The sequence below is a fragment of the Ruminococcus sp. D54t1_190329_F1 genome, from assembly GCF_015551645.1.
In the GTDB taxonomy this organism is placed as follows: domain Bacteria; phylum Bacillota; class Clostridia; order Lachnospirales; family Lachnospiraceae; genus Blautia_A; species Blautia_A faecis.
The window spans coordinates 57,672-115,342 of the sequence record NZ_JADNDC010000010.1 but is presented as its reverse complement, the minus strand read 5'-3'; the positions used below and the strand labels follow the sequence as shown (position 1 = coordinate 115,342).

Sequence of the window (57,671 nt, the reverse complement as noted above, 5' to 3'; positions counted from 1 at the left end):
TCAACAAAAAGAGAAGAGTACACTGATAGATAAGCTGAAATTGAGGAGAACCATTATGGAAAACAAAATTATCGTAAGAAAATACGAGGAAAAAGATCTTCCAGCTATGATCCGCATCTGGAATAAGGTTGTGGAAGATGGCGTGGCATTTCCACAGGAAGAATGTTTGGATGAGAAAACCGGCGCGGAGTTTTTCGCAGCGCAGACTTATACGGCGGTAGCCGAGAACAGGGAGAACGGACAGGTCTTGGGATTATATATTCTTCATCCGAACAATGTAGGCCGCTGCGGACACATCTGCAACGCCAGCTACGCCGTATCCCACGGTAACCGCGGACTTCATATTGGAGAAAAGCTGGTAAAAGATTGCGTAGCCCAGGAAAAAGTGCATGGTTTCCGTGTACTGCAGTTTAACGCAGTTGTGGCGGGCAATGTTCATGCAAGACATCTTTATGAGAGAGTTGGATTTCGCCAGCTGGGTGTGATTCCGGGAGGATTCAGATTGAAAAATGGGGAGTATGAGGATATCTGTCCGTATTATATTGAACTCATTAACACCGTTGATAAGTAGCGAACAAGATCGGAAAGATACTATAAAAATAGCTATATTACTTGCAAAACAGGATACCAGAGTAACCGCAGAAAAGACCGTAGCAATATTATATACAATGGCGGATAAGTTTTTGCAGGGAAGTGATTTGGAAGAGATAAAGGAGGTTGTAGCGATGACAAGATTAGGTCAGATGATTTATGATGATGGATTGAAGGTTGGTGAAGAGAAAGGTAGAGAAGAAGGTAGAGCCAGAATGATTGCTTTAACGAAAACATTGTTGGCTTCTGGTCGAATGGCTGACTTACAACTTGCGTTGGATGATCCAGGATATTGTGAAAAGTTGATGGAAGAATACGGAATAAAATAAAGTGAATTAAAGTAAGCGAAAAGTCGGAGAATTCTGGCTCTTTGTCTCAAAAGAAATGAATTAAAAAGGAGCAGAATATGAGAAAACCACAAAATTTTCAATGGAAAGAAATGACCATGGGAACCTGTTATTATCCGGAGCATTGGAGTAGAGAACTGTGGCAGGATGATTTACAGAGAATGAAGGCGGCAGGGATTACCGTGATCCGTGTAGCAGAGTTTGCCTGGAACAAAGTGGAGCCGGAAGAGGGCGTTTTTACCTTTGATTTCTGGGATGAATTTATGGAGTTATGTAAACAGGAAGAAATGCAGGTGATTTTTGGAACACCTACAGCTACACCGCCGGCATGGCTTACGGAAAAATACCCGGAAGTTTTAAATTGCCGTCAAGATGGAGTTCCATATCGTCATGGAGCCAGAAGACATTACAATTACAATTCACCAAAATATAGAGAATTATCTGCAAGGATCGTAGAAAAGCTGGCGCAGCATTACGGCAAACATCCGGCAATTGTGGGATGGCAGATTGACAATGAACTGAATTGTGAGGTGGATGAATTTTATTCAGAGGCAGATTCTGTTGCCTTTCGTAATTTTGTGAAAGAAAAGTATAAAACTCTGGATAACCTCAACGAGGCATGGGGAACTGTTTTCTGGAATCAGACCTATACGGACTGGGAGCAGATTTATGTTCCGCGACCGGTGTTAAATAATGGTTACAATCCACATCTCAGGCTGGATTATTACCGCTTCATTTCAGAAAGTACAATTTCTTTCTGTAAAATGCAGGCAGAAATAATCTCGAAGTATAAGAAAGCCGGAGACTATATCACCACAAATGGTATGTTCTGGAATCTGGATAATCACAAGATGGCAGAGGAATGCCTGGATGTTTATACATATGATTCCTATCCAAGCTTTGCATTTGGGTTGAACAGAGATCCGAAGACCGCGAAAGACCTGAATGACCGTCATTGGAGTAAAAATCTAACGGAAGTACGTTCCATATGTCCTCATTTTGGTATTATGGAACAGCAGTCTGGGGCAGGTGGATGGACTACAAGAATGGAAGGTCCGGCACCAAGACCTGGTCAGCTTACACTTTGGGCAATGCAGAGTGTAGCCCATGGCGCAGATTATATTTCTTTTTTCAGGTGGAGAACCTGTACTTTTAGTACAGAAATGTACTGGCATGGAATTTTGGATTATGACAATCGGGATAACCGTAAGCTGGCAGAGGTAAAAGACTTTTATAATAAATTAAAGTGTTTGGATGAAGTTTGCGGAGCGGATTATACAGCTGCATTTGGAGTATTAAAAGACTACGACAATATGTGGGATACGAATGTGGATGTATGGCATAGAAGGGTGGAAGCGCAGAGCTCAGAAGAAATCTTCATTGCTTCTGAAATTTATCACACCCCATATAATATGTTATATCTGAACGAGGATACAGATATAAAGGAATTGCAGAAATATCCGGTACTCATCTATGCACATCCTGTTATTATGACGGGAAAAAAAGCTACTTTACTTAAAGAATATGTAGCAAATGGCGGAATCCTGATCATAGGCTGTCGTTCCGGATATAAGCAGGAAAATGGCAAATGTGTTATGCTTCCGCAGCCCGGACTTTTGCAGAAAATTACTGGTTCAGATGTGAGAGATTTTACATTCACAAGTCCAGCAGAGCCGTCTGTCACCGCCAACTGGGACGGTCAGACGATTGACATGCCAATATTTAACGACATTATGGAGCCTGTAGAGGAGGGAGAAACTCTGGCTTTCTACGACAATAGCTATTACGCAGGAAAACCAGCCGTAATCAGAAAGAATACAGGAAAGGGATATGCAATTCATTTTGGCAGTACTTTTTCCAGAGAAAGCATGAAGGTGCTGTTAGAATACACAGGAATTCTGGAACCATTCCAGGCTATGCTTGAAGCTCCACAGGAGGTGGAAGTCATTCAGCGTGTGAAAGGAAATAAGAAATACTTCTTTGTCCTGAACTATATGGGTTCAGAACAAAAAATTGTGCTGAAAAAGCAGATGCGGTCCTTATATGATAATGTAATTGCAAATGGTGAAATCTGCATGAAACCATATGAGACAATAGTTTATGAAGTTTTGGAATGAAACAGGAAAATGTTTTTGAAAATTTGAAATTAAATAAATCAGAAATAGTTAAACGAAGAGTCGGAGAAATCCGGCTCTTTGTTGTTTATAAGGTAGTGAGCCAAATTCATAGAACGCGTTTGACTTCAGTTTTTTTAAACGCGCCATGGTTAGGTTATGGATAAAATAGGTTAATTCAACAGAAAAACAAGTCATATCCAACAATTGTCTTGCATACCTATTATTTAATCCAGTATAATGATTATATCAAAAATATTGCGGAGGGGGTATGCAGATGAAGACACAATCGAAGAAACATAAGATAATCCGTACGGTTTTACTGGTGATTCTTTTGCTTCTGATAGTGGCTGCAGGTGGTTTTATTTCAGTGTATGAGGGTCGTTTTCAAACCATAAGCAGTATTCAGAAAGTGACAGATTACGACGAGTACAATCTGTATCGCATGGATGTGAAATATGATTATGATCTGGATCAGCTGATCGAATACGGCATAACAGATAACCAGAGCTTTGTTGATGCCATTGTGAAAGAGGCACTTCCTATCTTGCCAGTACATATTAAAGCACCGGACTTTGGCTGCAGTGCTTTTACCCTGCAGGAAGCAGACGGAAATGTGCTGATGGGAAGAAACTATGATTTCAAACGGGATACTTCCGCAATGCTGGTTTACTGTGAACCGAAAGATGGATACAAATCCGTGGCTTTCGCAGCCTTGGATAATATCTCGGCAAATACTCCGGATGCGAGTATGAAGAAAAAGCTTGCCACATTAACAGCACCATTTATCTGCCTGGACGGCATGAATGAAAAAGGGGTATCTATTGCAGTCCTTACTTTGGACAGCGAACCGGTTCACCAGAATACAGGCAGGCCGGTGATCGGAACCACGCTTGTGATCCGTTTGATCCTGGACCGCGCGGCAACTACAGAAGAAGCCGTTGAGCTTCTGAACCAGTATGACATGTTTGCTACAAGCGGCAGAGATTATCATTTTTATATCACAGATGCTTCCGGTGATGGCAGAGTAGTGGAGTATGACTGTGAAAGCGAAACCAGAGAAATGGTTGCCACACCAATTCGTTCCATCACGAATTTCTTTGGACTCTATAGGGATAAAGTCCTTCCGAATCAGAAGAATGGCATTTACGGTCACGGAAAAGAGCGGTATGACAAAATGGAAGCTATTTTTGACTATGAGGAAGTTTACACCAGTGATGTTGCATGGGAGGCTTTGAAGGCCGCATCACAGGAGCCGTCAAAGGAGGAAGTTACCAGTAATACCCAGTGGTCTATTGTTTATGATGATACCAATCTCACCGCAGAGATTGCCCTTCGGAGAAACTGGGATGATGTGATCGGATATAATCTGAAGGATAACACGATTACATTAAAATAATAACATAGAGCCGTTTTCAAACATGATCCGGTAGTCTTAAAGTAAGAGAAAGACATGCTCTAGCAGTTCAGCAGTTCAACATAAGGTTTTTAATGCCTCGCCAAAGGAAAATTCATCATTTCCCCTGGCGGGGCATTTTGATTATTTGAAATATTAATCTCGTTACGGCGTTGACTGGAATGTTAGTTAAATTTGTCTATAAATTCAAAGCAATATATCAACTTAGTCTGAAAAATAACGCTTTAACACGTTAATTTTAATTGACTCCACAGTATACGAAGTGTATTATGAATTTATAATTGCTGTTTGCGGAGTGGATAAATGTATGAGGTATACATAAGAAAAAAGTGTAAAACTCTTCAGGCAAAGCAAATAGTTTTTATAATCCATCTATCTAAAGGGGGAGTCATTTATGACGGGAAAGAGAAAAAGAAAACTGGCAATGCCAGACACCCTGATCATCGTAGCATCCGTTGTACTTCTGGTGGCGATTCTTTCATGGATCATTCCATCCGGAACCTACGATTATCAGGAAATGAACATTAATGGAAGAATTCGAAATGTAGCCATTGATGGAACTTATCACACAATTGATAAATCCGAAGTTACCACAACCGGATTCCTTGGATTTTTCAGTGTACTGTATCGAGGCTGCGTGGAGGCTGCTGATGTAATTTTCATGATCCTCTGCTGCTGCGGAACCTTCGGTGTTGTGGTGAAAACAGGTGCTTTTCATGCAGGAATCGGAACCATTTTAAAGAAACTGAAGGGAAAAGAAATTCTGCTTGTTCCAATCATTATGATGATCTTCGGACTGGGCGGTTCCGTGTTTGGTATGGCAAGTGAATTCTATGGATTTTATCCATTGATCGTAGGTCTGGGAGTTGCACTTGGATATGATGCAATGTTCGGATTTGCCATTATTGCAGTTGGAGAGTTTGTTGGATTTATGGGCGCGACACTGAATCCATATTCTGTAGGAATTGCCCAAACAATTTCAGGTGTAGAGCTTTATTCCGGAACCGGATACCGTGCGATCTGCTTCGTGATCTTCATGGCAATTTCCATTATCTATGTAATGGTTTACGGGCGGAAAATTAAGAAAAATCCAGGTGCATCCGTTGTATTTGGTGAAAAAAACATTCATGCCTTTGACAGAGATGAATTAAATGAATACAGCTTTACCTTAAAAGATGGTCTGGTTCTTCTGGATGTTCTTGTAGTGCTGATTGTTCTTATGCTGGGTCTGATCAAATGGGGATGGGATTTCCCGCAGCTTTGTGGCTTGTTCCTTCTTATGTCCATGATTGCTGCAGCAATCTGTAAGTGGTCTCCGAATAAATGGTGCAGTGAGTTTATTGACAGCGCAAAGACTGCAATGTGGGGATGTATCCTGACTGGTATTGCGAAAGCTATCACAGTTGTTATGCAGGATGCGCAAATTATGGATACTGTTATCTACGGCTTGTCAAATGTGCTGAAAAATGCGCCTCATGCAGTTTCTGCACAGGTAATGCTTGTAGTACAGACTCTGATCAACTTTTTCATACCATCTGCAACAGGTCAGGCTTCTGCAACCATGCCGATCATGGCACAGCTTGCAGATATTATTGGTGTGAGCAGACAGACAGCAGTTCTTGCATTCCAGTTTGGCGACGGACTTTCCAATATTTTCTGGCCGACGGCAGATATCGTTATCATCTGTGGCCTTGGTGGAATTTCCCTGCAGAAATGGTATAAGTGGTTTACGCCGCTGTTTCTGATCTTGTTTGTGACACAGGCGATTTTGCTGGGAATTGCAACTGGAATTGGGTTCTAGAGTGTGTTTGATATTTAGAAAAGGTAAGTCTAATGGAAAGAAAAGGAAACTTAATTAAACTTACGGACCTGTCTTCCGATTTTATCATCGATCTGAAATATGCCACGCCGGATAATTTCACCGGCGTGCAGGTGTACCAGTCAGCGGACTGCTGGCTGGATGAGCACACCGCACAGATTCTGATAAAAGCGAAAGAAATTTTCGAAAAAGATGGATACCAGGTGAAAATCTGGGACGCTTATCGTCCCATTCGTGCACAGAAGCGGTTCTGGGAGATTATGCCAAATGATGATTTCATTGCCCGTCCACCGGATATGACGAAAATTAAGAAATTTCGTCCTACCCATATGAACGGAATGTGTGTTGACGTCACACTGACTGACAAAGAAGGAAACGAAATCGAAATGCCATCTCCGTTTGACACTATGGACGAACGCGCTTCACTGAATTATTCCGGTCATTCCGAAACCGGAAGAAGAAACGGCGAGTATTTGAAACAAGTAATGGAGTCCGTAGGCTTCCAGGCATATGAATGTGAATGGTGGCATTTTTATGATGTATCTACGGATCCGGCAACGTTTTCGGATTATGAAATTTAATTTTCTAAACTACTAACGGGCAGCATAAGTGCAATTATGCTGCCTTTTTCATTACTTTCTAATACTTTTACTGAGCCACCGTGTTCCCGGGCAATAGAGTCAACCAGCGCCAGCCCCAGTCCGGCACCGCCCATAGCCCGGCTGCGGGACTTGTCTACACGGAAAAAAGGATCAAAGATTTTTTTCTGATTTTCAGGTGAAATGCCAATGCCGGTGTCTTTTACCAGGATCATAGCCTGACCGTTTTTCTCCTTCACCGAAACTGTGACAGAGCCATTGGGACGGTTGTATTTAATGGCATTTTCCACAAGATTGTAGACTGCACGATAAAGAAGTACATAACTGCCTGTGATATTGCGAATATTGTTATTAAGTGCAGATGCATCAGGCGTGTGGACATCAGTATGCAAATCCTGACTGGAGCTGTCATCAAAATGAATGGAAATTCCTGCTTTTTCTGCAACTGGGTCCAGGTCGCAGAAAACCTCATCTACAAGCTCTTCCAGTGAAACATGGTCTGTTCGTGGAACAGACTTCAGATTCGTCATGTCAAGAAGGGTTCCCACCAGCTGGGAAAGCCTTGCGGTCTGTTCCTTGATCATAGTGAAAAGCTGTTGGTATTCAACCATTTCCGGTTTCTGCTTTTTCTCAAAAACTTCCAGGTTGGTCTGCAAGACTGCTAGTGGTGTCCGTAGCTCATGAGCGGCATTTGCAGAAAACTGTTTCTGTGTACTAAAGGCATTGTCCAGCCTGGCCAGCATTTCATTGAAAGAGCTGGTCAGCTGTGCAATTTCATCCTTTGAATTGGGAACTGCCAGCTGGGTGGAAAGGTTCTGCGCCTGGATCTGACTGACTTCACTGGTTAGCTTCTGCAGTGGCGTAAGGGTCTTTTTCGTAAGAAAATAAGTACACACACTGGAAAGAAGAATAATGATCGTGGTTGCAATAACACTTCGTAGAAGAAAAGCTTCTTTGGTTTCCTGGATTTCCTGCTCGAACTGAGGAAAAAGAGCTTTGGGATCTACATTAAAGGTAATTGGTGAATCGCCATCCTGTGGGTCCACCTTGATCATATAATTCTGCAATCCGTCCATTCCCGATACGGCAGAATGGCTGATGAAGAAGTACATAAGAACACAGGAGACAATCATCAGTAAGGACAGCAATAAAGTGAGTTTCAGCTGAAGTGAGGTGTGGAAACGTTTTTTTATCATCTGTATTCCTCCAATATATAGCCCTGGCCTATTTTATTCTGAATAGGGTCAAATCCAATTGCAGCCTTTAGTTTTTTTCTAAGAGATGAAATGTGCACACGGATGGAATTGCTGAAGGTATTTACGCTTCCGTCCCAAATATGTTCAATCATTTCTTCCGGTGAAATTACACGGTTCTGATGGAGCAGGAAATATTCCAGAAGGCTGCTTTCTTTTCTGGTAAGGGAAATCGGCACTCCATTTACAGAGGTTTCTCTTGTTCTGGTATCAAAGGTAAGCTGATTCCATTTCAGGCATACATCCTCCTGAACAAATTTCCGCCGGGTAAGGCTTCGGATTCTGGCTTCCAGCTCCTGAAAGTGAAAGGGTTTGGTAAGATAATCATTGGCTCCCAGATCCAGACCGTTTACTTTATCTTCAATCTGATCACGGGCGGACAGGATTAGAACCGGGGTATTGGTATTGTGCTCCCGGAACTGGCGGAGGATTTCCAGACCGTCCGTGCCGGGAAGATTCAGATCCAGCAGGATCAGGTCATAATTTTCTGTCATACACAGGCAAAGCCCTTCGTCTCCATCGAAACAGATATCTGTTTCATAACCATCTATGCGAAGTCCCTCCGCAACAGAGCGGCAGAGCTGCTCTTCGTCTTCTATAATTAAAATGTGCATAACTGCTCCTTTCGTAATATGATTTTGCGCAGATCAGATACTCGCAAAAAAGAGAGTATTTATAATTTAAATATTATCATATTTTGAAAAAAATAAAAATCTTAACACAGATTTTATAGGAAAGATGTTAAAATACGTTCAGACAAATAAAAAACGCTGAAAGGAAAATTAAAAATGATGAATAAAAAAAGACTTATGGCAATTCTGGCAGCAGGAGTTCTGACAGCAACATCTTTCAATCCGGTTATGATTAAGGCTGAAAGCGTATCAGCAGAAGAAGCTGGCATGGCAGTTCCGGCAGATGCAGCAGGCATGAGCGTACCTGCGGATGCAGCTGGCGCAGCAGTTTCTGCAGATGAGGCCGGAGCAGCCGTTTCTGAAGACGAAGCGGGTGTTGCAGTATCCGCAGACGAAGCAGGCGTAGTGGTAGCCGGTGATGGTTCTGAGACAGCTGTTTTCTCTGAAGATGGCACACCTGTGAAAAAAACAGTAAAAGCAGCAGATATTAATATGAAGGTGCAGGATTCCTACGATTTCCCATTCCTTGGCTTAAAGGCAGTCCTTCCGGAAGAACTGAAGAAACAGATAGAAAACTCCGACATGCTTATGATCACAGAGGAAGAATGGAATGATGACAGTACTGGCTTCAAGTATGCCTTTTTCCACTGGAATAAGCTTACTGAGGATCAGAAAAACGAAGATGTAAACCTTCTTGGAACCGGCTATGAGGACTGGCTTAAGAGCATTGAAAGAGTTGGCACACTTGGTGTTTACAGCAAGGACGTGATCGATGATCTGGATTCCATCACAGGCTGCAATGAGCACAAAGAGCTGGGAACAAGTGAGGATGGAAATTATAAGTACTATCTCAGCATTAATAAAGATGCAGAGTCTGACCTGACAGACGAGATCGAAAAAATTGAGACTACGATCACAGAAATGACAGCCTTTGATCCAAGCAAATCCGTATTTGATATGCCGGCAGAAAATGCCAACCCAGATGCAGAAAATGTAGGCGCATTTGAGACAACAGATATTGATGGAAATGCCTATACAGAAAAAGTATTCAGTGACTATGACCTGACACTTGTAAACTGCTTTACAACCTGGTGCTCTCCATGTGTAAATGAAATGCCAGACCTTGACAAGCTTTATCAGGAAATGAAGGAAAAGGGTGTGGGCGTAGTTGGAATGGTTATCGATTCTGTAGGCGAGGACGGAACTACAGATGAAGATACTGTGAAAAAAGCGCAGATTCTCAAGGAAAAAACAGGAGTTACCTATCCTCTTCTGATTCCGGATGCAGGAAACATGAATGGTCGTATCAGCGGTCTCAGCAGCTTCCCGGAATCCTTCTTTGTAGATAAAGATGGAAACATTGTAGGAGATCCGATCATGGGCAGCAAAAATCTGGAAGACTGGAAAACAGCTGTAGAGGATGCACTGGAAAAAATTAATTCCGGAAAATAAAAAGTGGTTAGGGAATGTAGGATGAAAAATTATATAAATAAAATCACCCAGTCCAAATGGACAGGAATCGCCCTTGCAGCGGTGGGGATTCTGATGATTGCCTTTGGTATTTATCGTGGTGAAATGGAAGTTGTTTTTACAAAAGCTGTAAATATCTGTATGGAGTGTATTGGAATTGGATGATAAGAAAATGAACATAAAAAACTGGCCCAGGCATACCATACAGGCACTCTGGGCGGCACTTACAAATTCCCATATATCCGGATTTGTAACTGGAAAAATATATACAGGAAAGCTGAAAAATGCCTGTGTTCCGGGACTGAACTGCTATTCATGTCCCGGGGCAGCAGGAGCCTGTCCAATTGGATCCTTACAGGCCGTGGTTGGAAGCTGGAACTTTAAATTTGCCTACTACGTAATCGGATTTCTGATTTTTGTAGGAGCGATCCTGGGAAGACTGGTGTGCGGATTTCTCTGTCCGTTTGGACTGATCCAGGATCTGCTGAATAAGATTCCTTTTCCAAAGAAAATTCGTACTTTCAAAGGAGACAAACTTCTTCGAAAGCTGAAATACGTGATTTTTCTAGTGTTTGTAATTCTGCTTCCCCTGTTTCTCACAGATATAATGGGCCAGGGAGCACCCTATTTCTGTAAGCTGATCTGTCCGGCCGGAACTTTGGAGGGCGGACTGCCGCTGGTACTTTTGAACAAGGCTATGCGCGGTGCCATTGGCTGGCTGTACATATGGAAAAATACAATTCTGATCGTGACAATTGTTCTTTCCATTATTATTTACAGACCATTTTGCCGTTATATTTGTCCGCTTGGCGCATTTTATTCCGTATTCAATAAGGTCTCCATTTACCGCTACCGTGTAGATATGGAAAAATGCGTTCACTGCGGAAAATGTGCAAAGGCTTGCCAGATGGTGGTCAACCCTGTGGAAAACCCCAACAGTCCGGAATGTATCCGTTGCGGACGGTGTAAGCAGGCATGTCCGGTACACGCCATTGCGAGTGGGTGCAAGAGATAACTGGAATGCTTTGCCATTATCATAGGAATTAACTTTATGTATGTTTTATAAGTAAAAAAGCTTACTGCGATTTAGACATTGAAAAAATAAATGTCTAAGTTGTAGTAAGCTTTTATTGTTTATGGTGTCAGGAAATGCTCTTGATTACATTACGGAGATACTCGTAGCAGATCTTAAGATTTTTCTCCCCTTCTTTATCCAGCGGAATCTGCAGTGTGCGTTCCACTCCATTTCGTGAAATAACGCATGGAAGGCTCATTGCGATTCCCTCTAATCCGTATTCTCCTTCCAGAACAACGGAAGCCGGTACAACGGCACGTTCATTTCGCATAATGGCTCCTACCAGACGGCAGACGCTGAGGGCGATGCCGGAGCTTGTGTAGCCCTTCAGTTCTACAATGTCCAGACCGCTGACCTTCACCTCGTAAAGCAGCTTTTCACAGTCAATAGGCTCTTTCAGACCAAACTGCTTCTGAAAATCATGGAAAGGAATTCCTACAATATTAACCGCATTCCATGGAATAAAGCTTGTGCCGCCGTGTTCGCCCAGAACGAATCCGGTGACATTTTTTGCATCTACACCGCACAGGTCGGCAAGCATTTTATTGAAGCGGGCGGTGTCCAGAAGAGTACCGGTACCGATCAGAAGATTTCGGGGGTAGTTGAATTCCTTCTGTGCAATATAAGTAAGAATGTCCATTGGATTTGAAACATTGATAATAATGGCAGAACGGGTGTAAGTGGTAATCTGTGTCATGATCTCCTTCATCACCTGTACATTGGTCTGCAGCAGCACCATGCGGTCACGGGAGTTACCTGGCTGAATGCTGGGACCTGCGGTGTTGATGATAATTTGGGCGTCTTTACAGTCCTCGTAGGTACCCACCCGGATGTTTGCGTTGGCACTGTATGCAAAGGCGGTGGTGTGGCTGGCATCCAGTACGACTCCCAATGCTTTTTTTTCATTTCTGTTTATGACAACGATCTCATCTGCAAGATTCATTCGCAGAAGAGAGTCCAGAATTGCAGATCCCACATGACCTGCGCCGATCAGAACAATTTTTCCATAACTTATATTTTCCATGATGTCAGGCTCCTTTAGAAATGTAAACTTTCATATATAGTGATGTCACCGATAGACGACATGTCTGTTTTGTGAATAAGAATAGCACTTGTGTGCTGCAGAAACAAGAGAATTTTTGATTGCACTGTAAAAAATACGGAGTGATAAAAATGAAAACGATTTTCATATTGACTTTGAAAAAGAATCTGCTATAATATGAAAATGATTTTCAAATTGGAGGCGCGGGAAATGAGCGAAAAAGCACAATATCGTACCAGACAGATTACAGAGCTGGAGAATTATCTGTGCTCTATGGAAGGAAAACATGTTACAGTCAGCGATATATGCAAATACTTTAAAAGTCAGGGGATTTCTATCGGAACCACAACGGTGTACCGCCAGCTTGACCGGATGGTGGAGCAGGGACTGGTTGCTAAATATGTGGTAGACGGCACTAGCAGTGCATGCTTCGAGTATCTGGGACATGATGAGCATTGTCATAAGCATATATGCTTTCATTGCAAATGCGAGAAGTGTGGAAAGGTGATTCATCTGGAATGCGGGGAAATGACACATCTGGGCGAGCATATGCTGGAAGACCATGGATTTCAGTGGGATTTTACCAGGACGGTGTTTTATGGAATCTGTGAGGAGTGTAGAGGAAAATAATGAGGTTGAACATGCACAAATTAAAAAATAAATTCAAAAGGCTACTCATGTCAGCTGCCACAATAGGTACGGCCTGCCTTTTGGCAGGCTGCGGTGCAGGTGCGGCGGCAGGAACTGACAATTCCGGTGTGACGGAAAGCCAGAGCGGGGGAAATGGCAGCGAACAGGAGAATGCCAGCACAGATAGTCAGAAGCTTCAGATTGTAGCCACTATTTTTCCAGAATACGACTGGGTAAAGGAAATCCTGGGTGACCAGGCTGAGAATGTGGATCTTACCTTGCTTTTGGGTAACGGAACAGACATGCATAGTTTCCAGCCTACCATGGAAGATATTTTGAAGGTATCCACCTGTGACCTGTTTATTTATGTAGGCGGTGAGTCTGATTCCTGGGTAGCCGATGCATTGAAGGGCGCCGGAAACCCAGACCGAAAAGCAATCAACCTGATGGATGTGCTGGGAGATCAGGTGAAGGAGGAAGAGCTTGTAGAGGGAATGCAGGAAGAAGACGGCCACACTCACGAAGAAGAGCATACCCACGATGATGATCTGGAATACGATGAGCATGTCTGGCTGTCCTTGAAAAATGCGTCTCTGTTTTGCGACACCATTGCCAGTAGTCTTGCTGATGCTGATCCGGAGCATTCCCAGCTTTATCAGCAGAACGCCGAGGCTTATGAAGAAAAACTGGCAGCTCTGGATCAGGAATACCAGACTTCAGTGGAGAAATCCCGGTCAAAAACCCTGCTTTTTGCGGATCGTTTCCCGTTCCGCTATTTAATTGACGACTATAATCTTACCTATTACGCTGCATTTGCCGGCTGTTCCGCAGAAACAGATGCCAGCTTCGAGACCATCACATTTCTGGCTGGTAAGCTGGATGAGCTGAACCTTCCGGCTGTTCTCACTATCGAGAATTCCGATCAGAAAGTGGCGAAAGCAGTAATTGAAAATACAAATACTAAGGATCAGAAGATTTTGACATTAAATTCCATGCAGTCCGTAACTACAAAGGATGTGGAAGAGGGAACCACATACCTTTCCATCATGGAAAATAATCTCCAGATTCTGAAGGAGGCATTATGAGTCTGATTACTTGTGAGAACCTTACATTGGGATATGAAGGAAAAGCGATTTTGTCCGGGCTGAATTTCAGCGTAAATTCCGGTGATTACCTTTGTATTGTAGGAGAAAACGGCTCTGGGAAATCCACACTGATGAAAACCCTTCTTCATCTTCAGAGCCCTATGAGCGGCAGCATCATTCTGGGAGACGATTTAAAAATCAACGAGATTGGCTATCTGCCACAGCAGACTGCGCTTCAGAGAGACTTCCCTGCTTCGGTAGACGAAATTGTGATGTCTGGTTTCCTGGGAAGAATGGGGCTTCGTCCTTTTTACAATAAAGCAGAGAAAAAAGAAGCCCGCGAATTGATGGAGAAAACCAGGATTACGGATCTGGCTGACCGTTGTTATCGCCAGTTGTCCGGCGGGCAGCAGCAGAGAGTGCTTCTGACCAGAGCCCTTTGCGCCACAAGGAAAATCCTCCTTCTGGATGAGCCTGTTTCTGGTCTGGATCCGGTTGCAACTGCTGATATGTACCAGATTATCAACGAATTAAATAAAGAAGACCGAGTAACCATCATCATGATTTCCCACGATATCAGTGAAGTAGCAACTTATGCAAGTCATGTGCTGCATATTGGACAGAAGGTTTTCTTCGGAACAAAAGAGGAATATCTGGAAAGCAAGATTGGAAAGCGGCTTGTGGATGCTGGAGAGGAGGGAAAAGCATGAGCGGAATTTTTGAAAAACTGGCATTTTATTTCCAGTATCCATTTGTGTGGTATGCTTTGATCGTAGGCGTGCTTATTGCACTTTGCTCCTCTCTTCTGGGGGTAACGTTGGTGCTGAAGCGATTTTCCTTTATTGGGGACGGACTGTCCCATGTGGCATTCGGAGCTATGGCCATTGCATCAGTGCTGAATTTCAGCAACAATATGCTGTTTGTCATGCCGGTAACTGTGATCTGTGCGGTGCTGCTTCTTCGTACAGGACAGAGTACAAAGATCAAAGGAGATGCGGCAATCGCTATGATTTCGGTCGGAGCCCTGGCAGTTGGCTATCTGCTGATGAATGTGTTTTCCACAGGCTCTAATATTTCCGGAGATGTGTGCAGCAGCCTGTTTGGTTCTACATCAATTCTGACCCTGACCACAGCTGAGGTGTGGCTGTGTGTGGTGGTGTCTGTTATTGTTGTGGCACTGTTTACAGTATTTTATCATAAGATATTTGCGGTTACTTTTGATGAAAATTTTGCAAAAGCTACTGGAACCAGGACGGATATGTACAATCTTCTGATTGCGGTGATCACAGCGGTGATCATTGTGCTGGCTATGAATCTGGTGGGGTCCCTGTTGATCTCAGCTCTGATCATTTTCCCGGCACTGTCGGCAATGAGGCTCTATAAACGATTCAGCGCAGTAATTATCTGTTCGGCGATTTTATCCGTGTTGTGTGCATTTTTTGGAATTATTGTTTCCATTCTGGGCGGAACGCCGGTAGGGTCTACCATTGTGGCTGTGGATATTGCGGCGTTTCTGGTGACAAGCCTGATTGGGAAGCTTTTAGAGAGATAGAATATGGTATAGAGTAGTAGAGCGTGTCTGAAAAATCTGACAAGTTAATATGGCAGTTACTTAATATCCGATGTATAGGGCGTTCTTGTAAGTGGTTCAGCTTGCAGGGGACGCCTTTTTAATGTAATAGGAAATTCTGTTGGAATTGCCTATTACATCAAAAGCCTTACTGAGCAGGAACGCACTGCGGCGGAAAGGGTAGCTGTCGCTCGAGGCGACCCGTCGCAGGCGGAGAATCCTGCAAGCTGGATTTTTTTTATATGGACAATGAGAAAAATACTAACCAGAGTATAGTGCTTTTTCCTGGGTAAATTTCTTATAATATAGTTACAGCAGAATGATACAGTTGTAGAAAAAATTTCTGGTTACTGTTTTGTATCTGGCTGCAAAGTTGAAATTATATTTTTCAGAAAAATTATATGATTCAGGGAGGGTGCTTATGAAAAGAAGAATAATTGCTGCAGTATTTACCGGAATGTTAACCGTCGCATTGTTTCCTGCTATTGCCCATGCAGAAATCGAAAATCCGGAGGACTATATGGGCATCTGGTATGCCAATTATGTAATATATTCTGACGAAAGCAGCGAACGCCACAATGTAGCAGAATATTTGAACCAATACTTGGAAATGAGGCTGATGGAAGACGGAAGTGCTTACATGGAAATGTCCTACAATAGTGAGGAGCCAGACTAGGCAGAAATTCTGAAGGTCTCATGGAAACTGGAGGATGGGAAAATACTTGTTTCCCTGGAGGAAGGAGACATTTATCTTGATACAGTGGACGGAGAGTTTGTGGGGAGCTTAGATGAGGATACCCAGGTGATTTTCGGGCGGGAACTGGTGCAGACAGGAGAAGCTCAGAGCCTGGATAATCTGGACGATCTGGAAGATAGTGAAAAGGCTAAGATTCCAAAGGAGAATCCCTACATTTATCATCCGGAAACAGACAATCCGGAGGAAATCATTGCCCGCTATCTTGGGGCTGCGAATTTGGAAAAAGGTTATGAAGTTTCCCTGGATGAGGACAATGGAACCTTTACAGCTCATTGGGCAGGAGATGAATATTATGATCCCAGGGACTATGTTGGAAGCTACAGAATAACGGATGATAACTATATCAACATTTGCTGGAGAGAGGCCACCAGTGAGTATGGCGATAAATGCTATGGTGCGGTTCTGGTAGACCGCTGGAACCAGTTTACGATAAATGAGGATCTTGGAAATCTGGCCGAAGTTATGACTGCCATGGCAAATGACATAAACAGCGGACGTGTTTTCACAGCTTACAGGACAGAAATCACAGAAGGCTCTGAAAACCAGGGTGCTGTGAAATTTATAGATGAGGATTACGAGGTTTCCTATAGCTACCAGATCATTCCAGGTGCAGATCCTATGGTGACACTTACCAGGTATGATTCGGAATATGATTATGAACAGGTGTATACAAATTATCAGCTGAGGGAGATGCTGTAGGAAAATAGAAAAATGTGAGAATGTGAAAAAAATGTGAAATTAGCACTCATCTCTTGACACTGCTAACAATATGTGCTATATTACAACTAGAACAAAGGAAGGGGATAAAAAGAAAGCAAAAGCGAAAGGCTTTATGAATTCCCTACCACCCGAGTTCCAAGAAACAAGGTAAACAGCATATTAAAAAGGAGAGATGACTTATGTTAATGCCTAGTATTTTTGGAGAGAACTTATTTGATGATTTCTTTAATGATTTTCCATTCTATTATGATGATAAAGCAATGAAAGATACCGAGAAGAAGCTTTATGGCAAGAGAGCCAGCCACGTTATGAAGACTGATATTAAGGAAATGGATAACGGTTATCAGCTGGTAGTCGATCTTCCAGGATTTACCAAAGATGAGATTAAGGCTTCCCTGGAGAATGGCTATCTGACCATCAGCGCTGAGAAAGGTTTGGACAAAGATGAGCAGGAGAAAGAATCCGGTCATTACATCCGCAGGGAGCGTTACGCAGGAGCCTGCAGCAGAAGCTTTTATGTAGGCGAGGATGTTCAGCAGGAGGATATTAAGGCTGAGTTTAAACATGGCATTCTGAAACTGTTTGTTCCGAAGAAAGAAGCGAAACCAGCAGTGGAAGAGAAGAAACACATTGCCATCGAAGGATAACTTTTCCCCTTTCAGAAGCACATTCTGAGAGAATAGCATAATTAAGAAGTAAGATGCCGCAGAATCACGGAAAATGGTGGTTCTGCGGCATTTTTTTTTACATTTGTTCGCTATTTTTCTGTCTTGACAATGCCTGTTGATTTAGCTATAATGGTGAAACTGTGAATATCCTAGTGAATTTGTACCCTTTTGGGTAATGAAATGTCTGCTTTTGCAGGCATTACCAATTATAAAAGTGGACTGTTTGGCGCATGAATATTATCTGTCGTTGGTATATTTCTGCTGCTTTTTGTTCAGGACTTTTATAGTAATGGAATTTTCCGGGAGAAACAGCATATAAGAAATGTATGATACGGGGCGACAAGCCGCCGGAATGAAAGGGAGTAAGGCTATAATGGAAGAAAAGAAGAACTTACTAACCTATGCAGGACTTAAAAAACTGGAAGAAGAGCTGCATGATTTAAAGGTAGTAAAAAGAAAAGAAGTAGCAGGTAAGATCAAAGAGGCAAGAGAGCAGGGAGACCTGTCCGAGAATGCAGAGTACGATGCAGCTAAAGATGAGCAGAGAGATATCGAAGCGCGTATTGAAGAAATTGAGAAAATCCTGAAGAACGCTGAGGTTGTAGTTGAGGACGAAGTCGATCTTGACAAGATCAGCGTAGGATGTAAAGTAAGAGTACATGACTTCGAGTTTGACGAAGATATAGAACTGAAGCTGGTTGGCTCCACAGAGGCAAACAGCCTGGAAGGCAAGATTTCTAACGAATCTCCTGTAGGAAAGGCTCTTATGGGCGCACACACAGGTGATATTGTAGAAGTAGAGCTGCCATCCGGTATCATGAAGTACAAAGTGCTGGAAATCCAGCGTAATATTTAAGGAGGCACAAAAGTGGCAGAACAGAAGAATCAGGATCTGAATCAGCTTCTGAAAATCCGCCGTGATAAACTGGCAGAGCTTCAGGCGAATGGCAAGGATCCATTTCAGATAACAAAATTTAATCAGACCCATCATTCACTGGAAGTAAAGAACCTTTATGAGGCACATGAAGCAGAGCTGCTGAAGGATCGCACAGAGCCGGATGTAACAGGTCTTGATGAAGAGCAGGCAAAGGAAGTTCAGAAGAACGACTACGAAGAGAGAAGATGTATTATGGATGCCAGCCCGATCCATGTGGCAATCGCTGGACGTATGATGTTCAAGAGAGTCATGGGAAAAGCTTCTTTCTGCAATATCCAGGATTTACAGGGAAATATTCAGGTATATGTTGCAAGAGACGCCATCGGAGCAGATTCTTATGCAGACTTTAAGAAATCCGATATCGGCGACATCTTCGGCCTGGAAGGTTTTGCATTCAGAACCAGAACCGGTGAGATTTCTATTCATGCAGAGAAAATGACTCTTTTATCAAAGAGCCTGCAGATCCTTCCGGAGAAATTCCACGGACTGACAGACACAGATATGCGTTATCGTCAGAGATATGTAGACCTGATCATGAACCAGGAGAGCAAGAACGTATTTATCAAGCGTTCTCAGGTCATTAAAGAGATCCGAAACTTCCTTGCTGGCCGTGACTTCATGGAAGTAGAGACTCCAATGCTGGTTTCCAATGCTGGTGGTGCAGCTGCCAGACCATTTGAGACACATTACAATGCACTGAACGAAGATGTTAAGCTTCGTATTTCACTGGAACTTTATCTGAAACGACTGATCGTTGGCGGACTTGAAAGAGTCTACGAGATTGGCCGTGTATTCCGTAATGAGGGTGTTGATACCCGTCACAATCCGGAATTTACACTGATGGAGCTTTACCAGGCATATACAGATTATGAAGGAATGATGGAACTTACCGAATCCATGTTCCGCTATCTGGCAGAGAAGGTCTGCGGATCCACTAAGATTTCTTACAATGGTATCGAGATTGATCTTGGGAAGCCATTTGAGCGTCTGACCATGAATGATGCGATCAAGAAATATGCAGGAATTGACTTCGACCAGGTAGCAGATGATGAAGCTGCCAAGAAGCTTGCTGCTGAGCATCATATCGAGTATGAGGAGCGTCACAAGAAAGGCGATATTATCAATCTCTTCTTCGAAGAATATTGTGAGAAAGAGCTGATTCAGCCTACATTTATCATGGATCACCCGATCGAGATTTCTCCTCTGACCAAGAAGAAACCTACTGATCCGAGTAAGGTAGAGCGTTTCGAGCTTTTCATCAACACATGGGAGATGTGTAACGCATACTCCGAGCTGAACGACCCGATTGATCAGCGCGAGCGCTTCAAGGCGCAGGATGCACTTGCAGATGCTGGTGATGAAGAAGCAAACCATACAGATGAAGATTTCCTGAATGCACTTGAGATTGGTATGCCGCCCACAGGTGGTATTGGATACGGAATCGACCGTCTGGTTATGCTTCTCACCGATAGCCAGGCCATCCGTGACGTACTGCTCTTCCCGACAATGAGATCTCTTGATGCTGACAAGGCTTCCTCAAAGTCAAAAAATGGCACTGATTCAGCACAGGCTGCACCTGTAGTTGAAGAGAAAATTGATTTCTCCAAGGTACAGATTGAGCCGCTGTTCACTGATTATGTAGACTTTGATACTTTCAGCAAGTCAGATTTCAGAGCCGTTAAGGTTAAAGAGTGTGTTGCAGTTCCGAAGAGCAAAAAGCTCCTTCAGTTTACACTGGATGATGGAACAGGCACAGACCGCACCATTTTGAGCGGAATCCACGCATTTTACGAGCCAGAAGAACTGGTTGGCAAGACACTGATCGCAATTACAAACCTGCCGCCAAGAGCAATGATGGGAATTGAATCCTGCGGAATGCTTCTCAGTGCAATCCACGAGGAAGAAGGAGAGGAAAAACTTCACCTTCTGATGGTTGATAACCACATCCCGGCTGGTGCTAAACTGTATTAATAAAAGAATATCAAAAAATAACACTATGCTTTGTACCAATTTTCGAGAGTTTGTACCAATTTTGTACCAATCATTCGGAGATTTTTGAAGAAGTATGGTAGGATATGTGAATGGAAGAGACTGGAATGAGAGTTCTGGTCTCTTTTTTTGTGTATTCAAATTTGCAACAAGGTGTGAAAGTTTAAATATGTTCATAGAAGGGAGAATTGGAACCAGAGCAGGTTCGGAACATTATGGACAGTATGATAAGAAAATTGTATGACATGGAACTGGAAGAACTGGGACGGAGCGGCTGGCAGGATGAAAAATTACTGTCAGAAGTCAGAAAACTTCTGGAAAAGAACAAGGTTTCTATCCAGGTGGAAGATAAAACTGGACGTGAGGGTGTTGATCTGGCATTTGCAATTGCTGAGATAGGAGAAGAAATTGGTTTTACACAAGGGGGTGTGATCCATTTGGTCACACCCTCCCTAGCTTTGGGACTATTCAGAAAAAATGAAATATCTGGAAATAAACAGGACAATCGTGGTAAAATATGGTATGATAAATTTTGATTAAACAGTCCTTCATTATTTATGCTTGGGAAAAATTACGGGATTCGGGTGAGAACATATGATTATAGATGAAGTCCTGTATGAGCGCTTCTGGAATGGGGAGAAAACAGCGGCAGATGAGTTGGTGCATAGGCATGGGGATATGCTGGTACTGTTTTTGAACAGTTATGTGAAGGATATCCATGAGGCGGAGGATCTGATGATTGAGGCCTTTGCGCAGATGTTTGTGAGGCGGCGGTCGGTATCGGAGGATGGCAGTTTCCGCGCCTATTTATATAAGACAGCAAGGCGTCTTGCAGGAAATGCGATAAAAAAACACAGAGTATATATTGGATTGGAAGAACTTCCTTTCGAGCTGCCGGGGGAGGCTCTGGCTGAGACAAGCCTGTTTGAAAATGAACGGAAGAAGCAGCTTTATGAAGCTATGGAAGAACTAAAACCGGAATACCAGGAAGCTCTGTACCTGGTTTACTTCGAGGACATGAGCTACCAGGGCACTGCAGAAGTTATGGGCAGGTCAGAAAGCCAGATTAAAAATCTGGTTCACAGAGGGAAAAAGAGTCTGAAAGAGCTTCTGGGGAAAAATGGATTTGAGTATTAGAAACCGTCACAGATGAAATGTGGCGGTTTTTTCTATGGAAAAAATAAAATATTTTAAATTTTTTCATTTTTAGTGAGAGGATTTTGGATTTGGTGCCTTTTATATAGTATAGAAGAAAATGGAAAGGGGCAGTGGAAGAATGGGATATGGTTCGGTAATACTTCAAAACGGTGCAGGCGGTTACATTCTGATCGGACTTGGGGCATTTATACTGGGAACGGCAGTAACATTATTCTGTATTCGGATCAGACAGAAGCAGCGCCCTCACGGAGAGCGTAAAAAACATGGAAATGGATTAGAAAGCAGGAATATGGAGGGAGGAACAAAATGAAGAAAATCGAATTAGCGAAAAAGAGCCGGAAACTATTTTCCGCGATCCTGGCAGGAGCAATGCTCACCACATCTGTGATACCGGAATCTTTTGTCTGGGCGGCAGATGTAGAGGAAGTGCAGGGATTTGGAGACAGTGAGAGCATGGGATTTGGATCCACACCAGATCCTGTGACTGAGGATGGTGAAGAAGGCTTTACAGACGAGATCGCTTCTTTTGGCAGTAATGGCAGCGATACCCCTGTAGAATCTGGTTTCCAGAGCCTGGCGTCTGCAGAAGAACTGCAGGAGCGGATCAATGCCCTTCCAACTGTGGAAAAATTTAAGAACCTGGCAGATGGTACTACGGTGGAAGGAAGCACCTTGAATCAGGCACAGACAGATGTGTATGCAGAAGCCCAGGATATTGCGGAGAAACTGGAGCTGCTTTCGGAAGACGAGCAGGGAATGGTGGATGTAAGTAGGCTGGAAGAGCTGTTTGAGTATTTTAATGGGATGACGGAAGAGTTAGCGGATACCAACACAATTTCGCCTGGAAATAATGTAACGATCACTTCTGGAGGAACGTATACGGTACAGGGAGGAACATATCAGCCTAGTAAGAGTGGAGTCATTACTATTGATACTACAGAGAAAGTTACTCTGGAGATTACTGGAAACATTAATATGCTAGGGTGTAATAAGGGCTGTTTTATTAGTATAGAAAATGCTTGTAAAGAGTTAACGATTATTAATAAGGATACGGTGAATGTTGATAATAATATTTTTCTATGCAATAAAAATAAAGATGCAACAGTTACTTTTGAGGGCGGTACTTATGAGGCTTTAACGAACGATGGGGTTCCCATAATTGTAAACGGAGGGGTTGTCAACCTTAAGAATGTTAAATTTAATGCAACTGGTTCTGTTTACTATGGAAGGATTGTACAGAATTATTGGTCCGATCTTGAGGGAACGATAAATATTCAGGATGGAACGATATTGGATGATAATAATAGAAGTGGAAATTATCCAGTTTATCCTTGTATTGACCTAGGAACTGTCAATATGTATGGCGGAACCATTACATCGTCAGAGGGAAAAGGTAATAGAGGAATAGTGGCATCAAACATGAAAGTTGTTGGCGGAAAGATCTCAAATTTTTATAATGCAATCGATAATAGTGCTGTTAAAAATTCATCAACTACGATTGGAAATGTAACCTTTGAAAATAATAATAGCGATATTGTGTTGGGGGAAAACAGCGAAAAAAAACTTATCATACAAGATGACTTCAAAGGAACTGCAAGTATTTATCAAAATCATTTTGTTGAATACCCACATATAATTACAATGCCAGGAACATCTCCGGAGATGCGCACAAGGATTACTTATAAGGATGCAGGGGGTGGTAATCCTCATTCAGTAAATTATGATACAACTGGAAAGTATCTGTATGCAAGTGATCATGTTCATTCATGGAGTTATTCAACAAGTGCTGATAAAATCATTGCAACATGTACGGCGAAGACAGATTGTGAATTTAATCCAGGTAAATTAGATTTAACCCTGACAGCAGCCGATGCATACTATTCCGGCAAAGCTTATACCGGAGCGACTGTGACAAATGGCATTACTTATCAGACAGGTGATGAGGCGAGTATCGTATATTATCTGAAAAATGGCACGAAGACAACCAGCAGCAACAGCGGTGCTGCGAGTGAAGGTGCTGCACCGGTAAATCCGGGACAATATATGATAAAAGCCACAGTTGGCAATCAGACCATAAGTGCTGATTTTGAGATCAAAAAAATGGAAATTAATCCGACAGTGACCATGGTTGACTGGACCTATGGGCAGAAGGCGAACACACCAAGCATAACAGTTAAGTTAGGTAAAAGTGACATTACAGCTTCTTATGATGCCTCCAGCTATACCTGTACGTACTATACAGATGCCGGCTGTACAGATATGACGACCGCAGCAGATGGTGCAGCCACAAATGGAGGAGTACCAAAGAACGCAGGTACTTACTATGTGAAAGTGGTTGTGCCGGAGAATGGAAACTATGCAGGGGCAGAAGCGGAAGCTTCCTTCACGATCGCACCACTTCCGGCAGACTTAACCTGGTCGAAAACAGATCTGATTTATACAGGAAGTGAGCAGAGCGTATCGGCGACAGTTGCGAATGCACTGGAGGGCGATTCTTTTGCAATTGCCTATGAAGGCAATACACAGACAGAAGCAGGCGACAGCTATACGGCAAGGGTAACAGACCTTGGAAATGATAACTATACACTTACCGGTGCCACGGGTGTTTCCAGGAACTGGAGCATCAGTTATCTGCAGAGTTCAGCAGCTGCGCAGGTTTCCGGAACGAAAGGTAACAATGATTGGTACATAAGCCCTGTGAAGCTTGTACCAGACAGTGGATACCAGATATCGACGGACAAAACAGACTGGAAGGATTCGCTTGGGGATTATGACATTCAGGGACAGAATAAGGTAGAATATTATCTGAAAAATGCAAATGGGCACATTACAGATAAAAAAACAGCAACTTTCAAAATTGATACCGAAGCACCAACAGGAGAAATAAAAATTGGAACAAATACATTTAGCAGTTCTCCGAATACGGTTACCTACGGCTACTGGTTCAGGGACAATGCCGCTGTTGATATCACAGGTGCTGATTCTACCAGTGGAATTGCCTCAATAGAATACCAAAAGGTGAAGGCAGATGAATCCTATAATGCAAATGGCACATGGGTTACATGGGACGCGGCTAATAAACTTTCCCTGACAGAAAGCGGCAAATACGTGATTTATGCGCGCATTACAGATAATGCAGGAAACCAGACAGTCATCAATTCAGATGGAGTGGTTGTATTTAAAGATTCTGTAGTAGTGGATTCTTCTATCGACTACACAAGAACAACTAAGACTTCCGTGGACGCGGAAGTAATGCTGAATGAAAATACAGTAGCGTCTGTAAAAAATGGAGAAACCACTTTAACAGCAGGAAAGGATTATACAGTTTCTGCAGATAAAATTACATTCAGTGGAGACTATCTTGATACTTTGGCAGTTGGATCTTATACAATGACTGTTGCATATAATCTCCAGGGAGTAACGGAGTATAAAGGCGGTGACAAACCTGCCGACAGCCAGATTGCAGTAAATGTGAAACGTCGGACTGCTAATATAAAAATCACAAGTGTTCTGAATAAAGAGTATGACGGACAGCCTGCAGATCTGGCATATACAACAAACAGCAATGCCAAAGTAAAAGTTGAGTACAACGTAAATGGAACCTGGCAGACAGAAGCTCCGACACATGCTGGTACTTATGAAGTAAAGGTAAGTGTACCTGAAAACGGTGATTTTACCGTTGCTTCAGATACGAAGACCTATACCATTAAGCCAAGAGAAGTGGTAATCTCTGGAATTGCCGCAAATGCGAAGGTATATGATGGAACTGCGAATGCAGAACTGGATTACAGCAAAGCGGTATTTACAGGCTTGGTTAAGGGAGACACCCTTACGGTAAGTGCGGAAGGCACATTTGCTGACAGTAATGCAGCCAAAGGAAAAACAGTTACGATCACAAATCTGATACTGAGCGGCGTTTCAGCAGATAACTATGTCCTGGCTGCTAACGGACAGCAGACAAGTACCACAGCTGATATCAATCCGAAAGAGATTACCGTTACCATCACACCAAACGGTGGAATCTACGAAGGAACCATTACCCCGGCAACAGCAAAATTAAACGGACTGGTAGGAAAAGATGATCCTGCAATCATCCTGACTTATACTGGTACAGCAAATGATGGTACACCAGCGGATGGAAAAGTACCGTCTAAGGCAGGAACTTATACGGTGACTGCTTCCATCAACGACAGCAACTACAGCCTGAAAGAAGAGGGACGTTCTGCTAAATTTATAGTAGAAAAGGCATATCCACAGTTAAGCATTTCCGCTGTGACAGACAAGAATTATGGAGAAGAAGCCTTTAAGCTGGGAGTAAGCAATAAAGGTGACGGTTCTAAATCCTATGCGAGCAGTAATGACAAGGTTGTAAAAGTCGATGAAAATGGAACCGTAACCATTGTTGGGGCTGGGAAAGCAACCTTAACAGTTTCCCTTGCAGAGTGCGCGAACTATACTAAAGATCAGAAAGAAGTTACCGTAACTGTTAAAAAGATTAATCATAGCCTTGTGGTGACGAAGCTTACTTATGAAGTAACTTACGGAGATCCAGTGTTCAAAATTGCAGCAAATGCAGAAGATACAGAGTCCGGTATTCATTTTACAAGTGATAACGAAAATGTTACCACAGTAAGCGCAGACGGAACTGTAACCATAAAAAATGCAGGAACCGCTAAGATTACAGTTTCCATGGATGAAAGCCAGAATTACCTTGCGGTTTCCAAAGAAGTGGTTGTAACCGTTGCGCCGAAAGAAGTAACCGTAACCCCAGGTAATGCTTCCAAGATTTATGGGGAGAAAGACGGAAAGCTGTCTTACCATGCAGAAGGTCTGGCAGATGGCGACAGCCTTTCTGACATTACTTTGACAAGAACTGAGGGTGAAAATGTAGGAATCTATGAGATTACAGCAGCCCAGAAAAAAGGTGCGAACCCGAATTATAATGTGAAATTTAATAGGGGAACCTTTACGATCAGTCCGAAAGAGATCACTGTTACGATCACACCAAACGGCGGAACCTATGAAGGTGTCATTATCCCTGCAACCGCAGCCCTGAACGGACTGGTTGGAGAGGATAAGCCGGAGATTACTTTGACTTATACTGGCAAAGCAAACAACGGAACAGAAGTAAATGAAACTGAGATACCAGTTCTTGCAGGAACTTATACGGTAACAGCTTCTATTACAGACAGCAATTATCGTTTGAAAGCAGAGGGAACAACGGCTGAGTTTACTGTTGCGAAAGCGTCTCCAGGGCTTAGTGTATCGGCTGTAGCAGATCGGAATTATGGCGGGGAAGCTTTTAAGCTGGAGGTAAGCCATAAAGGCGATGGTGTGAAGGCTTACACAAGCAGTAATGACAAGATTGTAAAGGTTGATGAAACTGGAACGGTAACGATTGTTGGAGCTGGCACAGTAACCTTAACAGTTTCCCTTGCAGGGACTGCAAACTATACGAATGACCAGAAAGAAGTTACCATAACGGTTAAAAAGATTAATCATAGCTTTGAGGTTGAAAAAATTGATTATGAAGTAACATATGGAGATCCAGCTTTTAAGATCGTGGCAAATGTAGGAGACACAGAGTCTGGCATTAGGTTTACAAGCGATAATGAAAATGTTGCCACAGTAAGCGCGGATGGAACAGTAACCATTAAAAATGCAGGAACTGCTAAGATTACAGTTTCCATGGATGAGAGCCAGAATTTCTTTGCAGTTTCCAAAGAAGTGACTGTAACCGTTGCTCCGAAAGAAATAACCGTAACCCCAGACAATGCTTCCAAGGTTTATGGGGAAAGTGATAAGGAATTTACTTACACTCCAAGCGGCCTGGTAGGAGAAGATACCCTTTCCGATATCACACTGTCAAGAGCAGAGGGCGACAACGTTGGAACCTATGAGATTACAGCAGCCCAGAAAAAAGATGCGAACCCGAATTATAGTGTGAAATTTAACAAAGGAACATTTACGATCAATCCGAAAGAGATCACGGTTACGATCACACCAAACGGCGGAACCTATGAGGGAAACATTATCTCAGCAGCTGCTGTTTTAAATGGTCTGGTAGGAGAGGATAAGCCAGAGATTATTTTGACTTATGCAGGCAAGGCAAACGACGGAACAGAGGTAAATGGAACTAAGACACCGGTTCTTGCAGGAACTTATACAGTAACCGCGTCTATTACAGACAGCAATTATAACCTGAAAGCAGAAGGCACAACCGCGGAGTTTGTTGTCACAAAAGCAACCCCAGGGCTTAGTGTAGCTGCTGTGTCAGACAAGAGCTATGGTGAGGGAGCCTTTAAGCTGGGAGTAAGCAATAAAGGTGATGGTTTAAAATCTTATGTAAGCAGTAATGAAAAGGTTGTAACTGTAGATGAAAAAGGAACTGTAACGATTGTTGGTGCAGGAACTGCAACTTTGACAGTATCTCTTGCTGAGAGTGCGAATTATACCGCGGATAGGAAAGCGGTTACAGTAACCGTTGCTCCGAAGGAAATAACGGTTACTGCTGATAATCAGAAGAAGATCGCTGGTGAGGCAGATCCTGTTCTGACCTATACAGCAGATGGCCTGGTGGGAGAAGACACCCTGTCCGGAATTACCGTGAAACGAAAAGCTGGTGAAAAGGTGGGAACTTATACAGTCACAGTTTCCCAGGAAGCAGGCTCCAACCCGAATTACAGGATTACATTTAAGAAAGGTACTTTCACAATCCAGCAGGCTGACCAGTCCAAACTGAAAGGAAAAGATGTTTACCGTCTGAAACTCCCGGTATTTTTGTCAAAAGGAAAAGCAAAGAAGAACAGCATTGTTCTTTCCTGGAAGAAATATACTGGTGCAACAGGCTACGATGTTTACTGGCGCTACTGTGATGGCAGTATAAATTATAAAAAAGTTGGAACTGTCAAAAATGGAAAACTTTCCATAACCCATAAGAAGCTGAAGAAAGACCGTGAATATAAGTACTTTATTGCTGCTTATAAAATGGTGGAAGGAAGAAAGATCTATATTGCCAAATCCAATGGCGTGCATGTTGCCATGAAAAAGGCTGCAACAACAAACGTGGCTTCCATTAAAGTGAATAAGAAAAAGGTTACTTTGGCAGTTGGAAAAACTTTTACGTTGAAGTGCGAGATCAAAGCCGAAAACAGCAGCAAAAATCTGGTTTTCCACACCAGTTCCTACCGCTATTACACCACCAACAGCAAAGTGGCAACAGTAAGTAAAGCGGGAGTAATCAAGGCAAAAGGCAAAGGCACCTGCAGTATATACGTGCTGGCAAACAACGGGGTGTACAAAAAAGTGAAGGTAAAAGTGAAATAAGGAGAATGGAAATGCGAACAGAACAGGAACGGATGGAACTGATTCGTAAAAGAACATTGGAAATACGAAAAAAAGAGAAAAAGCGCAGACAGCGGATCATTGATATGGGATGTGCAGCTGCCTGTGTGCTCCTAATCATCTGTCTGGGCATGTTAATGCCTCAGATAACTGCTCAGATAGAGGGTACAAGGATGGATGGTGTCTTTGGGGGAGCTGCCAGCATTTTTGGCACAAACAGTGCACAGGGGTATATCGTGATGGGAATAATCTGCTTTTTCATAGGAGTCTGCGTAACAGTCCTTTTATATCGGTTACATAGAAAAGCAGAAAGGGATCATTTCGATGAATTTTGAAATTATTGATAACCTGTTTCAGGTTCTGGTATTGTTTAGCGCAATGGCAGCCTCTGCCGTAACCGCCTGTAAGAGGAAAAGCAGAGATTTTCTGCTCCTTGCAGGCGGCTATGGCTGCTTTATGATGGGGACACTTTACTATGTACTGCATCTCATCATTACCGGGGATATCCCACAGATCTTTTATGTGGCGGAAATCTCCTGGCTGGCGGCATATCTGTTCTTTCTATCTCTTTCTTTATCCAGAAGAAGCACAAAGGGGAATTTTCCAGGTGTTATTTCCATTTTCTGTGCGGTGTTGATTATGTGTTTGATTTTTGTTTTTCAGATATTCGGGCCAGCGTTGCTTTTTTCTCTTTGCTTTGCCGTTACAGAAGGGACAATTGTTCTTAGATGTATGGAAGTGATCAGAAGAGAACGAAAGAAACATCTGCTGGACTCAATCCTGCTGCTTGTATCCTGGCTGCAGGTTGCATTATACATCGTATCTGAATTTTTATCAGATTATGCCCGGTTTAATTTTTATTTTGTGGTAGATATGGTGCTGACACTTACGATGGCGTCCATGTATTTTGCCCTTCTAAGAGAGGTTGAGCGTGAATGAGTTACTATATTGAGAATATTTTCCTGTGTTTGGCAGTTCCGCTTATCTTAAGCATGCTATTCCGAAAAGGGAAGCAACGGACATTTACCACATTTGTGATTCTTGGAATGGGATGCTGCCTCTTATCAGCTTATGTGAGCAGCTTTTTTGCCGGATATTACCATGCAGGCACTGCCGCCGCTGTAATGGAAATTACTCCTGTGTGCGAGGAAGTGATGAAGTTTCTTCCGCTTTTGTTTTATCTGCTGGTATTTGAACCGGATAAACAGGAGGTGATATCTCCGGCAATCGGAATCGCGGTTGGATTTGCTACATTTGAAAACGTATGTTATCTTACAGAAAACGGTGCAGCTGATTTTTACGATATTCTGATCCGTGGAGTATCGGCTGGTTCCCTTCATCTTCTGTGCGGAATTGCACTCAGCTGTGGAATTGCTTATGTATTTCGAAAGAAGTGGATTATGGTTACTGGGACCATCGGTGCACTTGGGGCCTGTGTGGTTTTTCATGGGATTTATAATATACTGATCACAGCAAAAGGCAGATGGAATCTGATCGGATATCTGTTTCCGATATTTTTAATCTTTGCCCTTCTGGTCGTTAAAAAATCGCGGTTTTATAAGAAAATTGAATTCGATTAAAATCAATCAAAATAGCAAAAATAAATGCCCTTGCAAGTAAACTTGCAGGGCATTACAGACTGTAGACAAACTTGGTGTTGGGGATTATGCCCAGCACCATTTTTGAGTCTGTGAAACTTTTTCTGCTGTAAACATTATCATTATGATTGTAACTCTACCCAAAACTTATTATAATAAGAATCATGAAAAGCAACACAGCAAGGAGGAACTTATGAAAAAGATCAAAAAACTGACATCCCTATTATTTTGCTGTCTGTTTTTATATCTGCTGGCATTTCCAGGACAGGTACAGGCAGCCTCTCTCACCCCTACTGCGCAAGATAACCTTAGTGTTAAATTAAGGCGTTCTTCTGACCTTATTTCTATTTCCAACGGCTATATGCGAGTATTCCGCAAAACAAACAGCGTCGGTATTGAATACTATGACAACAGCCTGCAGATTACAGACAAAAGAGAAATTCCCATGGAGCTTCCTTTATGGGGTGGTTTTTATGCAGGATCTGATGGATATTACCTGGTAGAGGGACAAAATAACACCGCCGAAGATAATTCCGCCGAGGTTATCCGTGTCATCCGATATGATACAAACTGGAATCGCAGCGGTGCGGCTTCCATTACAAGCAATCCGGATTTATTTGGAGGAGAGGTTCGCTATCCATTCGATTACGGATGTGTGGAAATGACAGAAACCAACGGAACTCTCTATATTGTAACCGGTCATGAAGGCTATGTAGATGAATCTGTTGGACAGGGACATCAGGGATTCCTTATGATTGCCGTTGACCAGGCTTCCATGACCGGAAAGATCGTAAGCTGTGATCTGTGGCACTCCTTTGCCCAGTATATCAAATCGCAGTCCTCTTATCTGTATGTTCTGGAGCAAAGCGAAGGTTCCCGCTGTACCAAACTTTCCAGATACGACAGTACCACCCTTGATGAAAAAACTATCGAGCTTCTTCCTTATGGTGGTTCCCGTACTTCCGTATGGGCACTGAACTGCTACGCAAGCGTAGATGGTATGGCTGTTTCTGCTGACAGTGTACTGTGTATCGGAACGACCATCGACCAGTCCCAGTATGACAATGTGACAAGTGACACTCCTCATAATATTTACCTTACAATTACTCCTGTTTCCGATTTTTCAAAAGAAGCAACCTCTGTAAAATACCTTACCAACTACACTGGCAATGGAAAGAGTTTTATGGGGGTAAAGATCACTCCAATCACAGAAAACCGTTTCATGATTTCCTGGGAAGAATATGAAAATACAGACGATTCTTCGTCAGAAAATTACGCATCTGCTGATGATTCTCTTTCTTCCAGTACTCTTCATTACCTCTTTGTTGATGGTAAGGGAAATGTACTTAGCAGGGAATACACCACTGCTGCGCCCGTATCCGACTGCCAGCCTGTCGTTAAAGATTCCAAGGTTGTTTACTACGCCTCCAATGCCAATACTGTTAATTTTTACTCTATTGATGCAAATGACGGCACAGCCTCCAAAAAGATTTACCGTACTGCAGGTGAAAATGCTACCTGGGATTTTGCAAATGGTGTTCTCACCATTTCCGGTCAGGGTGCACTTAATATCTCCACGGATGAAAACGATCGTTTCCCCGTTTCGTCCACTCAGGGCGGCTACAGTTTCTGGAGCGGCACGGCATGGAAGTCCATGAAAAATCAGGTAAAAAAAATAGTTATAAAATCCGGGATTACCAGTATTTCAGAAAATGCATTTAATTATCTGCCCAATCTGAAGGAAGTCGTAATTGAAAACGGTGTCCACACTATTGGAAAGGAAGCTTTTGCTTTCTGTTCTAATCTTGAAACAGTCACTCTGCCAGACAGCGTAATCAACATCGGGGATGACATTGTATGGGAAGGCTCCTACTGGTATTCCGGCGGTCATGTATACTACGCCACCATTTATGCCTCCTCTAACTCAGCTGCCATTACATATGCACGTAAGAATAACATTGGTTATGCCTGCGACCTTTCTCAGGCATCTGTAACCGGAGTTAAAGCGACTTATGCTTATACTGGAAAAGCTCTAAAACCAGTTCCAACTATTACTCTTGGAAAGCAAAAACTTATAGAAGGACAGGATTATAAAGTTACCTACAGCAATAACAAAAAAGTCGGAACTGCCACTGTAACCATTACAGGCCAGAACAACTATTTTGGAACTATTACCTTAGATTTCCAGATTACCTCAAGTTCAAATAACAAAGATGATAAACCTCAGACTACAGTAGTGAAATCCTTCAGTGATTCTTACAATGTCTACACAGTTAATAAAAATGGTACCTCTGTTACTTTAAAGCGGTCAAAGTCCAAAGCCATCACGACTGCAGCAATTCCTTCCTCTGTGAAGGCAAACGGTCGGACCTATAAAGTCACAGCCATTGCTTCCGGAGCTTTCAAAAACTGCCGGAAGCTAAGACAAGTAACCATTGCCAGGAATATTTCTTCCATCGGCACCAGTGCTTTCCAGGGCTGCAGTGCTTTACGGACTGTAAAGATTGGCTCCAAAGTTTCTTCCATTGGCAAAAAAGCATTCTACGACTGCAAGGCCCTTACTTCTGTCAGCATTCAGTCCAAGAAGCTTACCTCCGGTACCGTAGGAAAAAGTGCTTTCACCAAAGCCGGCAGAAACAACTACAAGAAGCTGAAAGTAAAAGTACCAGCAAGCAAGCTTTCCGCCTACAAAAAGCTCTTCAAGAGTAAGGGACTTTCTGCAAAAGCAAAAATCAGTAAATAAGCCATTTTTCTTTATGAAGCAGCTGCCATATAACAAATGAAGGGAGATGTGAAAAAACTCAATCGAGTTTTTTCACATCCCCCTGTTTTCTTTTTTGTCTGAATTTAAAGCTTCGAAGCATTCAAGATATAATTCTCCAAAGCCATTCGGCTAATCTTCCAGGTAGATCCCATGCGGAATCCATTCAGCTTTCCGGTATTAAGCAATTCATAAACTCTGTTCTTTCCCACTCCAAGATATTCAGCAACTTCTGAGACACTTAAAACAGTTAAAATAGAATTTTCCTTCTCTGCTGGTACTGAATTAGATGTAGTTGACATAATAGTTACCTCCTCATATAATCAAGTGTTTTTTATTGAAAATTCAAGGTTTTTCAACCTTTCATATCTCAGTGAATAAGCCACAGCTATGAGCATTTCGATGTATCAGGTACTGAAATAGCGGTTGAATGGTATACGAAATAAAACGTCATTGATTTTCGCTTTACTGGCCTTGTGTATACCCTTCCCTCTATGGCAGCTAACCTCCTATATCCACCAGGATCATCTCTGTCTCCAGAGGTCCTAACTTCCTTCGTCCTGCCTGCCCATAACCAGGGTGTCAGCTATGCTCCTATACGGGGTCTCGCCCCATGGAAAATATTCCTGCCGACTACTGGCTCATTCTTTGTATTATTGATTACTGACTCGCTTCCTGTTCCAGCACTGTGATCAGTGGACGTTATCTGTTACATTCTGCTTAATTCAGTGGCTGTCCACTTGACAGCCCCCATTACAGTTACTTGTCTTTCTTACGCAGCCTGTAGATAAACTGCCGGTCTCTTGATGTCACTGACCATCTTTTTCGGATCATAATCCACACCTTTTGTCAGCATGGCATTTACGAGCTTCTGGAAGAGGACATTATGGGCTCCGATATGTCTCTTAGTGAGAAGAACGAGAGGTTATCTCGACTCATTAAGATGAGAGAAAAGAAAGCAAACATTATGCTTGTAGGTTCTACTGGAAGTGGAAAGAGCTCGACAATCAATGCATTGTTCAGTATGCAGGTTGCTGAGGTTGGAGTAGGTGTAGATCCAGAGACAAGCAACATTACGAGCTACACTTTAGATAATCTCACTATTTGGGATACACCAGGTTTAGGTGATGGAATCGAAAATGATAAGGGTAAAATGCCTGGAAAGGATGTAACAACTATGAATAGAGTGATTTTAATGGGAAGACTAACAAAGAATCCGGAGATCAACTATGCCGGAAAAGATAATGATATGGCAGTAGCCAGATATACTCTGGCAATTGTTACCGGTAAACCGTAACGAGCAATCCTCTTCCTGTTTTGCTAAAAAAATCTCATTGCGTATTTAGACACAATATGCTTATAATGAGTCTATGGCAAAAGACCTTAAAGCTGTCCAATACAACTGAAGTTTTACGGGCAGGATTCTTATTCAAAATGTGAACTGCGGAGGAAATCATGATGAAGAAAAAAATTATTAAGCTGTTCGCAATACTGGCGGCTGTTTTTCTGGGATCCCTGGAGGTGGGATGGCGCTTTTTTAACATGGTGGTCTGCTGCAAAAGGGGAGAGCAGAAAAAGGAAAGAAAGAAATGGTTTGAACTGTCGCATATCAGGGAAAATCATCCACAGAACGGTTATGCCAGAGAATATAATGAGAGTAAGGCATGGTGCTTTGAACAGAAAATGCAGGACTGTTATATCAAAAGTATTGACGGATTAAAACTACATGCATTATATCTTCCTGCTGAAGCTGCGAAACGGATCGTCATATTAAGTCATGGATATCGTGGCAGCCGGTTTGGTACGTTGTCTTTTATGGCGAAATATCTGCATGAGCATCAGTGTGATGTCCTGTTTATAGAGCATCGTTGCTGCGGTGACAGCGAGGGAAACTATATTACTTTTGGAGCAAAGGAACAATGGGATGTGCAGCAATGGGCAGTATATATGGCTGAACGAAACAAAGAAAAGCTTCCGATTTACCTGTACGGACAATCCATGGGTGCAGCTTCTGTGCTGATGGCATCAGGACATACACTTCCACCGGAGGTGAAAGGCCTGATTGCGGACTGTGGTTTTCAGTCTATGGAAAGGCAGATGCGTGATATGGCAGCTAACTGGTTTCACCTGCATCATATTCCGTTGCTTCTGATGGAACTGGACTGGTTCTGTTCTCTTGTGGCTGGATTTCATATGAAAGATGCAGATACTACAGAAGCCATGAAAAAAAATAAAAGACCGGTTCTCTTTTTCCATGGAGAGAAGGACACCTATGTATATCCCAATAACTCTTTTCAGAACTATATGCTCTGCAGGGCAGAGAAGGAACTGGTGATCATACCGGGAGCTCGGCATCTGTGCAGTGCCTATGCAGATCCGGAACTGTATCAGCATAAGATGATGGAATTTTTTGAAAAATACGATTAAATGAAAAAATCTTGACCGGGATTTATCAGACATAGTACATAGCAGGAAATACACCTTTGAACTGCTAGAGCCTGTTTGAAAAATCATTCCCGCAATCTGCACGCCCCACTTTGCGGTATATTTCACCCGAATTCGGTTGCCGTAGCCCGCTACGGCGCCCTCATCCGGGTGAAATCTCCCACAAATTGTGACGCACATCTTGCAGAAAGCCTTTTTCAAACACGCTCTAGTACATCGAAAATTAAGTTTCTGCTATATTGACGTAGGATGATTTCTTCATATGCAAGGCGGAGGAAGGAGGCGTAGCGGTGGCTACGGCGACTGACGACAACGCAGCAGATGAAAAATCAGACAAGTCAATATGGCAGTTACTTAATTTTCGATGTACTATGTTAAATGTATGATAAGTTCCGGTCAATTTTTTATAAAGTGTTCATTAAGTCTTCAGGGTACTGGTATTTCCTGAGAAGGTATGATATTTTTTCACCTGAAGCATACATACAATGTTTTCTGTCCCGGATAAAGAGGAAAATCGGGACAATGGAGGTTATTTATTATATGAGAAATTATTATCCTTTGACGGCAGCTCAGAAAATGCATCACAACTGGATTCTGGATTATGGTACACAGCAGGTATCTGGCGTAAGCGTTGTGGCTTCTGTACAGGCAGAACTGGATTTTGGATTATTAAAAAAATGTATTCAGATGGAAACAGAGCGTTCCGGTTGTACCAGAGTCCGTTTTACAAAGCCGGATAAAGAAGGAAATGTAAAACAGTATATCGAAAAACAGGACCCGCGTGATATTGAGCTGAAGGATCTGTCAGGAATGGAAAGTCTGGCAAAGGCAGATGAGCTGATGCAGCAGTGGGCATATGAAACATTTGATGGAAATAATATTCCCATGTGTGAATTTACTATGCTGAAGCTTCCGGAAGGATACAATGGTTTCTTTTTACATATGGATCACAGACTGATTGATTCCTGTGGACTTGTAGTTATGATCGAAGATCTGTTCCAATTATATACGCATTACAGATATGGAACAGCCTGTCCTCAGGAACTGGTAGATTTTGAAACGGTTCTGAAAAAAGACCTGGCAAAGGCGGGCAATGAAAAGCGTTTTGCAAAAGATAAAAAATTCTGGGATGACCAGCTGGATGCACTGGGTGAGCCGTTATATTCTGATATTCAGGGACCGTCCGTATTGGAGGAAGCAAGAAAACGCCATGGAAATCCGAAGCTTCGTGCTTCTGACATTGAGATGAACGAGCTGTTTGTTGCAGTAAAGGATTATCATCTGGAACCGTATGCGACACAGAACCTGATGGATTTCTGTATGAATCATCAGCTTTCTATGACAAATCTGCTTCTGCTTGGTATCCGTACTTATCTGTCAAAAGTAAATAATGGACAGGAGGATATTACAATCCAGAATTTTATATCCAGACGTTCTACCCATGACGAATGGACTTCAGGAGGAAGCCGAACCATTATGTTTCCATGCAGAACAGTGATCTCACCAGAGACAGATTTTCTTTCGGCAGCTTATGAAATCCAGAATATGCAGAATCGAATTTATATGCACAGCAATTATGATCCGGCATTTATTGTGGATGAGATGAGAAAAAGATATCATACACCGGAGCATACCAGTTATGAAAGCTGCTATCTGACCTATCAGCCAATGCCGGTGAAGGTGGAGAATGAAATGCTTGGAACTATTCGCCAGCATGCCAAATGGTTTGCAAACGGTGCTGCAACCAAGAAAATGTATCTGACCGTATCTCACACCGAGGATGGGGGAATGAACTTCTCCTATCATTATCAGACTGCGCATCTGGAGGAGCATGACATGGAACTGTTGTATTATTATATGATGCGTATTCTTTTTAAAGGGATTGCAGAGCCGGATATGAGCATTGGAGAGATTATGGAACAGGTATAAAGAGCAACAGGTTCCACAAAGCCTGAAAGGTTAAGCGTGGTTAACGAGAACTTGTCGGCATTGTTTTTATAGAAATCAAAAATCAGGAGGAAATGGAATGAGTCAGGAAATGGAATTTAAAAATATTGTGGCGCAGTACAGTAAAGTGAAACCGGAAGAGATGACAGGTGAGATGAGATTTCGTGAGGATCTGGGATTTACTTCCCTGGATTTTATGTCTTTCCTGGGTGAGCTTGAGGATACCTTTGATATTGAACTGGATGAAAACGAAGTGACAAAAATTATAACTCTTGAGGAGGCACTTAAGCTTCTTGAGGAGCTTCAGTAGGACTTAACGTTACTGTTCCCGGAGTGAACAGTAAGAATTAACAGAGTGTCAGTTCACTGAACAGTGAAGGAGGAAAAATATGCTGATCAGGAATATATTAGAAGGAAGTGTACAGAAATTTGGCGAAGTCAAAGCAGTAAAATGGCTTAACCGAAAAGAAGTTCTGGAGAAAAGCTACAGCGAAATGATGAAAAACGTGATTTCTACCAGAAAAGGACTTCTTGCAGAAGGGTTTGAGGGAAAACATATTGCATTAATCGGAACCAGTTCTGTAGAATGGATCGAAAGCTATCTGGGAATTATTACAGGATGCACTACAGCGGTGCCGCTGGATGCTGCACTCCCGTGTGAAGAACTGATCGACCTGATAAATCGCTCCGATTCCGAAGCACTCTTCTTAAGTCCGAAACACAGACCATATCTGGAAGCATTTCTTGCAAACTGTCCGAAGCTTCAGAAGGTGTGGATGCTCCAGAAAGAGGTGGAGGATCTGCCTTCAGGAGTGTACAGTATCAATGAGCTGAGAGATATGGGAAAGAGTGCAGCAGAAGATGCTTCCTGTCCGGATGCAGAAGCTATTGCGACTATTATCTTTACTTCCGGAACCACAGGAAAGAGCAAAGGGGTTATGCTGACACAGAATAATCTGGCATCCAACGTTGAGGCAGTTAAGATTTCAGCAGAGCCTGGAACTGCCATGCTCAGTGTACTTCCAATCCATCATGCATTCTGCCTTGTCATGGACTGGCTGAAAGGATTTTCTCAGGGGGCAACTATCTGTATCAATGACTCCCTGCTTCATATGGTCAGAAATATGAGCATTTTTAAACCAGATATCATGCTCATGGTTCCGATGATGATTGAGACAATTTATAAGAGACTGGCGGCTGCTGATCCGGAAATCCCGAAGGCGGTTCTTGCAGAAAAAGTATTCGGCGGAAAACTGCAGACGATTTTTACCGGCGGGGCACATCTGGATCCGTACTATATTGACCGTTTTGCAGAATATGGCGTTCAGATACTGGAAGGATATGGCATGTCGGAATGTTCTCCTGTTATCAGTAATAATACACCGGAAAATCATAAACCGGGTTCTATCGGAAAACCACTTGAGAATGTGGAGATAAAGTTTGAAAACGGGGAGATTCTGGTAAAGGGTACAAGTGTTATGAAAGGGTACTATCAGATGCCGGAGGAGACAGCGGAAACACTGAAGGATGGCTGGCTGCATACAGGCGACAAGGGCTATATGGATGAAGATGGATACCTCTTTATTAACGGTCGTGTGAAAAATCTGATCATTCTCTCCAATGGGGAAAATGTATCACCAGAAGAACTTGAGAACAAGCTTGCGCTGAACCCGCTTGTTGCGGAAGTGATTGTAACAGGTGAAGAGAATGGTCTGACAGCACGCATCTATCCGGAACAGGCAGTTGTGGAGGCAAAGGCACTGGATACTGAGATGATTCGTTTACAGCTTCAGGCATTTCTGGATGAATACAATAAAAATCAGCCGACCTACCGTCGTATTACAGGTCTGGTGATCCGGAAAAATCCGTTTATACGCAGTACAACAAAGAAAATCAGGAGACAGGATGTCCTGATTGATGAGCCACAGGCATAAGAAAAAACCCGTCTGAGTGAATTGCTTAGACGGGTTTTTCTTATGCCTGTTTGAAAGAGCATTCCCGCAATCTGCACGCCCCACTTTGTGGGAATGCTTTTACAAACACGTCAGGATAAAAGTGGCAGCATGCCAGTCAGAAAAACCTGAGTCAGAATCTCTGCAATGACTTCTGGTTCAAGATCAAAATGATCCCGGGTCCATTTGTGAAGAACACCGATCGTGCTGCCGATCGCACAGGTGATCACATAAGATATTTCCTCTTTTGTGTGTCTGCCGGGTCTGGCACTGGAGGTAGTAGCGGTGACATAGTGATGAAGCATAGTCAGCATTTTTTCAAAAAGATCATTCCCATGGGGGGTGCTCAGAAGACTGGAAAGGAAAGGATTTTCCATTGTATAGCGGCAAAGTGTCAGAAAATAGGACTGACAGATATCCCGGTCATTTTCAGGATGAAATTTTTCCATTATAGAAAAAACATCCTGGATCGTCTTTTCCTCAACAGCGGATACAAGAGAGGGAATGTCTTGATAATGATTATAAAAAGTGCTTCTCGCGATACCGGCTGTCTTAGTGATATCGGATACTGTGATCTGATCAGGAGTTTTTTTCTTTAGAAGTTTAAAAAAAGCACCCAGGATGGCTTCATCCGCCACAGAATATCTTTCGTCAGGAAATGAATTTTGCATAGTCGCTTCCCTCCCAATATTTTATCAATAAATATAAGGATATGAGTGGCAAAAGACCTTTTGACTCTCATATCATGTATATATGGAAATCTGGAAAATGTTTATTTCTCTATTTCATAGGCAGGAATCAATATACATGCGCAGAAGTTTTCCAATGGCTGGAAACATTTGATAATAAGTTCACGATGAATCCTGGCACTGTAAGTCTTGAGACGACAGCTTCCGCCATTCAAGGCAACATCTGTATATGCGGCAAGGAGCTTCTTATCTCCGTTGGGAAATGCCTGATAAAAAGACTGGTCAAGTATTTCCAGAGTATCCATGCCTTCCAGAAGAAGCATTTCTTTATTGCAATAGCGGAAAACGAAGTCAATTCCAGTTCCGTTTTTATTAAAAATCAGTTCGATTACACAAAAAGCAAGGGGCATATCATCTAATACAGAAAAACGCGTACGAATATTTGGAGATAAAGTCTTGGCAGGATCCTGATGCAAAGATTTGTTCAGAAATTTGTGAGTGGCTGCGCCACGCTTACGTCCTTCCAGACGCACGCCATCCTTCATATGATAGGTGCAGTTCTCAATATGATCAATCTGTCCTCTGGAAACCACGGTGCCTTTATTTATGGAAATATAATCATAAGGTATAAGAATTTCATATAAATCTTTGACTGTGATAAAAGTTTTCACAACTCGTCCATCGGTCATATAAATGCAGGTCTTATTCGCCTGTCTGAGCAGATATTTAATATTACTGATATGGATATTGTTTTTCCTTAAAAATTTCATGATTTTTTCATCCATATAAATATCCCTCCGGTTATTAGTGTAAGGTAGAAGATGTCAGGTTACTATATTTCTGACATTGCTATCTGCAGATAATGAAATAAGTATACCATAAACGTAAAGATTTTACCAGTGTAATTGGGTAAAATATAAGGCTGCATGATCTGTATGCATCGTGATTTGTTTTGGGTGAAAAGAGCGCATAAAATCCGGTTTTTTCAGATGAAAAAATGTGCGGATATTATAAATGAAAAGCGAATTTTGTGATAATTTTACAATAAAATATGATATTTTCGAAAATAATTTCGGAACAGATAAATATATCATAAATACTGTAAAAAGACAGGGATTTTGGCATTAAACGTTTCTGCAATAAGTAATTAAAAAGGTATCACAACCGGAAGTGAAAGGTTGCGATACCTTTTTGCGTCAAACTGAAAATCGTTTTACCAGATTTGCCGAAACTTCAATTTTACAGGTATGCTGCCGGGGTTCGTTTATTTGAGAGAGAAGCTCTCTGGCGGCAACCTGTCCCATATAATGACGAGGGATGCTGATACTGGTAAGGGAGGGGTCGATAATGCGTCCCTCAGAGATATTGTCGAAGCCTACAATTGCCACCTGCTTCGGCACCTTGTAGCCTCTGAGACGCAAGGCCTTAATGGTTCCGATTGCAATCAGGTCATTGTCCGCAAAATAACAGTCTGCCAGAGTATCTCCCCTGTCAATAATTGCAAGCATATCTGCCATTGCTCCATCAATGGTTGGAGAAAGCTGGTGGATAATACAGCGGGAACGGGACATTCCGTTATCATGGACAGCATGATAAAATCCCTCCAGGCGCTCTGAAAAGTTGCGGAGAGGATAAGCAGACTGCAGGTATCCAGGCTGCTTCATTCTCCGGCTGATCAGATAATCGGTAGCCAGATAAGCTCCCTGACGGTTATTGGGAACAACATAATTACAGTTAAGGTTTTCAAAATAGGCGTCTAGGATCACCACCGGAAAAGGAAGCTTCAGGAAAGGCCGGACCATTTCTTCCCGCATTTCAGTACCAAACAAAATAATTCCAACGCAGTCAGTAGTTCTTAAATCCCCCAGATAATGCTCCAGATTATCCCGCTTTTCATAAAATGTGATTACTTTCAGTTTATAATTATCTTTTTGCACTACGGATTCCATACCCTCCACCATAGCATCAAAAATAGGAGAATAGGACATGATGGCATTATGGGAACGATAGCTTACCGCGTAAATGCTTCCGGCTTTATTTTTCTTTAGAGAAAGTTTGGTAAAGTCGTAGCCGTATTTTTCCGCAGCTTCTACCACCAGCCGGCGGGTTTCAGTGCTGACTCCGGGCTTATTATTCAGCGCCATGGAGACGGCAGTCTGTGAAAGATTCAGTTTTCTGGCCAGTTCTTTAGCAGTAATGGACATTTGCGGCACCTCCCGGAGTGGTATTTAGTAAAGTATCTGCTGTTTAGGGCAGAAAGTTGGTTTTCTGTGGAAACTGTTCATATTTCTTTGGCAGAAGTTTTTTCTGTTGTATATATTGTACTTCTTAATTGAAAAATAAACAATATATTTGCGAAAAATAAAGCGAAAATAAAGTCAAAAACACTTTATTTTTTATTGGAATAAAGCTGAAAGAGACCTATACTAGAGCTACAAAGAAAAGCAAACAGAATATCTGGGTAAGTAATAAAGAAAAAGATTTTACAGCTAAGAAAAACCAAAAGAAAATAATAAATATAAACAAGGAGGAATACCAGAATGGCAAAGATCAAAATCGGCTACGCGCCAACCAGACGAAGTATTTTCAGTGCACCGGATGCAGTTAAGTATCGTGGACTTACTGCAGACAGATTAAAAGAATTAGGAATCGATTTTGTAGACATCACAGACGTAAATGATGAGGGCCTTCTTTATGACGAGGCTGGCCGCATTAAGATTGCAGAGAAATTCAAAAAAGAGAAAATCGACGGACTTTTCCTTCCACACTGCAATTTCGGAACTGAGTTTGAATGCGCAAGACTTGCAAAAGAGTTAAATGTACCGGTTCTTCTGTGGGGACCTCTTGATGAGAGACCAGACGAGAATGGTGTCCGTCTTCGTGATACACAGTGCGGACTTTTTGCAACAGGTAAAGTCCTCAGAAGATTCCGCGTTCCATTTACATACATGACAAACTGCAGACTGAATGATCCGGTATTCGAGCGTGGACTTCGTGATTTCATGGCTGTCTGTAATGTAGTAAAAACCTTCCGCAACATGAGAATCCTTCAGATTTCCACAAGACCATACGAGTTCTGGTCCACCATGTGCAACGAAGGTGAGCTCCTTGAGAAATTCAACATCCAGCTGACACCAATCCCAATGCCAGAGCTGACAGATGAGATGAAGAAAGCAAAAGCAGAGGGAACAGAGGTTGCAAAGGTTGTGGAATACTGCCGCCAGAACATGGAAATCTGTGTAAAAGACAACGAGCTTGAGAATGTAGCAGCTCTTAAGGTTGCTATGGGAAATCTTATTAAGAAATACGGCTGCCAGGCAGCTGCAATCCAGTGCTGGAACCAGCTGCAGAGCGAGATCGGAATCATGCCATGTGCAGCAAATGCACTTCTCAATGAAGAAGGAATTCCGGTTGTATGTGAGACCGATATTCACGGTGCAATTACCGCTCTTCTTGTTGAGGCAGCAGCACTTGATGACACAAGAAGCTTCTTCGCAGACTGGACCATCCGCCATCCTGATATTGAGAACGGCGAGCTCCTTCAGCACTGCGGACCATGGCCAATCTCTGTTGCAAGAGAGACACCGAAGCTTACTTATCCGCTGGCATTCAGCCATCCGGGAAGCATTACAGCTGAGGCAAAGCATGGTGAAGTGACACTGGCACGTTTCGACGGTGATAACGGAGAATACTCCATGCTCCTCGGAAAAGCAAAAGGCGTTGACGGACCGAAAGGTATGGGAACTTACCTCTGGGTTGAGGTTGAGAACATCAAACGTCTGGAAGCCAAGATTGTAGAAGGACCATATATCCATCACTGTGTAGGTATCCATAAAGATGTAGTTCCGGTACTTTACGAGGCATGCAAATACATGGGAATCACTCCTGATTTATATGATCCTATTGAAGAAGATGTGAAAGCATATTTAAGAGGTGAATGAGAATGGAAAATTTAAAGGCAAAATCTTTTGACTTAAGAAAAGATACTGTAGACATTATCGTTGCCGGAAAGGGCGGTCATATTGGCGGCGACATGAGTGTGATCGATACTTTGATGAGCCTGTATTTCTGCCAGATGAACATTTCTCCGGAAAACATGGATGACCCGAATCGCGACCGTTTCGTACTCAGCAAAGGTCATTCTGTAGAGGCGTACTACGCTGTACTTGCAGCAAAGGGCTTTCTGGACCTGGAAGATATTAAAGCACATTTTTCAAAATTTGGTTCCAAATATATCGGACACCCGAACAATAAGCTTCCTGGAATCGAGATGAACTCAGGTTCTCTGGGACATGGACTTCCGGTATGCGTAGGCATGGCTCTTGCAGGCAAAAAAGATAACAGAGATTACCGTGTTTACACCGTAATGGGTGATGGTGAGCTGGCAGAGGGTTCTGTATGGGAGGGCTTCATGGCAGGACATCAGTACAAGCTGGACAATCTTTGCGCAGTAATCGACCGTAACCGTCTTCAGATTTCCGGAAATACAGAGGACGTTATGGGACATGATGATCTCCATGAGCGTATCCGTTCTTTCGGATGGCATGTGATCGATGTAAAAGACGGAAACGATATTGACCAGTTAAATGCTGCTTTTGAAGAAGCAAAAACTGTAAAAGGCAAACCAACCGCTGTAATTGCCAACACTGTAAAAGGCTGTGGCTCTTCCGTAATGGAAAACAAGGCAAACTGGCATCACAAGGTTCCAACACAGGAAGAATATGATCAGATCATCGCGGATTTTGCAGCAAGAAAGGAGGCCGCTCTTCATGAATAAGATTCCAAACAGACAGGCCATCTGTGAAGTTTTGATGGATAAAGCAAAAGAAGACAAAGATATTATGGTGCTTTGCAGCGATTCCAGAGGATCCGCTTCCATGACACCATTTGCAGATAATTTCCCGGATCAGTTTATTGAGACCGGTATTGCAGAGCAGAATCTGGTAAGTATTTCCGCAGGTCTTGCAAAATGTGGAAAGAAGCCATTTGCATGCTCACCGGCCTGCTTCTTATCCACAAGAAGCTACGAGCAGGCCAAGGTTGACGTGGCATACTCCAATACAAATGTTACGCTGATCGGTATCAGTGGTGGTATCAGCTACGGCGCACTTGGAATGAGCCATCATTCTGCACAGGATATCGCAGCTATGTCCGCAATCCCGAATATGAGAGTTTACCTTCCAAGTGATCGTCATCAGACAAAGCATCTGATCGAGGCTCTGTTGAAGGATGAGAAACCATCTTACATCCGTGTTGGAAGAAATCCGGTTGAGGATATTTATACAGAAGACAACTGCCCATTTGAAATGGACAAGGCAACTGTTCTGAAAGAGGGAACAGATGTGGCAATTATCGCCTGCGGCGAGATGGTGCGCCCGGCATTTGCAGCAGCCAAGTTACTGGAGGAGCAGGGAATTTCCGCAACTGTACTGGATATGTACTGCGTGAAACCGCTTGACGCTGAAGGCGTTGTAAAAGCTGCCAAGAATGCAAAGGCAGTGATCACGGTAGAAGAGCACGCACCATTTGGAGGACTTGGCTCCATGGTTGCACAGGTTGTTGGTGCAGAATGCCCGAGAAAAGTGGTGAACATGGCTCTTCCGGATGCTCCGGTTATCACAGGCACTTCACAGGAAGTATTTGATTACTATGGATTAAATGCTGAAGGTATTGCGAAGAAGGCTGTAGAAGCTCTGAAATAGAAATTAAATAAGAAACAAATTTAAGCGTGACTGACAGACTGCGTGGATGCAGAACCAGGATGCTGCTTAGAAGTGCTGCCCGATTGGGCGTGCTTCTGAGCAGTCTGGTCAGGCACGCTTATTATTTAGTTACAAAACAGACTTAAGGTACAGAGATGTTGATTTTAGAGAATATAAAAGTTTTAAGAGGATAGTAAACATGGCAAAATATATTATTAGTATTGATCAGAGTACCCAGGGTACCAAGGCGCTCCTTTTCGATGAGACAGGAAGCATTATGCGCCGTACTGACCGCCCTCACAGGCAGATCATCAATGAAAAGGGCTGGGTTTCCCATGATCCAGAGGAAATTTACAGCAATGTTCTGGAGGTTGTGAAAGAGCTTCTGGAGGGGGTAGAGAAGGAATATGTAGTTGGGCTGGGAATCAGTAACCAGCGTGAAACTTCTCTTGCATGGAACCGCGTCACCGGTAAGCCTTACGGAAATGCAGTTGTATGGCAGTGCGCCCGTGCCGTGGATATCTGTGCACGTGTGGAAAAGGCTGGCGCAGCAGAGCTGATCCGCCAGAAAACAGGAATGAATCTTTCCCCTTATTTTCCGGCTTCCAAGATCGCATGGCTTCTGGAAAATGAAGAGGGCGCAAAAGCGGCGGCAGAGCGTCATGAAATCTGCCATGGCACTATTGACAGCTGGCTGGTTTACAAGCTGACAGGGGGCAAAGAATACAGAACCGATTATTCCAATGCTTCCAGAACACAGCTTTTCAATATTTTTGATCTGAAATGGGATGAAGAAATTTGCGGATTATTTGGTATTGATCCGGCAAATATGGCAGAGGTTACGGATTCCGATGCCTGCTTCGGCGAAACGGATTTCGAGGGACTTCTTCCTCATAAGATTCCAATCCATGGCGTAATGGGCGATTCCCACGGCTCTCTTTTTGGACAGGGATGTTTGCAGCCTGGTATGATCAAATCCACTTATGGAACCGGTTCTTCTATTATGATGAATATTGGGGAGAAGCCGATTCTCAGTACTCATGGGGTTGTTACTTCTCTTGCGTGGAAAATCGGCGGCAAGGTTAACTATGTGCTTGAAGGCAATCTGAACTATACAGGCGCTGTGATTACCTGGCTGAAGGACGATCTTCAGATCATTTCTTCTCCTGGAGAGACCGGTAAACTGGCGAAAGAGGCCATTCAGGAGGACAGCCTGTATCTGGTTCCTGCATTCAGCGGTCTTGGCGCTCCTTACTGGGACAGCGAGGCGAGAGCTTCTGTTGTAGGCATGAGCCGTACTACCCGCAAGGCTGAGTTTGTAAGAGCGGCACTTGAATGTATTGCCTATCAGATTACAGATGTTGTACAGGCTATGTCTGAGGATGCTGGTGTTCCGGTGAAGGAGCTTCGCGTAGATGGCGGTCCGACCCGAAACGACTATCTGATGCAGTTTCAGAGCAATATTGCAGACGCCGGAGTACTGGTTCCGGATTCCGAGGAGCTTTCCGCTATCGGACCGGCCTATGCGGCAGGATTACAGCTTGGTGTCTGGGATGAAAGTATTTTTGGAAAATTAAACCGTGTGTCCTATAAACCGGACATGGAAGTGGAAAAACGTGAGCAGAAGTATGCAGGATGGAAGAAAGCAGTTGCTTCTGTGATCACAAACAAATAAATTTATTTAAGGGTACAAGCAGGAGGGACAGCGCGGTTAGAAACTACGCCGTCCCTTTTTGTCTGTATGGTGGCTGCATCGCTAAATAAATGTGACACTAAATAAAGAAATTGGACTTGACGGTGGAGGCCCTGTAATCGTAAAATTTTTGTATAAACTATAAAAGGATGGAGTGGGTTTTGATACTTTAATAGGGCAAAATTCACAAGTGAAAATACAAAGCCAGGGAGAAAGTTTCCGGAGCTTTGTGAAAACGCAGAGCGTATTTGAAAAGGCTCTATACTGGTTAAGAGAAGGAGAACAGAGAAATGAAATTAGGAATTGTTTATACAAGTACCACACCAGAGCTGATTGAGTGTGTAAATGAAGAAATCAAAAAAAATCTTGGCGATGCACCGGAAATCTTGAATTATCAGGATCCGTCTATTCTGGCAGAAGTAAGAGAGCATGGATATGTAACAGCAGGCGCAGCAGCCCGTCTTGTAGGAATGTATATGCAGGCTGTTTCTGACGGTGCAGATGCGGTTTTGAACTGCTGCTCTTCTGTTGGCGAGGTTGCAGATGCGGCTCAGGATATTGGCCGTTATACCGGTATTCCGATTGTCCGTATTGATGAGGAGATGTGCCGCGAGGCAGCCCGCCTTGGCAAGAGAGTGGGCGTTCTGGCTACATTGCCTACCACCCTGGAACCAACTAAGAATACAGTTTCCCGTGTGGCAAGAGAGATGAATCGCCATGTAGAGCTGGTGGATGGCCTGGTAGATGCTTTTGGTGCAGACCAGGATAAATTTAAGGCACTTCTTTGCGGAAAAGCTACTGAGATCGCAGACCAGGTAGACGTAATTCTTCTGGCACAGGGCTCTATGGCCTATGCAGAGGATGCAATCCACGAGAAGATCGGCAAACCGGTACTTTCCAGCCCGCGCTTTGGAGCACAGGCACTTGCAGCAGCATTGAAAGCGAAAGGCTTATAAAGAATAATATATGGAATATCGCGGAGCAGCTGACTTTCCTATATGGTGATGTCGCTGATAGGCGACATGTCCGTTTAATCAGAATATGAAATTACAGAAGGAGAATAATCATGCTGACAGATACAACCAGATCCCCCTACGCGAAGGTTCATGCCCTGGATGGTATGAAAGTAAAGTGGACCGGCGGCCTTTGGAAAGAACGCTTTGACACTTGCGCAAACAGTACCGTGCCTCAGCTGAAGCACATGTTTGACAGTAAAGATATCAGTCATGTAGTAGAGAATTTTAAAATTTGTGCCGGCGATGCAGAGGGAGATTTTGACGGAACCGTTTTTGGAGACGGAGATTTCTATAAATGGATGGAGTCTGCCATCTATACTGCTTACCAGACAGATAATCAGCTGCTGAAGAAAGAAATTGAGAATTATATAGACCTGATCGGCAGAGCACAGCAGCCTGATGGTTATCTTTCCACAAAGCAGATCATCGGGGAGAGAACCGGGAACGGCGTCTCAAGAATGGGCGATATCAATGATTTTGAGGTTTATAATTTCGGTCATATGTTTACAGCAGCGTGTGTGCACAAGAGAATTACCGGAAAGGATAATTTCCTTGCAATAGCGGCGAAGACCGCAGATTATCTGGAGCATCTTTACGAAGAAGCAGAGCGCACCGGAGAAGTTCAGACTGCCGTCTGCCCGTCTCATTATATGGGACTTGTGGAAATGTACCGTACTACTGGTGATAAACGATATCTGAAGCTGGCGAGGCAGGCAATCGCTCTTCGCGACAGTGTAAAAAATGGTATGGATGATAACCAGGATAAGATTACGCTGAAGCAGCATGAAAAGATTCTGGGACATGCTGTACGTGCAAACTATCTCTATGCAGGTGTGGCTGACCTTTGCCTGGAAGAGGAAGATCCGGATTATATGGAGGTTCTCCACAAGGTATGGAGAAGTCTTGTGGATAAAAAGCTTTATATAACAGGCGGATGTGGAGCATTGTATAACGGTGCCTCTCCCTATGGATACTTTTTTGACCATCAGCTTGTGCATCAGGCTTATGGTTATGAATATCAGCTTCCGAATATCACGGCATATAATGAGACCTGTGCATCTCTGGGCGGCGTTTTCTGGGCGTACCGCATGTTCCAGCTGGAACCAAAGGCAGAGTATTTTGATATTCTGGAACGAATGATGTTAAATACCAACCTGGCTGCACTGAGTCTGGATGGTAAGAGATTCTTCTATGAAAACATGTTAAGACGTGCCAAAAAGCTTGATTATAAGCTGATCTGGCCGCTTACCAGAAGCGAATATATTCTCAGCTACTGCTGTCCGCCCAACCTGGCAAGAACCATTGCACAGTCCAGTGAATATGCATATCTGACATCTGATAACAGCGTATGGACTGGTATGTACGGTGCAAGTGAGGCGCAGGTGAAGCTGGAAAATGGTGGAGAATTTACACTTGTGCAGTCTACGGATTATCCATTTGACGGAACGATCCGCTTCACAACAAAGGATGTGAAAGTAAATGCCCCGGTCCATTTAAGACTTCGTGTTCCAGGATGGTCAGCCGGCGGTTCCATTAAGGGCACTGGTGCAGACCGCGGACTGACGAAAGAGGATGCTGGAACTTATCTTGATATTCTGGTGGAAGATCCTCAGAATATGGATGTGCAGCTGAGCCTGGATATGAAGGTTCGCTATACTGTTGCAAACAATATGGTGGAAGAAACTGTGGGACAGGCTGCGATCGAGCGGGGACCATTGGTGTACTGCTGCGAGAGTGTGGATACTCATGCGGCGGATCTGGATGATGTTTACCTGGATCTTAATGCAGAGTTTACTCCTGTGGAGTTTGAAATCCAGGGAAGAAGAATGATGTCTCTTGAAACTGAGGAATATACCATTGACCGCTCTGAATTTGACAGAAATGCGCTTTATCAGCCGTTGAAATATCATGGCATGAGCAGAAAGCATGTACGTCTGATTCCGTATTATGCATGGGATAACCGTGATTATGGAGAAATGAGGATTTGGTTCCCTGTCGTATATACTGTATAATAAATTGAGTTATCACAACCTGGGATATGAATGTAAAAAAATCCTGCTGTGCAGAATCTAGTACATCGAAAATTAAGTTTCTGCTATATTGGCGCAGGATGATTTCTTCATATGCAAGGCGGAGGAAGGAGGCGTAGCGGTGGCTACGGCGACTGACGACAACGCAACAGAATGGAGAGTTATAGAAATTATGGAATGTAAAGTAATTCCTTTCCATACCGTTGAGGAGAGAAGCAAAACAGATGCCGACAAAGCAGAAGCCCTTCTTTCCCAGGCAATGGAAGGTTTTCAAAAAAAATTAGTAGTGCTGGATGATGATCCTACAGGTGTGCAGACCGTTCATGATGTGTCTGTTTATACGGACTGGGAGGAAGAATCCATCCGCAAGGGCTTTGAGGAAAAAGAATCCATGTTTTTTATCCTCACCAATTCCCGCAGCTTTTCTGTGGAAGAGACCACAAAGGTACACCAGGATATTGCCGCACGTGTGGCAAAGGTGGCAGGGGAGCTGGGACAGGATTTCATGATCATTTCCCGTGGAGATTCCACTTTAAGAGGTCATTATCCGCTGGAAACACAGCTTCTGGCGGAAGGACTGGCTGACGGGAATACAGCCGGACCAGAGAAAACGGCAGCAGACAATGGCACTTCTGCAGGGAGCACAGCTGTTGACGGTGAGATCATCTGCCCGTTTTTTCCAGAAGGCGGCCGCTACACAATGGACAATATCCATTATGTAAAAGAGCAGGACAACCTGGTTCCAGCCGGTATGACGGAATTTGCCAGGGACAAAACCTTCGGATATAAATGCTCTGATCTTACGGAATACGTAGAGGAAAAAACAGAAGGAAAGTACCATAAAGAGGACTGTATCACCATTTCCCTGGACGAGCTGAATGTTCTGGATGTGCAGGGAATCAAGGAGAAGCTGATGTCCGCACAGAATATGGCGAAAATTATCGTCAATGCAGTATCTTATGCAGATTTGAAAGTTTTCTGCGCAGCACTGGTGCTTGCAATGAAAGAAGGAAAGCATTACATGGCAAGAACAGCAGCAGCTTTCACCAAAGTAATGGGAAGGATTTCTGACCAGCCTCTTCTTGGAAGAGAGCAGCTGGAGGGTGACACAAAGAACGGAGGAATCGTTCTGATCGGTTCCCATGTAAAGAAGACCACAGACCAGCTGAACTGTCTGAAAGAACTGGACGGACAGGCTGATTTTATGGAATTTCAGGTAAATACCGTATTCGAAGAAAACGGTCTGGAGAAAGAGGTAGAGAGAACGGTGAAGGCAGCAGAGGAGAAAATCCTGTCTGGAAGAACCGTTGTAATTTATACAAGCAGACAGCTTCTTGCGCCGGAGAATATGACTCCGGAAGAGAAACTGCATATTTCTGTAAAAATTTCCAATGCAGTGACCAGTATTATCGGAAAGCTTTCTGTGAAGCCGAAATTCATCATTGCAAAAGGCGGAATCACTTCATCTGACGTAGGAACCAAAGCTCTTCGCGTAAAGAAAGCCCGTGTTATGGGACAGGTGAAGAAAGGAATCCCGGTATGGATGACCGGCGAAGAAAGCAAATTCCCTGGAATGCCATACATTATTTTCCCGGGAAATGTGGGTGAAGTAAGTACGTTGAAGGAGATTGTAGAGGAATTGATCTGAAAAATAGCATGATTGCAGGTCTTCGTTTACGCGAGTGGCAAATTTCAATTACGTAAGAGTTTTAATGACATAACAAGTAAATTTTTAGTCTGTTTTGAACAGCTTACGGAGACACTGTATATTAGGAAGATGTCTATTAGAAAGAGGTTCGCTTAAATAGGAGGTTTACATAATGAGAAAAGTAATTATATCTCTGGCACCTGTACAGGCAGGAACCAGTGTGGATGCAGTAAAGCTTGCAGAGGATGTAGAGAAAAGCGTAAAACTTGGTGCTGCTATGTGTCACCTTCACTGCCGTAAACCAGACGGAAGCCTTACACCTGACATTTCTTATATGTCTGAGTGTTTTGACGAGATTCTGAAACGGACAGATGTGGTAGTTCAGGCGTCTACAGGCGGTGTTTCGGATATGAATATCCAGGACCGCTGTAATCCGCTTGATTATCCCAAGGTAGAGAGCGCATCTCTCAATGGCGGAAGTACAAACCTTGGCGAAGCAGTCTATGTTAATTCTTTTGATGATATCCGCTACTGCGCAGACGCTGTTTATAAGAGAGGAATCCTTCCGGAAACAGAAGTTTTTGATATTGGAATGTTACATAATATGGCAGTGGTAAAATCTGAGCAGCCATTTGCGGACCCAATGCTGTTTAACCTGGTATTTGGTCACAAAGGCGGCATGCAGCCTACTCCGGAAATGCTGGCAGCTTTCCGTTCCTTTGTTCCATCTGATGCACTTTGGGGTGTTACCCATTTTGGCCGTGATAACTGGACATTTCTGGCTGCTGCAATTGCTATGGGAGCAACGGTAGTACGTGTTGGTTTTGAAGACAGCCACTATCTGGCAGAAGGTGTAGATGCCGAGTACAACTGGCAGGTGGTTGAGAAACTGGTAAATCTGATCCGCGCCATGGGTCTGGAGCCAGCGACTCCGGATGAGGCAAGACAGATGTTGAATCTGAGAAAACGCTAAAATACGATTTAAAAATATAAAGTGTTGGATCGTAATTATTCAGTAGATGTTATTCTGCGAAGTGTGTGACCATGAAGGTACTGAACAGTTACGATATACCAAAGAAATATATGTCAGAAAGGATGGGTTAAAACAAATGTTGGCAATCAAGAAAATATATATGGATTATGAAACAGCCCCGGTTGGTGTTTCCCATATGCCCCAGTTTGCCTGGGAGCTTGTAAGCGATAAGAAAAATGTAAAACAGAAATCCTACGAACTTCAGATTGCAAAAGACGCTGATTTTACAGATCTGATCTATAACAGCGGAAAAACAGAGTCTGAGGAATCTGCACATGTTTATGCAGAAGGTGCTTCACTGGAGAGCGGCAAGCGCTATTTTGTCCGTGCAAAAGCCAGTGATGGTCAGGAAGAAACGGACTGGAGCGAAACCGCATCTTTTGTAACTGCCCTTGCAGGAAAAAATGGTGAGTGGGAGGAAGGCGCACCAGCATGGAAAGCTCCTTTTGTATCCGCCGAAACTGACGATTCCTATAAGAACGTTTCCAAAGGAACCTATGTAAGAGGAACCTTTGAAATCAAAAAAGATATAAAAGAAGCCTATGCCTTTACTACAGCCCTTGGCCTGTATCAGTTTTACCTGAATGGCAAAAAAGTTGGTGAGGACGAGATGACACCGGGCTGGACATCCTATAGAAGACATCTCCTCTATCAGACCTATGATGTAACGGAATATCTGCAGAAGGGCATTAACGGTGCTGGAGCAATGCTGGCTCCAGGCTGGTATAAAGGTGTTATGGGGCTGACAAAAGCCCGTAACAACTATGGTGATCAGACGGCTTTTACTATGGAACTTCTGATTCGCTACACCGATGGAACAACAGAATCTGTTTATACGGATCCATCATGGAAAGGCTGCGATTCACCGGTGGTATTTGCAGAAATCTATGATGGTGAGACTTATGATGCAGCCCTTGAGATTCCGGACTGGTCAAAGGCAGAAACCACAAAAGGCGACTGGAAGCCGGTTCAGCTTGTATTCTTTGATACACAGGTTATGCGCGCGCAGTACGCTGCGAAGGTTCGTGTAATGGATCGTATTCCAGCGAAACGTATTTTCAAAACACCGGCAGGAGATACAGTTATTGATTTTGCCCAGAATATGGCAGGACGAATTGAAGTAACTGCAGCCGGAAAACCAGGCGATGTGATCGAACTTCACTGCTTCGAAGTTCTGGACAAAGATGGAAATGTATATCTGGACAATCTTCGTGCAGCCAAAGCAACGATGAAATATACTTTTGCAAGGGAAGAGACAGTTACCTGGCATCCGACTTTCACTTACATGGGATTTCAGTATGCGCTGATTGTTTCCTATCCAGGCGAGCCGAAAGCTGAGAATTTCACAGCCTGCACCCTTCACTCCAACATGGCTTCAAACGGAAGTCTGGAGTGTTCGAATCCGCTGCTGAACCAGTTGCATCACAATTTCCTGTGGGGGCTGAAGAGTAATTTCCTTGATGTACCTACAGACTGCCCGCAGCGTGATGAGCGTCTGGGATGGACTGGAGATGCGCAGATCTTCTGCCGTACCGCCACTTATCTGATGAATACATATACGTTCTATAAGAAATGGCTCCATGATCTGGAGGTTGATCAGACACCAGAGGGCGGTGTACCGCATGTTGTTCCGAACATTGAGGAAGGCCGTACAGATGGAAACTGGCTTCTCCGCCAGGGACCTCATTCCGCAGCAGCCTGGGCTGATGCAGCCATCATCAATCCATGGACCATGTATCTGATGTATGGTGATAAAGATATTCTGAAAAAACAGTACAACAGTATGAAGGGATGGATTGACTTCATGCGTGCCCATGCTGTTGATTATATCTGGAACTACAAGCTGCAGTTTGGCGACTGGGTAGCTCTTGATGCAGAAGAAGGCAGCTACTTTGGAGCCACACCAAATGATCTGACCTGTACGGCATATTATGCATACTCTACCGGACTTTTTGTAAAAATGGCCCATGCTCTTGGAAAAGAGGATGTGGCAGCAGAGTATGAGGAGCTTTATCATAAGATCGTAAAGAAATTCCAGGAGACCTTCTTCGACGCAGAAGGAAATATGACAGCACAGACACAGACAGCACATATTGTGGCACTGTATTTCCAGCTGACTCCTGAGAAATATATCACAAAAACGGTAGAAGGTCTGAAACGCCTTCTGGACAAAGAAAACGGTCATCTGGTTACCGGATTTGTGGGAACTCCGTATTTCTGCCATGCACTAAGTCAGAACCACGCTCTGAAGGAAGCCTATGACCTGCTTCTGAAGGAAGACTTCCCATCCTGGCTGTATCAGGTGAAAAAAGGTGCCACCACGATCTGGGAGCACTGGGATGGCATGAAGGATGACGGAAGCATGTGGAGTGCAGATATGAACTCCTTTAACCATTATGCTTATGGGGCTATTGGTGAGTGGATGTACCGTGCAATGGCCGGAATTGAAGCGGATCCGGAACATCCGGGCTTTAAACATGCGATACTCTATCCGCGCATTGGTGGAAATCTGAAGTACACTGCCGGAAAATATCATAGCATTTATGGTGATGTTGGTGTAAAATGGGAAGTCCAGGGGAAACAGATTACTTTAACTGTTCAGATTCCGGTGAATACAACAGCAGAGATCCGTCTGGACCAGGCAAAAGCTGTTCTGGAAAGCGATGGACTGACATTTACCAGGGAAGCAGACTATATGGCTGCCGAAGCGGGAAGCGGTACATACCATATCGCATTTGAACAGTAATCATAACGCAGAATGCGAAAGGGTGATGAGAATATGGAAAAGAAAAAAGAACCTTCAGGAATACAGAAAGCGTGGAGACAGCTGAGTATTCAGAATCAGATTTTTTTATCCATGTTTCTTATCACCCTTTTGGGTGTGGGCGTTTTGATGAATATTGTATACAAAACCTCTATTGATGCTATTGAACAGAATTACAGGGCATCTTATCAGTCTACGCTGAAGAATTCCAGCCGCGTTATGGATATGAATCTGAAGAACATTGTAGATGTAGGCCGAAATTTTCTGAATGATGAAGCTCTTCAGCAGATTCTGGAAAAAGGCAATGAATACGGAGGAAGCAAGTTTGCATCCACAGACCGTGAGAAACTTCGTGTGATTGCAAATGAAATGGCAAGTCAGCAGGTGTGGGTGAATTATATAGTATTTACGGATCTTTATGGCCATGTGTATCAGCTGAACAATGTGAACCTGGGTACTTATGATTTCTATAATTATTATAGTGATAAGGATATTCTGGAAGAAAGCTGGGTGAAACAGGCAAAGGCTGCGCAGGGAAAGGAAATTTTTTTCTGTGACAGTATTTTAAAAGCAGGAACAAAGAAAGGATTTTCTTATGCGAAATATATGATCAATCCCTCTGATGGACAGGGAATGGGCTATATGGTGGTGGGACTGAGCCAGAAGCTGTTGGGAAAATCCTTTGTTATGGGCAATGAAAGCTTTGATTCCAGTAACTTTATGGTTGTAGATGAGGATGATCAGCTGGTTTATTTTGTGGGAAATGAGGAAAGGGAGAATGCAATTATGCAATCCTATTCGAATCCGGGAGAGAACCATCTGTATCTGTTTTCTTCTGTCACCAATTCTACTACAGGCTGGCATATTGTAAACGTAGTTGAGAAAAATGAGATCAGTGAAGAGAGCAAAAATATCCGTCTGACCTCGTTTCTGGTAGCCGGCTGTGTTCTTGTAGTGGGTTTTCTCATGGCACGAATCATTTCCAGAACCATCAGCCATCCTCTGAAGCAGCTGGAAAATACCATTGCACAGGTTGGGGAAGGAGAGCGCCACATTACAGAAGAGTTTGACTACAGTGAAGTTGGCCGGATTGGACGGAAATTCAAGGAAATGGTCAATACGAACCTGGAGCTTTCCGAGCATCTTATGGCGGTGAAGCTGAATGAACGGGAAGCA

The 57,671-nt window shown here is 43.2% G+C and carries 48 protein-coding genes and 2 pseudogenes (1 of these 50 only partly in view); 43 read left to right on the top strand and 7 right to left on the bottom strand.

The features are described from left to right. Window positions 1-55 precede the first annotated feature (55 nt). From I2D69_RS06515 to I2D69_RS06490, 6 genes are all read left to right on the top strand, one after another. On the top strand, window positions 56-571 hold the full coding sequence (locus tag I2D69_RS06515) for a GNAT family N-acetyltransferase (protein WP_173770593.1): 516 nt from the start codon (window positions 56-58) through the stop codon (window positions 569-571). Between the two features lie 154 nt (window positions 572-725). Further along, on the top strand, window positions 726-920 hold the full coding sequence (locus tag I2D69_RS06510; protein WP_173770594.1) for a hypothetical protein: 195 nt from the start codon (window positions 726-728) through the stop codon (window positions 918-920). A gap of 77 nt (window positions 921-997) precedes the next feature. Continuing rightward, window positions 998-3,055 carry a beta-galactosidase gene (locus I2D69_RS06505; RefSeq protein ID WP_195379601.1) on the top strand — a complete coding sequence of 686 codons (2,058 nt, stop codon included), beginning with the start codon at window positions 998-1,000 and terminating at the stop codon, window positions 3,053-3,055. A gap of 274 nt (window positions 3,056-3,329) precedes the next feature. Next, the gene (locus I2D69_RS06500) at window positions 3,330-4,451 is read left to right on the top strand and encodes a linear amide C-N hydrolase (protein WP_195379600.1); all 1,122 of its coding nucleotides are present in this window, start codon (window positions 3,330-3,332) and stop codon (window positions 4,449-4,451) included. 412 nt (window positions 4,452-4,863) lie between these two features. Beyond that, entirely contained in the window at window positions 4,864-6,270 is a 1,407-nt protein-coding gene (locus tag I2D69_RS06495; RefSeq protein ID WP_195379599.1) for a YfcC family protein, read from the top strand. 32 nt (window positions 6,271-6,302) lie between these two features. After that, entirely contained in the window at window positions 6,303-6,869 is a 567-nt protein-coding gene (locus I2D69_RS06490; protein WP_195379598.1) for a M15 family metallopeptidase, read from the top strand. On the opposite strand, the gene I2D69_RS06485 is transcribed toward I2D69_RS06490, so the two are convergent. Both I2D69_RS06485 and I2D69_RS06480 read right to left on the bottom strand, forming a co-directional pair. Then, window positions 6,866-8,083 carry a HAMP domain-containing sensor histidine kinase gene (locus tag I2D69_RS06485; protein WP_243243773.1) on the bottom strand — a complete coding sequence of 406 codons (1,218 nt, stop codon included), beginning with the start codon at window positions 8,081-8,083 and terminating at the stop codon, window positions 6,866-6,868. The two genes, I2D69_RS06490 and I2D69_RS06485, sit on opposite strands and share 4 nt — an antisense overlap. Next, a complete protein-coding gene (locus I2D69_RS06480; RefSeq protein WP_118577702.1) occupies window positions 8,080-8,754 on the bottom strand; it encodes a response regulator transcription factor in 675 nt (224 codons plus the stop codon). The genes I2D69_RS06485 and I2D69_RS06480 overlap by 4 nt, the downstream gene beginning before the upstream one ends. A 174-nt stretch (window positions 8,755-8,928) precedes the next feature. Between I2D69_RS06480 and I2D69_RS06475 the strand changes: the two genes are divergently transcribed. From I2D69_RS06475 to I2D69_RS06465, 3 genes are read left to right on the top strand one after another with little or no spacing between them, the layout of a single operon-like run. Next, window positions 8,929-10,224, top strand: a complete 1,296-nt coding sequence (locus I2D69_RS06475) for a TlpA disulfide reductase family protein (protein ID WP_227198958.1) — start codon at window positions 8,929-8,931, stop codon at window positions 10,222-10,224. A 21-nt stretch (window positions 10,225-10,245) separates the two neighbouring features. Beyond that, window positions 10,246-10,407 (top strand): CD1871A family CXXC motif-containing protein, encoded by a 162-nt coding sequence (locus I2D69_RS06470; RefSeq protein WP_195379597.1) that lies wholly within the window; start codon window positions 10,246-10,248, stop codon window positions 10,405-10,407. Window positions 10,408-10,414: 7 nt separating this feature from the next. Further along, window positions 10,415-11,257, top strand: a complete 843-nt coding sequence (locus tag I2D69_RS06465; RefSeq protein WP_118577806.1) for a 4Fe-4S binding protein — start codon at window positions 10,415-10,417, stop codon at window positions 11,255-11,257. Window positions 11,258-11,384: 127 nt separating this feature from the next. On the opposite strand, the gene I2D69_RS06460 is transcribed toward I2D69_RS06465, so the two are convergent. Beyond that, window positions 11,385-12,341 (bottom strand): L-lactate dehydrogenase, encoded by a 957-nt coding sequence (locus I2D69_RS06460; protein ID WP_195379596.1) that lies wholly within the window; start codon window positions 12,339-12,341, stop codon window positions 11,385-11,387. Between the two features lie 228 nt (window positions 12,342-12,569). On the opposite strand from I2D69_RS06460, the gene I2D69_RS06455 reads away from it, so the two are divergent. From I2D69_RS06455 to I2D69_RS06375, 17 genes are all read left to right on the top strand, one after another. Next, window positions 12,570-12,989, top strand: coding sequence for a transcriptional repressor (locus tag I2D69_RS06455; protein WP_148461400.1), 420 nt, complete (start codon window positions 12,570-12,572; stop codon window positions 12,987-12,989). 11 nt (window positions 12,990-13,000) lie between these two features. Then, the gene (locus I2D69_RS06450) at window positions 13,001-14,074 is read left to right on the top strand and encodes a metal ABC transporter substrate-binding protein (protein ID WP_148461401.1); all 1,074 of its coding nucleotides are present in this window, start codon (window positions 13,001-13,003) and stop codon (window positions 14,072-14,074) included. Further along, on the top strand, window positions 14,071-14,784 hold the full coding sequence (locus tag I2D69_RS06445) for a metal ABC transporter ATP-binding protein (protein WP_118577697.1): 714 nt from the start codon (window positions 14,071-14,073) through the stop codon (window positions 14,782-14,784). Before I2D69_RS06450 ends, I2D69_RS06445 begins: the two co-directional genes overlap by 4 nt. Then, on the top strand, window positions 14,781-15,626 hold the full coding sequence (locus I2D69_RS06440; RefSeq protein WP_195379595.1) for a metal ABC transporter permease: 846 nt from the start codon (window positions 14,781-14,783) through the stop codon (window positions 15,624-15,626). Before I2D69_RS06445 ends, I2D69_RS06440 begins: the two co-directional genes overlap by 4 nt. 439 nt (window positions 15,627-16,065) lie before the next feature. Next, window positions 16,066-16,320, top strand: coding sequence for a hypothetical protein (locus I2D69_RS06435; protein WP_195379594.1), 255 nt, complete (start codon window positions 16,066-16,068; stop codon window positions 16,318-16,320). 99 nt (window positions 16,321-16,419) lie between these two features. Then, on the top strand, window positions 16,420-17,100 hold the full coding sequence (locus I2D69_RS06430; protein ID WP_195379593.1) for a hypothetical protein: 681 nt from the start codon (window positions 16,420-16,422) through the stop codon (window positions 17,098-17,100). Window positions 17,101-17,300: 200 nt separating this feature from the next. Then, window positions 17,301-17,768, top strand: a complete 468-nt coding sequence (locus I2D69_RS06425) for an Hsp20/alpha crystallin family protein (RefSeq protein ID WP_148461412.1) — start codon at window positions 17,301-17,303, stop codon at window positions 17,766-17,768. 394 nt (window positions 17,769-18,162) lie between these two features. Continuing rightward, window positions 18,163-18,645, top strand: a complete 483-nt coding sequence (gene greA, locus I2D69_RS06420) for a transcription elongation factor GreA (RefSeq protein ID WP_148461413.1) — start codon at window positions 18,163-18,165, stop codon at window positions 18,643-18,645. Between the two features lie 12 nt (window positions 18,646-18,657). Then, window positions 18,658-20,697, top strand: a complete 2,040-nt coding sequence (gene lysS / locus I2D69_RS06415) for a lysine--tRNA ligase (RefSeq protein ID WP_195379592.1) — start codon at window positions 18,658-18,660, stop codon at window positions 20,695-20,697. A 233-nt stretch (window positions 20,698-20,930) separates the two neighbouring features. Beyond that, entirely contained in the window at window positions 20,931-21,251 is a 321-nt protein-coding gene (locus I2D69_RS06410) for a hypothetical protein (RefSeq protein WP_118575142.1), read from the top strand. Window positions 21,252-21,309: 58 nt separating this feature from the next. Continuing rightward, complete coding sequence (locus I2D69_RS06405; RefSeq protein WP_118575144.1) at window positions 21,310-21,852, top strand: sigma-70 family RNA polymerase sigma factor; 543 nt, start codon at window positions 21,310-21,312, stop codon at window positions 21,850-21,852. Window positions 21,853-21,970: 118 nt separating this feature from the next. Beyond that, window positions 21,971-22,183 carry a hypothetical protein gene (locus tag I2D69_RS06400; protein WP_195379591.1) on the top strand — a complete coding sequence of 71 codons (213 nt, stop codon included), beginning with the start codon at window positions 21,971-21,973 and terminating at the stop codon, window positions 22,181-22,183. Further along, the gene (locus I2D69_RS06395; RefSeq protein ID WP_195379590.1) at window positions 22,180-29,199 is read left to right on the top strand and encodes an MBG domain-containing protein; all 7,020 of its coding nucleotides are present in this window, start codon (window positions 22,180-22,182) and stop codon (window positions 29,197-29,199) included. The genes I2D69_RS06400 and I2D69_RS06395 overlap by 4 nt, the downstream gene beginning before the upstream one ends. An 11-nt stretch (window positions 29,200-29,210) precedes the next feature. Then, entirely contained in the window at window positions 29,211-29,552 is a 342-nt protein-coding gene (locus I2D69_RS06390) for a hypothetical protein (protein ID WP_195379589.1), read from the top strand. Next, entirely contained in the window at window positions 29,542-30,156 is a 615-nt protein-coding gene (locus tag I2D69_RS06385; RefSeq protein ID WP_195379588.1) for a hypothetical protein, read from the top strand. The genes I2D69_RS06390 and I2D69_RS06385 overlap by 11 nt, the downstream gene beginning before the upstream one ends. Further along, complete coding sequence (locus tag I2D69_RS06380; RefSeq protein WP_195379587.1) at window positions 30,153-30,797, top strand: PrsW family glutamic-type intramembrane protease; 645 nt, start codon at window positions 30,153-30,155, stop codon at window positions 30,795-30,797. Before I2D69_RS06385 ends, I2D69_RS06380 begins: the two co-directional genes overlap by 4 nt. Before the next feature lie 211 nt (window positions 30,798-31,008). Next, window positions 31,009-33,558: a leucine-rich repeat domain-containing protein gene (locus tag I2D69_RS06375; protein ID WP_173772765.1), complete on the top strand. Its 2,550-nt coding sequence runs from the start codon at window positions 31,009-31,011 to the stop codon at window positions 33,556-33,558. Between the two features lie 104 nt (window positions 33,559-33,662). On the opposite strand, the gene I2D69_RS06370 is transcribed toward I2D69_RS06375, so the two are convergent. Beyond that, window positions 33,663-33,878 (bottom strand): helix-turn-helix domain-containing protein, encoded by a 216-nt coding sequence (locus I2D69_RS06370; RefSeq protein WP_195379586.1) that lies wholly within the window; start codon window positions 33,876-33,878, stop codon window positions 33,663-33,665. A 584-nt stretch (window positions 33,879-34,462) separates the two neighbouring features. On the opposite strand from I2D69_RS06370, the pseudogene I2D69_RS20005 reads away from it, so the two are divergent. The 7 genes and pseudogenes from I2D69_RS20005 to I2D69_RS06345 all read left to right on the top strand — a co-directional run. Further along, a pseudogene (locus I2D69_RS20005) lies at window positions 34,463-34,750 on the top strand (GTPase); the annotation flags it as partial. Window positions 34,751-34,753: 3 nt separating this feature from the next. Continuing rightward, window positions 34,754-34,855 (top strand): annotated as a pseudogene (locus I2D69_RS20000) (single-stranded DNA-binding protein); the annotation flags it as partial. A gap of 176 nt (window positions 34,856-35,031) precedes the next feature. Further along, window positions 35,032-36,003, top strand: coding sequence for an alpha/beta fold hydrolase (locus tag I2D69_RS06360; protein WP_227199278.1), 972 nt, complete (start codon window positions 35,032-35,034; stop codon window positions 36,001-36,003). A 75-nt stretch (window positions 36,004-36,078) separates the two neighbouring features. Beyond that, entirely contained in the window at window positions 36,079-36,264 is a 186-nt protein-coding gene (locus I2D69_RS20840) for a DUF6783 domain-containing protein (RefSeq protein ID WP_347708383.1), read from the top strand. A 297-nt stretch (window positions 36,265-36,561) separates the two neighbouring features. After that, entirely contained in the window at window positions 36,562-37,950 is a 1,389-nt protein-coding gene (locus I2D69_RS06355) for a condensation domain-containing protein (protein WP_173734822.1), read from the top strand. A 97-nt stretch (window positions 37,951-38,047) separates the two neighbouring features. Then, the gene (locus tag I2D69_RS06350; protein ID WP_173734821.1) at window positions 38,048-38,278 is read left to right on the top strand and encodes an acyl carrier protein; all 231 of its coding nucleotides are present in this window, start codon (window positions 38,048-38,050) and stop codon (window positions 38,276-38,278) included. A gap of 79 nt (window positions 38,279-38,357) precedes the next feature. After that, window positions 38,358-39,902 carry an AMP-binding protein gene (locus I2D69_RS06345; RefSeq protein ID WP_195379585.1) on the top strand — a complete coding sequence of 515 codons (1,545 nt, stop codon included), beginning with the start codon at window positions 38,358-38,360 and terminating at the stop codon, window positions 39,900-39,902. 110 nt (window positions 39,903-40,012) lie between these two features. Here I2D69_RS06345 and I2D69_RS06340 read toward each other — a convergent pair whose 3' ends face one another. The 3 genes from I2D69_RS06340 to I2D69_RS06330 all read right to left on the bottom strand — a co-directional run bounded on the left by I2D69_RS06340 (window position 40,013) and on the right by I2D69_RS06330 (window position 42,813). Continuing rightward, window positions 40,013-40,591 (bottom strand): TetR/AcrR family transcriptional regulator, encoded by a 579-nt coding sequence (locus I2D69_RS06340; protein WP_195379584.1) that lies wholly within the window; start codon window positions 40,589-40,591, stop codon window positions 40,013-40,015. A gap of 101 nt (window positions 40,592-40,692) precedes the next feature. After that, complete coding sequence (locus I2D69_RS06335; protein ID WP_195379583.1) at window positions 40,693-41,394, bottom strand: hypothetical protein; 702 nt, start codon at window positions 41,392-41,394, stop codon at window positions 40,693-40,695. A 411-nt stretch (window positions 41,395-41,805) separates the two neighbouring features. After that, window positions 41,806-42,813, bottom strand: a complete 1,008-nt coding sequence (locus I2D69_RS06330; protein WP_195379582.1) for a LacI family DNA-binding transcriptional regulator — start codon at window positions 42,811-42,813, stop codon at window positions 41,806-41,808. Between the two features lie 336 nt (window positions 42,814-43,149). Here I2D69_RS06330 and I2D69_RS06325 point away from each other — a divergent pair, with 336 nt between their 5' ends. From I2D69_RS06325 to I2D69_RS06280, 10 genes are all read left to right on the top strand, one after another. Beyond that, a complete protein-coding gene (locus I2D69_RS06325; RefSeq protein WP_118577679.1) occupies window positions 43,150-44,550 on the top strand; it encodes an L-fucose/L-arabinose isomerase family protein in 1,401 nt (466 codons plus the stop codon). 2 nt (window positions 44,551-44,552) lie between these two features. Then, window positions 44,553-45,386, top strand: coding sequence for a transketolase (locus I2D69_RS06320; protein ID WP_173715704.1), 834 nt, complete (start codon window positions 44,553-44,555; stop codon window positions 45,384-45,386). Then, on the top strand, window positions 45,379-46,311 hold the full coding sequence (locus tag I2D69_RS06315) for a transketolase C-terminal domain-containing protein (protein WP_195379581.1): 933 nt from the start codon (window positions 45,379-45,381) through the stop codon (window positions 46,309-46,311). Before I2D69_RS06320 ends, I2D69_RS06315 begins: the two co-directional genes overlap by 8 nt. Before the next feature lie 199 nt (window positions 46,312-46,510). Beyond that, window positions 46,511-47,986, top strand: a complete 1,476-nt coding sequence (locus I2D69_RS06310) for a glycerol kinase (protein ID WP_195379580.1) — start codon at window positions 46,511-46,513, stop codon at window positions 47,984-47,986. 308 nt (window positions 47,987-48,294) lie between these two features. Continuing rightward, entirely contained in the window at window positions 48,295-48,960 is a 666-nt protein-coding gene (locus tag I2D69_RS06305; protein ID WP_195379579.1) for an aspartate/glutamate racemase family protein, read from the top strand. Between the two features lie 110 nt (window positions 48,961-49,070). After that, window positions 49,071-51,032 (top strand): beta-L-arabinofuranosidase domain-containing protein, encoded by a 1,962-nt coding sequence (locus I2D69_RS06300; RefSeq protein WP_195379578.1) that lies wholly within the window; start codon window positions 49,071-49,073, stop codon window positions 51,030-51,032. Window positions 51,033-51,171: 139 nt separating this feature from the next. Continuing rightward, on the top strand, window positions 51,172-52,698 hold the full coding sequence (locus I2D69_RS06295; protein ID WP_330656002.1) for a four-carbon acid sugar kinase family protein: 1,527 nt from the start codon (window positions 51,172-51,174) through the stop codon (window positions 52,696-52,698). A gap of 172 nt (window positions 52,699-52,870) precedes the next feature. Then, the gene (locus I2D69_RS06290) at window positions 52,871-53,671 is read left to right on the top strand and encodes a 3-keto-5-aminohexanoate cleavage protein (protein ID WP_187565273.1); all 801 of its coding nucleotides are present in this window, start codon (window positions 52,871-52,873) and stop codon (window positions 53,669-53,671) included. Between the two features lie 160 nt (window positions 53,672-53,831). Further along, a complete protein-coding gene (locus I2D69_RS06285) occupies window positions 53,832-56,477 on the top strand; it encodes an alpha-L-rhamnosidase (RefSeq protein ID WP_243243772.1) in 2,646 nt (881 codons plus the stop codon). Window positions 56,478-56,510: 33 nt separating this feature from the next. Beyond that, window positions 56,511-57,671, top strand: the 5' portion of a protein-coding gene (locus I2D69_RS06280) for a histidine kinase (protein WP_173715717.1). It continues 573 nt past the right edge of the window; the window shows 1,161 of its 1,734 coding nt (coding positions 1-1,161); it begins with the start codon at window positions 56,511-56,513; its stop codon lies off the right edge, out of view.

Coding starts and splice junctions, on each gene's coding strand:
- I2D69_RS06370 (WP_195379586.1), bottom strand. CDS start 33,878: ATGTCAACTACATCTAATTCAGTACCAGCAGAGAAGGAAAATTCTATT.
- I2D69_RS06480 (WP_118577702.1), bottom strand. CDS start 8,754: ATGCACATTTTAATTATAGAAGACGAAGAGCAGCTCTGCCGCTCTGTT.
- I2D69_RS06310 (WP_195379580.1), top strand. CDS start 46,511: ATGGCAAAATATATTATTAGTATTGATCAGAGTACCCAGGGTACCAAG.
- I2D69_RS06305 (WP_195379579.1), top strand. CDS start 48,295: ATGAAATTAGGAATTGTTTATACAAGTACCACACCAGAGCTGATTGAG.
- I2D69_RS06340 (WP_195379584.1), bottom strand. CDS start 40,591: ATGCAAAATTCATTTCCTGACGAAAGATATTCTGTGGCGGATGAAGCC.
- I2D69_RS06325 (WP_118577679.1), top strand. CDS start 43,150: ATGGCAAAGATCAAAATCGGCTACGCGCCAACCAGACGAAGTATTTTC.
- I2D69_RS06345 (WP_195379585.1), top strand. CDS start 38,358: ATGCTGATCAGGAATATATTAGAAGGAAGTGTACAGAAATTTGGCGAA.
- I2D69_RS06470 (WP_195379597.1), top strand. CDS start 10,246: ATGAAAAATTATATAAATAAAATCACCCAGTCCAAATGGACAGGAATC.
- I2D69_RS06405 (WP_118575144.1), top strand. CDS start 21,310: ATGATTATAGATGAAGTCCTGTATGAGCGCTTCTGGAATGGGGAGAAA.
- I2D69_RS06490 (WP_195379598.1), top strand. CDS start 6,303: ATGGAAAGAAAAGGAAACTTAATTAAACTTACGGACCTGTCTTCCGAT.
- I2D69_RS06285 (WP_243243772.1), top strand. CDS start 53,832: ATGGATTATGAAACAGCCCCGGTTGGTGTTTCCCATATGCCCCAGTTT.
- I2D69_RS06510 (WP_173770594.1), top strand. CDS start 726: ATGACAAGATTAGGTCAGATGATTTATGATGATGGATTGAAGGTTGGT.
- I2D69_RS06515 (WP_173770593.1), top strand. CDS start 56: ATGGAAAACAAAATTATCGTAAGAAAATACGAGGAAAAAGATCTTCCA.
- I2D69_RS06380 (WP_195379587.1), top strand. CDS start 30,153: ATGAGTTACTATATTGAGAATATTTTCCTGTGTTTGGCAGTTCCGCTT.
- I2D69_RS06450 (WP_148461401.1), top strand. CDS start 13,001: ATGCACAAATTAAAAAATAAATTCAAAAGGCTACTCATGTCAGCTGCC.
- I2D69_RS06360 (WP_227199278.1), top strand. CDS start 35,032: ATGATGAAGAAAAAAATTATTAAGCTGTTCGCAATACTGGCGGCTGTT.
- I2D69_RS06465 (WP_118577806.1), top strand. CDS start 10,415: ATGAACATAAAAAACTGGCCCAGGCATACCATACAGGCACTCTGGGCG.
- I2D69_RS06355 (WP_173734822.1), top strand. CDS start 36,562: ATGAGAAATTATTATCCTTTGACGGCAGCTCAGAAAATGCATCACAAC.
- I2D69_RS06390 (WP_195379589.1), top strand. CDS start 29,211: ATGCGAACAGAACAGGAACGGATGGAACTGATTCGTAAAAGAACATTG.
- I2D69_RS06375 (WP_173772765.1), top strand. CDS start 31,009: ATGAAAAAGATCAAAAAACTGACATCCCTATTATTTTGCTGTCTGTTT.
- greA (WP_148461413.1), top strand. CDS start 18,163: ATGGAAGAAAAGAAGAACTTACTAACCTATGCAGGACTTAAAAAACTG.
- I2D69_RS06335 (WP_195379583.1), bottom strand. CDS start 41,394: ATGGATGAAAAAATCATGAAATTTTTAAGGAAAAACAATATCCATATC.
- I2D69_RS06440 (WP_195379595.1), top strand. CDS start 14,781: ATGAGCGGAATTTTTGAAAAACTGGCATTTTATTTCCAGTATCCATTT.
- I2D69_RS06455 (WP_148461400.1), top strand. CDS start 12,570: ATGAGCGAAAAAGCACAATATCGTACCAGACAGATTACAGAGCTGGAG.
- I2D69_RS06495 (WP_195379599.1), top strand. CDS start 4,864: ATGACGGGAAAGAGAAAAAGAAAACTGGCAATGCCAGACACCCTGATC.
- I2D69_RS06500 (WP_195379600.1), top strand. CDS start 3,330: ATGAAGACACAATCGAAGAAACATAAGATAATCCGTACGGTTTTACTG.
- I2D69_RS06350 (WP_173734821.1), top strand. CDS start 38,048: ATGAGTCAGGAAATGGAATTTAAAAATATTGTGGCGCAGTACAGTAAA.
- I2D69_RS06290 (WP_187565273.1), top strand. CDS start 52,871: ATGAGAAAAGTAATTATATCTCTGGCACCTGTACAGGCAGGAACCAGT.
- I2D69_RS06475 (WP_227198958.1), top strand. CDS start 8,929: ATGATGAATAAAAAAAGACTTATGGCAATTCTGGCAGCAGGAGTTCTG.
- I2D69_RS06300 (WP_195379578.1), top strand. CDS start 49,071: ATGCTGACAGATACAACCAGATCCCCCTACGCGAAGGTTCATGCCCTG.
- I2D69_RS06395 (WP_195379590.1), top strand. CDS start 22,180: ATGAAGAAAATCGAATTAGCGAAAAAGAGCCGGAAACTATTTTCCGCG.
- I2D69_RS06315 (WP_195379581.1), top strand. CDS start 45,379: ATGAATAAGATTCCAAACAGACAGGCCATCTGTGAAGTTTTGATGGAT.
- I2D69_RS06385 (WP_195379588.1), top strand. CDS start 29,542: ATGAATTTTGAAATTATTGATAACCTGTTTCAGGTTCTGGTATTGTTT.
- I2D69_RS06505 (WP_195379601.1), top strand. CDS start 998: ATGAGAAAACCACAAAATTTTCAATGGAAAGAAATGACCATGGGAACC.
- I2D69_RS06435 (WP_195379594.1), top strand. CDS start 16,066: ATGAAAAGAAGAATAATTGCTGCAGTATTTACCGGAATGTTAACCGTC.
- I2D69_RS06410 (WP_118575142.1), top strand. CDS start 20,931: ATGGACAGTATGATAAGAAAATTGTATGACATGGAACTGGAAGAACTG.
- I2D69_RS06320 (WP_173715704.1), top strand. CDS start 44,553: ATGGAAAATTTAAAGGCAAAATCTTTTGACTTAAGAAAAGATACTGTA.
- I2D69_RS06445 (WP_118577697.1), top strand. CDS start 14,071: ATGAGTCTGATTACTTGTGAGAACCTTACATTGGGATATGAAGGAAAA.
- I2D69_RS06400 (WP_195379591.1), top strand. CDS start 21,971: ATGGAAAGGGGCAGTGGAAGAATGGGATATGGTTCGGTAATACTTCAA.
- I2D69_RS06425 (WP_148461412.1), top strand. CDS start 17,301: ATGTTAATGCCTAGTATTTTTGGAGAGAACTTATTTGATGATTTCTTT.
- I2D69_RS06485 (WP_243243773.1), bottom strand. CDS start 8,083: ATGATAAAAAAACGTTTCCACACCTCACTTCAGCTGAAACTCACTTTA.
- I2D69_RS06460 (WP_195379596.1), bottom strand. CDS start 12,341: ATGGAAAATATAAGTTATGGAAAAATTGTTCTGATCGGCGCAGGTCAT.
- I2D69_RS06330 (WP_195379582.1), bottom strand. CDS start 42,813: ATGTCCATTACTGCTAAAGAACTGGCCAGAAAACTGAATCTTTCACAG.